We start from the raw sequence: 57,671 nt of genomic DNA on the forward strand, positions 1-57,671 counted from the left end.
TCATTCATCCTCTCGTTTTGGTTTTTTATTTTATTTACAAATCTTAATTGACGTTGTTAACCCGATAATGACTCCCACACAAAGTGGTGTTGTTTCTGGTTGTACATCTGATGCCCCTTGGATTTCCGCTAACTCTTCTTCGCTTAATTCATTTAATGCTTTTCCCGATGGGTGTTTCGGTAAATCTTTTAACTTCTCTCTTACTTGTGGATCTTTCCACGCCTCTACTAACTCTTCTTTTGTGAACTTGTATCCTTTTGACATTTCATTCATCCTCTCGTTTTGGTTTTTTATTTTATTTACAAATCTTAATTGACGTTGTTAACCCGATAATGACTCCCACACAAAGTGGTGTTGTTTCTGGTTGTACATCTGATGCCCCTTGGATTTCCACTAACTCTTCCTCACTTAATTCATTTAACGCTTTTCCTGATGGGTGTTTCGGTAAGTCTTTTAACTTCTCTCTTACTTGTGGATCTTTCCACGCCTCTACTAACTCTTCTTTTGTGAACTTGTATCCTTTTGACATTTCATTCATCCTCTCGTTTTTGTTTTTTATTTTATTTACAAATCTTAATTGACGTTGTTAACCCGATAATGACTCCCACACAAAGCGGTGTTGTTTCTGGTTGTACATCTGATGCCCCTTGAATTTCCGCTAACTCTTCCTCACTTAATTCATTTAACGCTTTTCCCGATGGGTGTTTCGGTAAGTCTTTTAACTTCTCTCTTACTTGTGGATCTTTCCACGCCTCTACTAACTCTTCTTTTGTGAACTTGTATCCTTTTGACATTTCATTCATCCTCTCGTTTTTGTTTTTTATTTTATTTACAAATCTTAATTGACGTTGTTAACCCGATAATGACTCCCACACAAAGCGGTGTTGTTTCTGGTTGTACATCTGATGCCCCTTGAATTTCCGCTAACTCTTCCTCACTTAATTCATTTAACGCTTTTCCCGATGGGTGTTTCGGTAAGTCTTTTAACTTCTCTCTTACTTGTGGATCTTTCCACGCCTCTACTAACTCTTCTTTTGTGAACTTGTATCCTTTTGACATTTCATTCATCCTCTCGTTTTTTCTATTTATTTATTTGTTTGTTGTTCTCTACAGTTATAAATTTACAAGATTTAAACTTTTTAGATAACTTCGCAAAATTGCATATTTTTAACATTTTTAAAATAAAAAAATTCCTAACCTACAAAATGTAAGTTAGGAATCTCAGTTCTAAATTCAAGATTAAAGAAACAATAATTGACTAACGATAATATCAAAAAGACCCTTTGCACATGGTATTTTTACTTACCACATACAAAGGGCCTCTGCACAACACAAAATAATATTAAAGTTTATATAACGCGCCCAGAGGGATTCGAACCCCCGGCAGACGTGGTACCGGAAACCACCCGTTAATTTTCACGTGAAATATCAGTAAAAACAAGGTATTTCCTTATATATAATGTAGAAATAATCTTTTTAGACATGAACATACAACGTTATGTATGCAAATATATTTCGATTATAAACGCTTTCTTTCCTTTTTACAATAACGAGTACACGCTTCCTCTTCATTATCTTATTTTCATCTGATAGATTAATTCCGTTCCAATCTAACAATCCGTATCTTCTACAAGTGCCATACGCACCACACACTTTCTATTTGTCTGTATCAATCGATTTCTTGACACACAAAAAGAAACCTTTTTAAATAAAAGCCGCGATTATTTCGCGACTTCTTGTAAAATATCTTCAACGTCAATCCCTTGATTTTCACATAAAGCTATCATTGCAGAAATAACCGTAGGAAATTCATGTCTCTTAATAACCTTTGGATATGTAACACCTTTTTTCCCACTTCTAATAGCCCGTGTTTTTCTTGATTTTAAGTTGATTCCTGGTGTCACTTTACACAGCAGATGATTTTGAAGGTCCTTCCACGCCATCTGATAATTCCCTCCATTTGCTTTGCCATACCTAGTTGTTAAGTTTTGGAGTACCTTTTCTGGAGTTTTAAAAGCCACTTCCTCTTTAGCTAACACCTTGATAACCTTTTTTTGTTCCTCTAGCTTCGTTTCAATTTCAGCAATATGACGATTTTTGAACGCCATTAAATCGGTTACGGCTTGTGCTAATGCGTTAATATCTCCCTTCGTAAACGCTTGACCTACCGCAAGTTGTAGCGATTGTTCTTCGTTAATGTCCGCGACTTTAACTTCTTTTGTCGTCTTCTCTTCAATGTTCAATAATTGGGTACGAACTTCTTTTGCAATTTCTGAATCGCGAAGTAACATTCCAACTCTTAAAATTGCACGACGAGAGAAAAGATTTACCCCTCTTTTAGAAATTCTTAACTCACTCACAATGAGTGGATTTGTTTTTTCTTTTACTTCAGCATAACTAGTAAAAACAACGCCATCGCCTTCAATTTCTGTACGATTTCTATCTACAATATTTTGTATTGTTTGTGCTTTTACCTCGTAAAAGTCCGCAACTTGCTTTGTTGTCGCCATTCCTAAATTGGGTAATAGTAATAAACCTTTCACTTTTTCCAATACGTCCACACGGTTCATGTGTGATTCTCGAATATTAGCGTCAATAATGAATGCTTCTTCGTTTTTAATAATTGTAGTCATAATAAAATTCCTCCGAAAGTGTTTTTTGTCCTTACACTTTCTATTTGTCCGTGGCGGTCGATTTCGTGACATTTATTTTTAAATTTTACTGATAATCAAACGGGCTTCCCGCCTTCGGATGAAAAATATATTATGTATTGTTGATATGCCCTACACGGCAAACTAAGAGGGGGCGTCACCCGTTGCGGGGTTCTTCGCCATTCTTCGATTCATTACACATATATTTTGTTTGTGAAATGGCTTCTTTATGAAGGTTTGTAGATAAAGAGAAGTAAATAATGAAATTTTGAATGTTAATAATCAAATGAATCAATTCGAATAAAGAAGATATTGAAAGGTTCGAATGAAAATTCAATCCAAATAAAAAATTATTAAATCAATATCAATGAATGATAAGTAGACAACTCTCATTGCTGTTCCATACACAGGACGTACGAAACATATGTAATAGTAATAGCATTCATTAGTAATCATTGTGTTGCGGGGATACTGGGATTCGCTATCCATAATGAGATACGATAACCAATGCGTCATAGCGTTGCTTACATGTTATTCGATAGTGATAGATAAGTAATGATACATAGGTGTAGTCGTCCTGCTTCCCTCCTGCTGTGTCCTTGCACATAACAAATGCCATGCCGCTTGGAATGCCGAGTTACAAACGATGTACGGCGTGTTAAATAAATCACCCCATTTGAAATATACTACCCGTTCATTTTACATACCCCCTGTTAATGCATCGCCCCTTTAATTTTAATAATAAGAAACTTGCATATTGATATTGGTTAAATGAACGAAAATAACCCACGAAAGAATTTTCAGTTTATTCATTGTGTAGCGAAGAAACTAAAGAATCCCTTCTTTGAAAACGTTGATTTAACAACAATGAATAAAATATTGCATAATGAAAAACTAACAACAAAATAACAATCCCTTGATAAAAGGGCATTTCACTATCTTTTAGTTTACATAACCAATGTTATAGGCAGTCATTTTGAATATGTCATTCATTAACATACAAATGTAACCTGTAAAGAGACCTAATATCTTTCCCCATCCTTTCACACTTCCTTTTATCCCCATTATTCGTAATTACCTACAAATCCAGTAATGATATAGGTTTCTTCGGCTTCGCTACTCAAATATCAAAACAAAATCTGTTACGTATATGGGACGGATTATGCGTATTTACAACGTAACGTGTCTAGCGTCCTCATAGCAATGTCCTAACGTTTCCTAGATTAATAGCACTCATTTGGATACAAAAAAAAGAGGAACAACCGCTATGTGCCGTCGTCCCTCGTATATACGCCCTATTAAATTAAACCAACTGATTCAGCTTGTTCTAAGTGTGCTAAACGTTGCATATTCGCTTCAAGTTTCTGCTTTTGCATGTGTTCTTCGTTTGCCTTCTGTGCTTTCGCTTCCAACTCTGCCAAACGCTTCATTTTTGCTTCAAGTAAATCTTGTTGTTGTCGTTCTTCACGTCGTGACGTGCTGTCGCCATACGCTTGACGCATATTAAGAAATGGATTCCCAAAACTTAGGGCCATTTCTTCCGCTTGTTGTTGTTTACGTGCTTCTAGTTGTTGTACCACCGTTGTTTTTTCTGCGTCGGTAAGTCCTTTGTTATAACCAATTGATAATAATTCGATTGCTGATAATCTATTCATTAATAATTCCTCCTAATTAGTATGCTTTTCGCATATAAGTTGTTTCGTATTGTCTAGTTGGATACGGTAAAGTACCTCCATACGCCGTGCCAATTTCTTGTGGTGTGACATACGGCGAATAACGGTTCTCTCCGTCCGCTACTGGATACGGATAAACAATTGTTGCTGTTATGTCTATTGGATTTTGACCAATACATTTCATGATGCCATCGTAAAGACTCACATCTGCAAACGTATCGTCCGCTAATCCCTTTAATGCCATTACATTCTTTAGATACTCTACTTTTAGGCGTTTAATCTCACTTGCAAGACCCTCTTGTCGGTCTTTACCCGATTTCAGAACCGCCAATCGTTCACGTAACAGGTCGTCCCGCATTGATTTTAATTCTGATAGAAACGTATCATTAAGACGATTCAATTCCGTTTCAACGGTCACTTTCTCCGATAAGTGTTCGTTTAACGTCCCTTGAAGGCTTTCATTCCCCGACGCAATCTCACTTTGAAGATAAGCTATTTCATCGTTTAACTGCATAAGACGAATATGTAGCTTATTGCGTTCCGCTGCCGTCTTTTGTACGACGCTTTCCGCTTGTGCTAATACTGTTTTATTAGTTGTTGTTGACATAAAATTAATCCCCCCCGTAATTTAATTGACGTGTTCGCTAAGAATTCTGTCTAATTCCGCAATCATGTCGTCCGTAAATCCTTCTTCTTTGATTGTAATTGCTTGTTTTGTTTGGATTTCAGCGACGTCTTTAAGTCGTCCTGTTGATTTTAAATATAGTTCCGTCCACTTTGGTGATTTCCCCGATACCGCGTTTTTAACTAACGTTTCCATAACGGATTCGTACGCATCATTAATAAGACGTCTTCGTAATTCCTTTTCCATTTCGACCCATTCCAGACGTTGACGCCAATTGTAAATAGTTCGACGGTCTAGTTTCATATCTTTTGCGATAGCTGTTAACGTTTCGCCCGCCCTTTGTCTCTCGAATATTTGTGTTAGGACTTCTAATTGTGGTGGTGTAAGTTTACGCTGTTTCAAAGAAACCACTTCCTTCTTTTTGTTCAACGAACATATTAATTACAACGATTTCTTCCACCGAATAACCTAGACTAACAAGTCCTTTTGCAATACGGTGATTCGCATGTGGCGTAATCTTGCGACGTCCCTGTTCAATCTTGTTCAAAAGTGCTTCGCTTATGTAACACTTTTTTGCTAATTCATTAACAGAAACACCTTTGATATTTCGTAAGAATTTCACCGTTTTTCGATTGATTCTAAATGTATTAGTTTCCATGTATTGTGACCCCCGTGTTTATATGTAAATTTGATTGTGTTAAAAGGAAAAAGGACAAACATGACTCCTACATCACGTCTGCCCCGTTTAGGAAGGATTTGTTACCAATAGTAATAACTCTATCTGAAATGATTGGTTGCGGAAGTAGCGTAATACTCCCTCACCCTTAAGACCGGCTAACGGCAAGTTTAACAAGAAGAATTGATACAAAATGTGAAAATATTTTTGGACATAAAAAAAGAACCCCGCTTAATCGCAAGGCAAGAGGGAAAGTTATGAAGTTAAAATAATCCAGCAACAAAGACGTAAGGTACTCCTAGTTCGTTATCTTCTTGTTTGTTGATACGTTCTCAAATATCTTTTGTCTTTTAACAAAATTGCCGAAGGCTACGAGAACGAAGTTCGAGTATATGTTTGAATTCTTCTTCAACGAAATATCGTTAGACTTATTCATTAAAGATAAAAGATTATAAGCTAAAGCTTAATGCTAAAGCATTTTGTTTTTAATAACGTTTATTTATAACGTTTAACTCTCTCTATATAGTAGTCCCGTCTATCAGCCTTTTTAACAAGAAAAGAAATGTTACAATTACGTTAAGATTTTTTTATACGCTTTCATCATTGTTATATCAACGTTTAAAACTATATTCTAAAAACACGTTGTTCTTGTGGGATTTTTCGTCATTTTTCAGATTCTCACGTAACCGTAATTTAACAATCCCACACGTTTGGTCATGCTTAAATCTTGTGATTAACGGTATATCAAGGGTTTACACCCCTTCACTATTCACTATCAAGCACACGGCACAAAGGAATGTGATTAGCCTAAGAAACGAAATATTTTACATAGTGAATAATAAATAAACAAATTGAAACTCCATAATAATAATCTTTTTCTATAATAGTTACCTTTCAATATGTAGCGAGGAACGAAAGTATATGTATAATATTTAATAAACTAAAATTGATAAATGTAATCGTTTTTTAGAACAGATTATCGTTTCATGTCTGTTCTTTTTTGCGTGATGCTAGAGAAATAACTTCCTCCAGCATTTGCCGTTTCATGACAAAAAATAGTGTTCACTTTTTTAAAAATAAGGTTAAATTCGTTGACGACTTTTTTGAAAAGCACTTTATTGACATGAGTTTTAGAATGTTGTTTCATAGTCTTTGTATCAAAAAGACCAATACGTATATGTCAAAAAGTAAAAGTTAAAAAAAAAGTATTTATACATATATCGTGTGTCTTATTTTGAAACGTAATATAATAGCAACAACAGCAAATTCTCTATTACATATAAGTTACCATTTCTCAGTTATATAAATGTTTTCATATAACTGAGAATTTATTCTTTTTTTCACTAGGTAATTTACGCTACAATAATAGAGTAAAGAAAAAAGCCTTTCGTATTGGCGTACGAAAAGCTTTATAGAAAGTAGGTGAGTTTTATGGACACAACTACAATCATTGCATTATGTGCAATATTCAGTGTCGTACTAGGCATAGTAACGTTGGCGACGACTATTCTAGTAGCTTTCATTAACTCAAAGAAACAATAACCTTATATCTTTACCTAAAGCATCTCAGTGTTGGCTGCACTTGAGGTGCTTTTTTATACACTAACCTAAAATATTACCTAAGTAATATCCGAAAACGGATAGAAATAATCAGACGAACCTATCCATGTTACTTAGAATACAAGCGTTCGTCAAGATTGAATCAAAATCGATTTCGCATCTTCATTATACATATAAAGTTTAGTGTTTTTCAATATTTCAACTCAAAGTTTACAAATGCAAACATTAATCCGGCTAGGCAGTCCTCTCTGCCCTATTCTAACCAAAACCCCTATTTTAAATCACCAAGATTCGTATTATAACGCTATTAACTTTACCTTTATGAGTAGTTAGGTTATTAAATGTCTTCTAACGTACAATAATTTAGTATCTCCCTTTATAAACCCCTTATCCAATCTTCCCTTTTCTTTTTCAATTCCCCTTTATTAGCTGATTCATTACCCTCAACATTTCCAATTGGATTATATAAGTTAATAGCATACATTTCATAAATCTTCCGGTCTTTCCTAGCACAATAAAAAACATCAACAGAATGAAACACATGATGGAATCTCCTTGTAGTACCACCCTTACCAGTCATATGTTTAGTAAGTCTTTTCCTTAAATTCAAAGACTCCCCAATATAAACAATTTGCCCATGTAAATCCCTTATAAAATAAAAACCTGAATCCGAGTTTACTGTATGAATTTCTGATACAGGGATACTTAAAGAACTCTTAGGAATATCAATCTTTATCAAAATTATCCCCCCGTTTCTAATCTAATTCTCTTTATAACCTAATCCTATGATATACTCATTATAAGTTAGGGAATCACTATCCCCTCTATGTACTTATTTTTTATCTATTCATTTTGGCGTTTGGTCTTTAAGACTAGATGCCCTTTTTCGTTTTCCCCTATATAATTCTTACTCCATATATCATTTAAGCCCCATTTTCATCTATCTTAGTTAGTGTTAGTCACTATAATTTTCCTCTATCCGTCGCTAGTGGTAGAAAGGATTTTAAATCCCTTAAAATCTCTTGACGGTTTTAAACGCCTTTTGACATGGTGAAGCGGAGATTGTAGAAACGGCTGATAGCATAGTTATCCCCTAGTTTTCAAAGTTAAAAATAACTGAGAAAGCTAGAAAGGATAAGTACTATACATGGCTTGCGTTATGCAGTGTCCGTATGCGTAGCCCTATTCACTCAGCGATTTTCACCGCATACACCCTTTAACAATGGCTTGTCCCTTGCATATCGTCCCACAATGACAAACTGAATGTATTTCCTAGCACCGTAATGCTAACAATATCCCACCGAACCTTTTAGAGAATCGTCCCTAGGCAAGTTCTCACCTTACCCCCACCGAATGAATAGGAATCCAGTAAGAGGGGCTGTTTTTGTAGGCGTATACTCTGTACCCCCTGCACGACTAACAGCAAGCCACGCCGTAACACGTTCCCGCTAAATGTATGGTAGCACGGAATTACGGCTTATCAGTTTTTATTTACGTGGTATCAGGCAATTCCACGTTCGGAATTACCGCACACCAACGCCACTAATCACCTAAAAAAGGCAATAAGAAACTAGACCTCTTGCATTATATTTTTTTAAAATTTATAATGGAGGTGCTGAATGTACGGAATATCCGTTATTTAGTTTTAAGCTGAATTGTTTTGAGTCTCCGATTGCCGTCGGGGACTTTTTCTTTGTTCTAAACCTCTAGATTGTCGTTATTACTAGCTTTCATGTACTGTTCAACTACGTGAGTATCTGAATAACTTAAATACACTTGTGTAGTCGATAAATCACTATGACCCAAAATAAGACTTAATGTTCGTATATCTCCACCATTTTTTAAAAAGTTAACGGCAAAAGTGTGGCGTAAACTATGTGGTGAACATCTACATTCTTTCGTCAAACTTGCTTCCTTCCCATAATAGTTCATTCTTTTTCGTATATGGTCAGGATTCAAAGGGTCACCAAACGAGTTAACAAATACAGATGTTCCTAGTCCTTCAAAATACTCTCCTGTTTCTGTTACTAGTTGGGCTAATTCATTTTGAACTTTTTTAGACATCGGAATCACTCGACTCTTTCGGTTCTTGTTTTTCCTACCCGGTAATAAAATAACCCCGTTATCAAAGTCAACGTCGTCGATTTCTAAAGCATTAATTTCGTTAATACGTAAACCACATTTAAGCATTACTAACATGGCTACATAGTCCCTATATCCTGCATAAGAGGTCTTATCGACCATCGCAAATAGACGTTTTATTTGATTGTCGGTCAAAGTATAAATCTTTTGTTCATCGACTTTTAATTTTCTAACACCCATCACGGGATTGTTTTCGATAACCGTTTCTTTTTCTAAACGATTAAAAATCGCCCTAATAGCAGACAATCGAATATTAACCGTTACAGGCGATAACTTTCTAATTTTCAATAGATGATTCACATATTTCCTTATATCTTCTTTCGTAACTTCGGTAATGAGTTGACGATTAATAACATTAATGAACTCCGACCAAAACATTCTATAATCGCTTATAGTACGTTCTCTATATCCTTCTGACACATAGATATCCATAACACGTTCTAACGCCCTATTAACCGTTATAGAAGGCTTAAAAAGAACGATATCTGTATCAACATCACGACGCTTTCCAATCGCACGCCTTTTAACTCTTTTCATAACGAAAAAACCCCCTATACACGATTATTTCTAATCACATACAAGGGGTTTCCCTAATCTTACTACTATTTTTTCTACGTGTTATTAACGTTATTGAGTGACACTTACTTAATATCATAAACCCTTCCGTTTTAGACTAGAACGTGTCATAGTAACGCTAAATGTATGACGGTTATCCAAAAGCTTTCGCAAAGGAATGTATATACAGTAAGGCTTTCACGGTATTTAACGCGCCCAGAGGGATTCGAACCCCCGGCAGACGTGGTACCGGAAACCACCGCTCTATCCGACTGAGCTATGGGCGCATGATAATAGAAAACACTTCATTTTCTTCTCATAATAATAGCAATAAAATTCATCTAAATCAATAAAAATATCCCCGTAATCCTTTATGCCGCTTAGTTATGAGTATATTAACAAAGCACTCACCCCTAAATTTTCCAATCATAAATTCAACCCAACTCACAAATTATAATCTTTGAATTGATATTCCAAAGGGGGCTTCATTCAATGACTGTAATTACAAAATTAAAGCAAACTGTTTCTGGATTAAAAAGTGCACAAGCTAGCTTAGAGGGATTCGCTCTTGATACGGATAACCAACAAGCTAAGCAACTTTTCCAAACAGCTGCGCAGCAAACACAAACGATTATCGATTCTTTAAACCCACGTGTTGAAGAAGTCCAACAAGAAGAACCACAATACTCACAGCAATAACGGATTCGTCATGCTGTGAAATAGAAAAAGGATGATATGCAGTCATCCTTTTTCTATCACATTACATATTGCAATAGAAATGGAATGATAATTATGCGAAAACTCGGCCTCATAACCGCATTATTTGCCCTTCTATTTAGCTCTTTTACCGGATGTGATAATAGTCCTTTAGATAAAAAAGTGAAAGAAGAAGCAAAACGAACGGAGAAAGAGAAAGGTCCTAAATTAACAAAGATGAGTACGGAATCCTTTAATCAATCTATATCACAAGGAGCGAAGAAAAGGGCTCTCGCTATGGATGGGATTATAAAAAGCGCGGCAGTAAATTCAAATTTAGATCTCTACATAGCAGTTATACCGGAGCATCACGAAAGGTTTGGATTAAAACCTCTTCGTAAGAAGCTTCAAAAGCAGCTAAGTGATGAGCATCCTACTTTCGATGTTCGTGTCAGTACAGATAAAAAAATCTTTATGTTACTCGAAAAACTCGAAAGAAAAATTAAGGAAAAAGAAGTATCTAAAGATGAAATTAATAAACAATTAAAATTCATTGGTAAAAAAATGGAGTCTAACACTTAACGCTTTTTTTTAAGAAAAGGAAGGATCGCAATGTCTAGTAAAGATAAAAACTTAACCCCTGTACAACAGGAGTATAAAAAATTCGAACAAGAACGAGAACCGAAGCGCCCTGTCTTGAAAAATTGTATAAAAGCCTTTTTCGTCGGCGGTTTTATTTGCTTCATCGGACAACTCATTTCTACTTTTTACATCACATATTTTGATTTCACTGAACGCTCAGCAGGAAATCCAACAGTCGCAACTCTCATTTTCATCTCCATGTTATTAACTGGATTTGGTATATACGATCGGTTTGGTCAGTTTGCCGGAGCAGGCACAGCTGTACCTGTCACTGGATTTGGTAACTCCGTTATTGCCGCATGTATCGAACACCGCACAGAAGGTTTTGTACTCGGCGTTGGTGGTAACATGTTTAAATTAGCTGGTTCTGTTATTTTATTTGGTGTATTTTCCGCTTTCGTCATCGCACTTATTAAAACGATTCTCGTTCAATGGGGAGGGCTATAAATGTTACAAGGACACCGAACGTGGGTATTTGAAAACAAACCAGTTATTATTTCGACAGGAGTCGTTGGCGGGCCGTTTGAAGCAAAAGGCAAAATTCCAGAAGACTTCGATACCCTCCATGAAGATTTATGGCTCGGACAAGATTCCTATGAAAAAGCACATAAAATTTTGTTCGAAGAAGCTTGTAGCCGCGCTACTGAAAAGGCAAAACTTCGTAAAGACGATATTCAATTTGTACTCGCAGGCGATTTAATTAATCAAATTACCCCTACAAGCTTTGCTTGCCGTACACTGGGCACTCCTTATCTCGGACTATTCGGCGCTTGTTCTACTTCTATGGAAGGTTTAGCACTTGGAGCAAGTATCGTAAATGCAAAAGGCGCAAAATATTTATTAACTGGTGCATCCAGTCATAATACAGCTGTAGAAAAACAGTTCCGCTATCCTACCGAATATGGTGGGCAAAAACCACCTACCGCGCAGTGGACAGTAACCGGAGCAGGAGCTGCTATTTTAAGCGATACTGGACACGGTCCTAGGGTAACATCTGCCACAATCGGACGAGTGGTTGATATGGGATTAACAGATCCATTTAATATGGGAGGTGCAATGGCTCCAGCTGCCGTTGATACAATTGAAGCCCATTTACGCGAACGACAAATTGATGCCTCCTACTACGATTTAATCGTAACGGGTGACCTCGGACATGTAGGACGCGAAATTGCTTATGACTTATTACATAAACACGGAACGAAAGTAACGAGCGAACAGTTTCAAGATTGCGGGCTGCTCATTTATAGAGAAGGGCAACCTGTCATCGCTGGCGCTAGTGGACCAGGGTGTTCCGCAACGGTCGTATACGGTCACTTATTAAACCGAATGAAAAGAGGAGAGTTTAATAAAATACTTGTCGTTGCGACAGGCGCTTTACTATCTCCACTTACATTCCAACAAGAAGAAACGATTCCGTGTATCGCTCACGCCGTTTCGATTGAATTTGGAGGTGCAACGCAATGATTTTTTTCTGGGCTTTCGTCATTGGCGGACTTATATGTGTAATCGGCCAACTTATGTTTGATGTTGGAAAGCTAACACCAGCTCATACAATGGCAACACTCGTTGTTGCTGGAGCTATATTAGATGGATTCAATTTGTATGAACCATTAATTGATTTCGCTGGAGCTGGGGCAACTGTACCTATTACAAGCTTCGGTAATGCCCTCGTTCACGGTGCAATGGAAGAAGCTGCAAAACATGGCATCGTTGGCGTTATTACCGGCATGTTTAAAGTAACAAGCGCTGGTGTATCCGCAGCTATTATTTTCGGCTTCATCGGAGCATTGCTATTCAAACCGAAAGGATAAGGTGTTCGTATGACAGTTATCGCTAGCGTCAAAACCTGCCTTGCTAGTGTAAGGGGCGCTCAAGCAAGTTTGAGCTCCCTTTCACTACATTCACAGGATGCAGAATCAAAACGTGTATTTCATGAATGTATGTTAGAAATGGACAGCATCATCGCTGATTTACAAAATAGAGTTTCAGTATTAGAACGTGAAGAACCTCAATATAAAGGGTTTTAAGTAGACTGGAGGAAATGACTATGTCTCACCTGCCGGAATGGACACTTGTCATTCTTCGCTCTGTATTCATATTAATCATTTTATTCACTATTACAAAATGCTTAGGAAAAAGGCAAATCTCCCAACTTTCCTTTTTTGAATACATAGCAGGAATGACAATCGGTGACATCGCTGCCCAAGTATCTACAGGGCTCGATTCAAAATTTTTTCACGGCGTCTTTGCGATACTCATTTTCGCTGTGGTACCTTTTTTAACAGGAATCCTTTCTTTAAAGAACAAAACAGCTCGGGACTTCTTTGAAGGGAAATCTACCGTATTAATAAAAGATGGAAAGATACTCGAAGACAACTTAAAGAAAGAAAAATATACAAGTGACGAATTACTGGAACTTCTTCGTGGAAAAGATGCCTTCAGCGTAGCTGATGTTGAATTTGCTGTACTAGAACCGAGCGGAGAATTAAATGTATTATTAAAGAAAGATCGCCAACCACTCACAGCAAAAGACATCGGTTTAAAAGTAGCAAACGAAAAAGAACCACAAACTGTTATTATGGATGGCAATGTACTAGATGAACCTCTTTCAGCAAGCGGACATAACCGAGCTTGGTTACATTCTGAGCTCGAAAAACTCGGTGTTGTCATTGAAAACGTCTTTCTCGGTCAAGTGGATTCATATGGACAACTTACTATCGACATTTATAATGACAAACTACAAATGCCTTCTCCTCAAAACAAACCTTTATTATTGGCATCTTTAAAAAAATGTCATGCTGATCTTGAACTATTTTCTTTAGAAACAAAGTCGAAATCAGCAAGCGAAATGTATAGTAAAAACGCGAAACAAATCGAAAAGATTTTAAATAAAGTGACCTATCTTTTAAAAGAATAGATATCGAAAGAACGCTTCAGTAAAAAAGGCGTTCTTTTCTTTTTTTCTACAGTTTTTATAACGTTTAAATTTATGTAATTCGGTTATGATGTTGAAGATACATAAGCAGGGAATTTCAAAAACATAGCGAATATTTCATGGTACAACTACATATTTTTTTGATTTAAAGTGGTTTCGTTTGACCTTTATTGACCATAATTGTATTATAAGACTAAGAAAGCTTTATAAGGAGGAAATAACAGATGAATTTAATTCCTACAGTAATTGAACAAACAAATCGTGGAGAACGCGCTTACGATATTTACTCTCGACTATTAAAAGACCGCATCATTATGCTTGGTAGCGCAATTGATGACAACGTAGCTAACTCAATCGTTTCCCAGCTTTTATTCTTGGAATCTCAAGATCCAGAAAAAGATATTCATATCTACATCAACAGCCCTGGTGGTTCTATCACAGCAGGTATGGCAATTTACGATACAATGCAGTTTATTAAACCGCAAGTATCAACAATCTGTATCGGTATGGCTGCATCTATGGGTGCATTCTTACTTGCAGCAGGTGAAAAAGGAAAACGTTATGCACTTCCAAACAGTGAAGTAATGATTCACCAACCACTTGGTGGGGCACAAGGTCAAGCGACTGAAATCGAAATCGCTGCTAAACGTATCCTATTCTTACGTGAAAAACTAAACCAAATTCTTGCTGACCGCACAGGTCAACCTCTTGAAGTACTACAACGCGACACAGACCGCGACAACTTCATGACAGCAGAAAAAGCTTTAGAATACGGTTTAATCGATAAGATCTTTACAAATCGTTAATAACTAAAAGCGAAAGCGGCTCGTTCAGCTCTGACTGGCTAAGGTTCTTTCGTATAAAAGGCGCTTTTTGCCTTCTTATGCGGAAGGTTCTTAGACACGAAGAGCTAGCCGCTGGAGCTAGATATAACTAAAAGCGAAAGCGGCTCGTTCAGAATCGCAGGGCGATGGAGCCCCTGATTCCGAGGCGCTTTTTGCCTCGAATGAAGGGGCGAAGCGACCGGAGATTCTAACCGCTGGAGCTAGATACAACTATAAAAAAGCGCCCTATTACAGGGCGCTTTTTTATAGTTAAATCTCCGCACGAACATACCCCACTCAGTATCCCTCTAAATATATCGGCTATTTTTCAAATATATCGACCGTAACTCCAATTATATCGGCGATTATTTTAATATATCGACGTTTCGACACAACTTATCGACTTACCGACAATTCTCGACAAGAACGCATACCCCACATACCCCCACCAACAAGCCCCAAACAACAAAAAAGCTATCGCACATGCGCGATAGCTTCTTATTGTACATATGCAGCTAGTGCCTCTAAAGCCTCTTCTGCATCCGAACCTTCTGTTGTAATTGTTATCATGCTACCAGTTCCAATTGCTAAGCTCATAATCCCCATTATGCTCTTTGCATTTACTGTCTTCCCATCTTTTTCGATGAAGATATCTGCATGAAAGCGATTTGCCTCTTGTACAAACAACGCAGCCGGACGTGCTTGTAAACCGTTTTTTAATGAAACCTGAACTCTTTTTTGAACCACAGCTCCATTTCCCCTTTAACCTCTTATTTTTTTGCTACCGTTTCCCCCGCGCGTAATTTCTCTGCAATATCATCAATTTTACGCAAACGATGATTAATACCCGATTTACTAATTTTCCCCCCGGATACCATCTCACCTAACTCTTTCAATGTTACATCTTGATAATCTCTTCGTAATTGCGCAATTTCTCGTAGTTTATCCGGCAATATATCAAGACCAACCGTCTCATCAATATAACGGATATTTTCAATCTGCCTTAGCGCTGCACCAATTGTTTTATTTAAATTAGCTGTTTCGCAGTTCACTAAGCGATTTACAGAATTACGCATATCACGTACGATTCGAATGTCTTCAAATCTTAAAAGTGCATTATGAGCACCTATAATATTTAAAAACTCTGTAATCTTTTCTGCTTCTTTTAAATACGTAATGTACCCTTTTCTTCTTTCCAACGTCTTACTATTTAAATCAAATCCGTTCATCAGTTCACATATAGCATCATTATGTTCCTTATATAACGAAAAGATCTCTAAATGATAAGATGATGTTTCTGGGTTATTTACTGAACCACCTGCTAAAAATGCACCGCGTAAATACGATCGTTTACAACATTTCTTCTCAATTAATTCTTGTGATATATTTCGAATAAATGAAAAGTCGTCTCGAACGATATGAAGATCAGCTAATATTTCGCGTGACTTCTCAACAAGCCTTACGATATATACATTGTTTTTCTTCAATCGCATTTTTTTACGAACAAGCAATTCTACCGTCACGTCATATCCTTTTTTCAAAAGCGTATAAATCCTTCTTGCAATTGCCGCATTCTCCGTTTGAATATCGATTGATAGACGACGATTTGAAAAAGAAAGCGATCCGTTCATGCGAAGTAACGCTGATAATTCTGCTTTCTCACAACATTCCTTCATCTCCAGATTCGTCAACTCTTTCTTTGTTTCTGATGCAAATGACACAGTCAACACCTCCTTATACGATTATTGTGGAACAAAAATCTTGTCCTATATGAAATGAGGAGCGTTACCTCAAACGAGGCAACGCACATCTACAACAGTGAATATAAAATAGAAGCTAGTTTTAATGTATCGTGTCTTACAACACGGTCATCATACTTCGCTAATTGATCTTGAATCACATTAATATTATTTTCAGTAAAACGCTCTTCATCTACTACAACTGGCGCTGACATTTCTTCCTCATATAACTGACGTAATTCACAAGGAATATCACGGTTATTTACAATTGCAGTATCAATAAATGGTTCACCTAAATGATCATGTAACGCCTGCACATGATCAAACGCAGTATATCCCATCGTTTCACCAGCTTGCGTCATAACATTACACACATATACCTTCTTTGCTTTTGCAGCAAGAACAGCGTCCCCAATTTTGTTAACAACTAAATTCGGTAATATACTCGTATACAAACTTCCTGGACCGAAAACAAGTAAATCAGCTCGTTTAATTTCAGTCAACGTTTCATGTAACGGCTCTACATCTTCTGGAGTTAAAAAGACACGGTTAATTTTCTTTCCGAAATAAGGAATCTTTGATTCACCTGTTACAATTTCTCCGTCTTCTAGTTCCGCATGTAGTACTGCACTTTGATTCGCTGCTGGTAATACACGTCCTCTAACATTTAAAACTTTACTCGTTTCTGTAATAGCATGGAAGAAGTCTCCTGTAATCGAGGTCATACCTGCCAATAATAAATTTCCTAACGCATGACCTTTCAGCCCATCTCCCGTTGTGAAACGATGCTGGAATAAAGCTTCCACCAGTGGCTCTACATCTGATAACGCAACAAGTACGTTACGAATATCACCTGGGGGTGGAATTTCTAGCTCATCACGTAATCTACCTGAACTGCCACCATCATCAGCGATTGTAACAACTGCTGTAATATCAACCGGATATTGTTTTAATCCTCGTAATAAAACAGAAAGTCCCGTTCCGCCTCCCATGATAACAATTTTAGGTTTTCTCTCTTTTTTCATCCCTTAATGACCCTTTCTCTTCTCCACATCACGATGAGATACATGAACGCTATACTCTGGTTTCAGATGTTTTCCAAGGTATTCTGTAAGCGTAACAGAACGATGCTGTCCACCTGTACATCCAATTGCAATTACAAGTTGACTCTTGCCTTCTCTTTTATAATGAGGCAGCATGAAAGTGATAAGATCAGTCAATTTCTCTAAAAACTTATGCGTCTCATTAAATTTCAGCACATACGATGAAACTTCTTCATCTAGTCCTGTTAATGGCTTCATATGTGGAATGTAATATGGATTTGGTAAAAAACGAACATCAAATACTAAATCTGCATCAATTGGAATACCGTACTTAAATCCAAATGACATAACATTTACACGAAATGCTTGCTCAGTTTCAGTTGAAAATAGGTGAACAATTTTTTCACGTAATTCTTTCGGTTTTAAATCAGATGTATCAAGCACAATATTCGCGCGTGCCTTCATATCTGTTAATAAATTACGCTCTGCTTCGATTCCCTTTAACGGCAGACCAGTTGGTGCAAGTGGATGCGAGCGTCTCGTTTCTTTATAACGAGTTACAAGTGTGCTATCTTTCGCATCTAAGAATAAAATATGAGGAATAATCCATGTACGTTCTGATAAATCATCAAGCGCTTCCCATAAATGTTCGAAAAACTCTCGGCCACGTAAATCAATACCAAGTGCTACTTTATTCATTTTTCCTTTTGAATCCGCCATAAGCTCAATAAACTTTGGCAATAACATCGGTGGTAAATTATCCACACAGAAATATCCTAAATCTTCAAAACTTTGTAAAGCTACTGTCTTTCCAGCTCCAGACATTCCTGTAATAATTACCATTTTTATATCATTATTCTCTGTCATCGTATCCTCTCCTTGACGGTTTAACTCGGATCTAATCGATATGAAAGCAACTCAAAATCTGGGGTATATACAAATGTACCGTAGATTATGCCATTTCCTTTAATTAAATAATCAATAATGTGATAATCTCCTGGTGCCATTGCTAAATCATCAATTTTATCAAATGTATGCCAACCAATGATGCCTTCTTCGCTCTCTAGTTTGTTTTCTCCTGCAAAATCTGTCGCTAAAAAGGAGAACATCATCCATTCAGAAACAACTTTATCACCTTCTTGGATGACAAAGGTGAAGACCCCCTTTAACGCTGGGTTCTTTAAATAAATACCTGTTTCTTCACGATACTCGCGAACAACGGAATCTCTTACAGTCTCACCACGCTCCATTTTCCCGCCTGGTGCAACCCACCAATTCCGGCGAGGTTTTTGGAGTAAGAGTACTTCATTATCTCTAATTAACACACAGTTTGTCACTCTTTGCATGTTTCTTCACCTCAGCTACTTGCAGCAAATTTCTCACTGCATACTCATTTCATTATACTATCAAAAACAGTTTGCTACAACGAAGGAGCCAGTCCCCCTTTCGCTAAGCACTGCTACTCAACAATTTTAAAAAAGCTTTTTATAACAAGCAATGTAAATGCCTGGACTTTCCGTGAATAGCATGAAAAATCCCCTTAACGACTTTTATCGCCAAGGGGACTCCAGCCCTTACTTCTTACCGAAATAAGTAACAATCGCAAATCCTAAAATAAAGGTAATAATTGAACTTATAATTGAAAATCCTCCAGTTGGAATACCAGGGAACACAATTACAATCGAACCGATAACTAGTCCAATAATTGCCGCAAATGTCATACTTTTATATCGATCTAATAAGAAACTAATTCCTTTACTACTTACAACGAACCCTACCATAACGCCAGCACCAATAACTGCAATTAAAGGTAAGTTGAGGGTAGTTAAAGCATTAATTGCTGTCGGATATACACCAATAATTAATAAAATAAACGATCCGCTAATTCCAGGAAGTAACATCGCCATACTAGCCATCCATCCTGCGAAAAATAAACCAATTGCATTTAAAATTGTTAACGTCGTAATTGGATCTGCTGTCTTATCTGGTTTAAAGAAAGCTGTGATCGCAACAAGAATTGCTGCAACGATTAATAAAACAATATGCTTACCTTTAAACGACGACTTTGCATCAGCTTCTCTCATTAACATCGGTAATATACTAATAATTAAACCGAGGAAGAAAAATTGAGTCGGTTCATAATGATTTGCAAGTAAATATTTAATAACATGACTTAACGTTAAAAACGCTGCTGCCACACCAGCTGCAAGTGGAATTAAAAATCCTAAATGTTTTTTCCATTCACGACTAAAGAATCCGCTAATTGCCGCAAGCAATTGTTCATAAATCCCTAACACAACAGCGATTGTACCGCCGCTCACACCAGGAATTAAATCACTAACGCCCATACAAAATCCACGATATATATTACGCCATTCCATACTGAATAAATTCCTCATTTCTTATAGTGATTTTTTCCGTAAAGTCCAGTATATCAATAAGAAAGCTTATAATCCCAATATTTTTTGACAAAACTTTGACATTTTCACACAAAAAAAGAAGAAAGCTCCTATCGGTAGCTTTCTTCTCAAAAGGTATGTTATCCCTTATTTTTCTGATACGGTTTTTAGTTCTTCTAATAATTCTTCTACGTAATGTTGTGCACTTTGTGCTGCAATACTACCATCACCTGTTGCAGTTACAATTTGACGTAGCATTTTTTCACGAACATCACCTGCTGCGAAAATACCAGGAACTTTCGTTTCCATACGCTCGTTTGTTTCAAGGTAACCATTTTCATTTGTAATACCTAGTTCAACAAATGGTTTTGATAGTGGTAACATACCGATGTATACGAATACGCCGTCAGTTTTGACTTCTTTCTCTTCTCCACTGTTTACATCTACAAGTGTTACACTTCCTACTTTACCATTTGCTTCGTTAATTTCTTTTATCGTGTGGTTCCAAATGAAGTCTACTTTTTCGTTTTGGAAAGCACGATCTTGTAAAATTTTCTGTGCACGAAGCGTGTCACGACGGTGAACGATCGTTACTTTTGATGCGAAGCGTGTTAAGAACACACCCTCTTCAACAGCAGAATCTCCGCCGCCGATAACTACAAGTTCTTTACCTTTAAAGAATGCGCCATCACATACCGCACAATATGATACACCGCGGCCGCCAAGTTCTGTTTCACCTGGTACACCAATTTTTTTATACTCTGCACCACTTGCAACGATAATTGCACGTGCTTTATATTCTTTTTTACCAGCAATAATTGTTTTGTATTCTTTACCATCGATGACTTCTTTCACATCACCGTATGCATATTCAGCACCAAATTTCTTCGCATGCTCGAACATTTTATTTGATAAGTCTGGTCCTAAAATAGACTCATAACCTGGGTAGTTTTCTACATCTTCTGTATTTGCCATTTGCCCGCCTGGAATACCACGCTCAAGCATTAATGTGCTTAAATTTGCACGAGATGTATATACTGCAGCTGTCATACCAGCTGGTCCTGCACCAATAATAATGACATCATAAATTTTTTCTTCTGACACACTATTCACTCCTATCCATTCCTACACAATTAAGTTACCCTCATTATACTGTTCGCATCATTTTTTTCCCAATGATTTGCTTATCTATGTGTGCGTACGCTTAACAGCTTGCACATACTTTCGAACAGTCGCTACAGATACATTATACACATCTCCGAGCTCCGACTGTGTCATCTTATTTCCTTGTTCACTGCGTACGATATATTCAACCGCAGCTGACCAGCCGTATACATTTGTAAAAACTGCCCCAGATGTATATAAACGTATGAACGTACAAAACCAAAATTGTAAACACTCTTCGATTAATTCATCATCTTTTTTCGTATAATTGTATAAAGCATCCGCGATTCGCGCGCACTGTTCAAATTGCTGTAAATCAGCTGGAATACTCTTATGGCTATTCAGTAAAAAGAAATACTTTGCAAGTTGCGATACGATTGGAACACCATTCTTCGCCTGCGTTACATCAAAGAAGAATCCAACCTTCTCCGGCGTTGATAATTCATTCATTAAATATAAAGCTAGCATTTGTTCCTCTAGCGTCGCACTTTGCTGGAATGATTTTCGTAATTCTTCAAATAACACATTTTGTCCTTCATCCGCTAAATTCAATGCATTCCACGGTTCTTTTCCCTTTTTATCAGGGTGCAATTCTACAACATGTTGCCACATTTTTTCAGCTACTTGCTGATCTTTCACCATATACGCAGAATATGCAAACCAATAATAGAAACTAACGTCTCCTTCGTATCCTTGACGCTTTAATAATTTGAACCATTTATATGCAGGCTCGAAATGACCAATTGTTGCAAGTGTCGTCCCAAGTTTCAAACGATGTTCAAACGAAATCGGATATACCGAAACTAACTGAGCAGCTAACACCTCTACTTGTTTATGCTCTCCAATTGAATATAGAAAAATAAGTGTATTACAAAGCGCATGTATATTACCAGGATTTTTCTCTAAAATCATTTCCGTTAATTTCAGCGCCTTATCTACATTACCAGATTGAAAATGCGCAATGGCTAAATTATTATGCCCCGACCAAAATTCCGGATAATCTTTCGTAACAATTTCTAATGTAGCAATTGCTTCTTCCAATTGTCCGTTACGAATATAACGATTGGCTTCTTCCTGCATAACAATTAAATCATCTTCATCCTCAATCTCTTCCGCACCCATCGCTTCTTCTTCCATAATTTCAAGTAATTCTAATGTATCTTCAACAAATTCCTTCTCTTCTGCAACTTCTAAATAGCGATCCGCATACTTCTTCGCCTGCTGAAATAGACCCATATACGCATAATTATTTGCAATAAAATAATAACATTGTTCAAGTTCTGGATTAGATCTAACAAGCTTAAAGAAGGTTTGATTCGACTCTTGATATTCACCAGCCTCAGATAATACTGTTGCTAATTGACATAAAATAAACGGCTCCTTCTCGCTTTGTGCCGCTCTTCGAAAATATTTAATTGCATCTTGCAATTTTTGTCCTTTGTAAGCCCTCATCCCTTTTTTATAAAAGAAGTCCGCTAATTGATTAAAAGAGATAACTTGTCCGTTCTCCTTATATATTCTTTGATTTTTCCCCATATATCCTCCAGTTTTTTGTTTTCTTCGTTCACACATTCTTCTATCTATAAGTATAAACGATTCCGTAAAAAACAAAACAGTATATTATACTCAATTATTTCCTTTTTATTCATTAAAAAAGAAGAGAAATGTTACATTTTTAGCATCAACCTTCTCTAGCATCTATTTCTTCTTTTGTATAAATAACACGCATTGGATTTCCACCTACGAAAGCACCGCTCGGTACATCTTTATGAACGAGTGTGCCAGCTGAAACAATCGCACCATCTCCAATTTTCACACCTGGTAATATAGTCGTATTTGCTCCAATCATCACTTCATTTCCTATAACGATCTCTCCAAGTCGATATTCTCGAATTAAATATTCATGTGCTAAAAGCGTTGTATTATAGCCTATAATCGAATTTTCTCCCACAGTTATCTTTTCCGGGAACATAATGTCTGGCATTACCATAAGCGCAAACGATGTTTTCTTTCCTACTTTCATCCGCAAAAATGTGCGGTATAACCAATTCTTGACCGATAAAAAAGGTGTATAACGTGCAATTTGGATAATAATAAAATTCTTCATTACCTTCCAAAAAGACACTGTTTTATACACGTTCCATAATGAATTTTCTCCTGAAACAGGATAGCGCGTTGTCCGTCGCACTTAAATCGCTCCTCTACTTATCTTTACGAACGATTCATGTCGGACAAAATCGGCAATAAATCACTCATTTTATCTAGCATAAAGTCTGGCTTGTAAGCCTCTAAATACGCTCTACCTTTCAATGTCCATGAAACCGCAGCTGTTTTCGTACCCGCATTTTGTCCGCCAACAATATCATGATGATTATCCCCAACCATCAATGCTTCTTCCGGTTTCGCATCTAATAAATGAAGCGCTTTTTGAAGCGGTTCTGGATGTGGTTTCACATGCTCGACATCATCAATTGTCACGACAACATCAAAGAACTCATCAAGCTTCGATAACTTTAATCCCATCTCAACAGTTTGTCGTGCTTTCGTTGTAACAATACCAACCTTATAGCCTTGCTTTTTTAACTCTTGAACTGTTTCATATACAGTTTCATATTCTTCTACTAATTCATCATGATGATCATGGTTAAATTGACGATAACTCGTAATTAACTCTTCAACCTTACTTTCATCAATCTTACTGAAAGTATCATGTAAAGATGGACCGATAAATGGCAATACATCTTCACGCTTATATTGATCTGGATAATATGTATGTAAAGTATGTAAAAAAGAAGAAATAATAAGTTCGTTTGTATTAATTAACGTTCCATCTAAATCAAATAACACTGTATTTATTTTCATTGCCTTAGTCCTTTCTCTTTCCTGAATATGAAAGAAGCAGCATCTTATAATAAGATGCTACTTTTCTCTAATTTTCTAAATATCTTTTATCAGCTTGCCCCATTTTTCGTCTCACAATAATGAAAATAATAGAAATAACAACAAGTCCAATTGACATTACTTGTGCAATACGAAGCGGTCCTAGCATTAAACTATCTGTACGTAACCCTTCTACGAAGAAGCGTCCTATTGAATACCAAATTAAATATGTGAAGAATAATTCCCCACGGCGTAAATTCACTTTTCTTAATGCAAGTAATAGAATTACTCCCACAAAATTCCATAACGATTCATATAAAAACGTCGGGTGGTAGTACACACCATCAATGTACATTTGATTAATAATGAAATCCGGTAAATGAAGGCCTTCTAAAAACTGTCTCGTTACTTCATCACCATGCGCCTCTTGGTTCATAAAGTTTCCCCATCGGCCAATTGCTTGTCCTAGTAAAATACTTGGTGCAGCAATATCCGCCAACTTCCAGAATGAAACCCCGCGACGTTTCGCAAAAAGAATCCCTGTAATAACAGCTCCGATTAAACCACCATGAATCGCCAAACCACCTTGACGAATATTAATAATTTGACTCGGGTTTTGCGCGTAATATTCCCATTCAAAAATAACATAGTACATTCTCGCAAATAGAATAGCGATCGGTACTGCAATTAATACAAGGTCAACAAATGTATCTTTTGGAATACCTAGCCTTTCTCCTTCGCGAGTTGCTAGCCAAAGACCTAATAGCACACCTGTACCGATAATAATCCCGTACCAATAAACAGGAAACGGTCCAAGTTGGATAGCTACGCGGTCAAGCTGTGGTACAGAACCTAACAGCATATGTATGACCTCCCTCTCCAATGTTTACTCCTGATTTCCTAACTCAATCGCACTCATTAATCGTTCTGAGAACTGCTGTGCTGCATTGACTCCCATACGTTTTAAACGGAAGTTCATCGCTGCCACTTCAATAATAACAGCTAAGTTTCGACCAGGACGAACTGGAAGTGTAATCTTCGTAAGTTCTGTATCAATAATCTTCATCTTCTCTTCATCAAGACCTAAGCGATCATAATTTTTCTTTTGATCCCAAATTTCAAGATTAATAACAAGTGTAATACGCTTATAATTTCGCACTGCCCCTGCACCGAATAACGTCATAACGTTAATAATGCCTAGACCACGAATTTCTAATAAATGCTCAATTAAATCTGGTGAGCTTCCGACTAACATGTCTTCATCTTCTTGGCGAATTTCTACACTATCATCCGCAACAAGGCGATGACCACGTTTTACAAGCTCAAGAGCTGTCTCACTTTTACCGACACCACTTTGTCCTGTAATTAAAACACCAACGCCGTAAATATCTACTAACACACCATGAACAGCTGTTGTTGGTGCTAACTTACCTTCTAAATAATTTGTTAAACGACTTGATAATCTCGTTGTCGTTTGAGAAGAGCGTAATAAAGGCATGCCCGATTCACGCGATGCTTGCAGCAACTCATCTGGTACATCTTGATTACGAGTTACAATAATACATGGCGTCTCCTCAGTACAAAGCGCTTTCATTCTCTCTTGTTTTTGCTCTGACGTTAACGTGTCAAAGAACGTCAGCTCCGTCTTCCCAAGAAGCTGCACGCGATCAGCTGGATAATATGTAAAAAATCCTGCCATTTCAATTCCAGGTCGTGATAAATCACTTGTATCAATCGGACGATGAATTCCTTCTTCACCACTTATTAACTCCAATTGAAATTGTTCAATTAAATCTTTTGTCCTTACTTTCGGCATATGTATAAACCTCCACTCCGCTGCGGGTTCAGTCTCATTTGATGTAAAATTCCATTCTACCGGATATTGTACCATTTTTTTCTGGAAACAAGAAATACGGTTTCTAATAAATAGAAAAAAACATTTCATACATATCATGAAATGTTTTTCTTTTTGTCATTTTCTCTTTTTTTCATATAAAGGTTCCACAATTGCCTTTTCAATAATCATATTAAAAATTGAAATACAAATTGCCGCAACGATCGCTACACCGAAACCTGATATATTAAATGCGTCTCCTAATAATGAATCTGCTATTTTTAACGTAATCGCATTAATAACAATTAAGAAGAAACCGAAAGTTACAACAGTAATTGGTAGCGTAATTAAAATTAAAAACGGTTTTACAAACACATTTAAAACAGCCAAAATAATACTCGCAATAATTGCAGTTTGTATATTTGCTACGTAAAACGCGTCTGGTGCAATCCCTTTTAAAAGTCCCGATACAGCGATTAACACAACGCTATTTACAAGAAGTGATACAATCCATCTCATTTCTTTACACATCCTTTTAACATATATATTTCATCATACGCTAATAGATAATAAACGCAAGTATCATGCAAACACTTATATCAACTTATTCTACTCTTCATGCTTGTATACCTACTAACAATTCTTTGCGAAATAAGGCCCACACCATCTATGCTCATGCGTTTTCACAAAAGTCCAAGTGAAATCTTTATCTACAATATAAACATCGCCTTTATACATATCATCTGTTTCACGCAATATATCATCCATACTTAATAAACTCGCATCTTTTATTAGTAGTACATCATCACAGTGTTGATAGAAGATGTAGCAATCCTTTTTCACTTCATTATGAAACGCGTTCTCCGCTTCTTCTCCCTCTACACACTTCTTTCTCTCATAACTAAATATGTGCCATAGATACCCACATGCATACTTATCTCCATAAAGGAAAATATCTTCTTTTTCCTCATCACTTACATGATTTGCAAAATGGTCCTTCCAGCGCTTCCTAAAATATACACCCCAACTTTGAAACTCTCTTACCTTCATATTTTTCTTTCTTAAAACATCTATAAACTCCATGTTCTCCCCCTATGAACGAAAAACCGAGTGTCATTGCCACTCGGTTTTTAATAATACCTTATTGTGATAGTTCTACTTCTTTTATCTTCTCTTTCATTCTTGCTTTATCACGGTTTAAAATCTCTTTTAAATATTTACCTGTATATGAACGCTCTTCTTTCACTACTTGCTCTGGCGTTCCGGAAGCAACGATTTGTCCACCTTTGTCTCCACCCTCTGGTCCAAGGTCAACGATATAATCCGCTGTTTTAATTACATCTAAATTATGTTCAATTACAAGTACCGTCTCACCGCTCTCAACAAGACGTTGCAGCACTTCTAGAAGACGTGCGATATCATGCGCATGTAAACCAGTCGTTGGCTCGTCTAAAATGTATAGTGTACGCCCCGTAGAACGACGGTGTAATTCAGAAGCTAGCTTCACGCGCTGTGCTTCACCACCAGATAACGTCGTTGCTGGCTGGCCTAATTTCATATAACCAAGTCCAACATCTACAAGAGTTTGAAGTTTACGCTTAATTTTTGGGATGTTAGCGAAGAACTCTACCCCATCTTCAATTGTCATTCCTAATACTTCAGAAATGTTCTTATCTTTATATTTCACTTCTAACGTTTCACGGTTGTAACGTTTACCATGACAAACTTCACACGGCACGTATACATCTGGTAAGAAGTGCATTTCGATTTTAATAATTCCATCACCACGGCATGCTTCACAACGTCCACCTTTTACGTTAAAGCTGAAACGTCCTTTTTGATATCCACGCACTTTCGCTTCATTCGTTTGGGCAAACACATCACGAATATCATCGAATACACCTGTATAAGTCGCAGGGTTAGAACGCGGTGTACGACCGATTGGCGATTGATCTATATCGATTACTTTATCTAAATGCTCAAGACCTTTAATCTCTTTATGAGTACCTGGCTTCGCTTTCGCTTTATATAACTTTTGCGCTAACGATTTATATAGTACTTCATTAATCATCGTACTTTTACCAGAACCAGATACACCCGTTACCGCTACAAACGTACCAAGCGGGAATGACATTTTCGCGTTCTTTAAGTTATTCTCCTTTGCACCGACAATTTCCACTTTTCGTCCGTCACCTTTACGTCTTTCAAGTGGAACTGGAATAAACTCTTTACCGCTTAAATACTTCCCTGTTAGCGAATTCTCATCTTGCATCACTTCAGCTGGTGTACCCGCTGATACGACTTGTCCACCGTGAATACCTGCGCCAGGCCCGATATCAAGTAAATAATCAGCTGCCATCATCGTATCTTCATCATGCTCAACGACAATCAACGTATTACCTAAATCACGCATTTCTTGCAATGTACGAATAAGACGGTCATTATCGCGCTGATGCAAACCGATAGAAGGCTCATCAAGAATGTACAGTACGCCAGTCAGACGAGAACCAATTTGCGTTGCTAAACGAATACGTTGCGCCTCACCACCTGATAAAGTCCCTGCGGCACGACTTAACGTTAAATAATCTAAACCGACGTTCACTAAGAACCCAACGCGCTCCTGAATCTCTCTTAAAATTAAATGAGCAATTTTTTGTTGTTTCTCTGTTAGCTCCACATTTGAGAAGAATTCCTGTACTTCTTGAACAGAATATTTCGTTACATCAGCAATCGTTTTTCCGCCAACGAAAACAGCTAAACTTTCAGGCTTTAAGCGTCCGCCTTTACACTTCGGACAAGCTTGTTCTGCCATATACTTTTCCATTTGCTCACGAATGTAATCCGAACTCGTTTCACGATAACGACGTTCAATATTCGGAATAACACCTTCAAATAAAATCTCATTTTCCTTTACTTGACCAAATTCATTTACATAGCGGAAATAAACTTTCTCTTCACCGCTTCCGTACAACACTTTATCAAATAAATCTTTCGGTATATCTTTCACAGGCACATCCATATCAACGCCGTAATGATTACATACAGATTGTAAAAGCTGTGGGTAATATTGTGAACTTGTCGGCTCCCAAGGCGCAATCGCATGTTCATTTAATGATAAATCCCAGTTCGGAATAACAAGTTCTAAATCTACCTCTAACTTTGAACCAAGCCCATCACAAGAAGGACATGCCCCGAACGGACTATTGAATGAGAACATACGCGGTTCTAATTCTCCAATTGAAAAACCACAATGCGGACAAGCATGATGTTCACTAAATAGAAGCTCCTCTTCTCCCATAACATCGATTAACACGCGGCCCCCGCCAAGCTTTAATGCACTTTCAAGAGAATCTGCAAGACGGCTTGCGATTCCTTCTTTTACAACAATACGGTCTATTACAACTTCAATGGAATGCTTCTTATTTTTATCTAACGCAATATCTTCAGACACATCAAGCATTTCACCGTCAACACGTACACGAACATATCCTTGCTTCTTAATATCTTCAAGCACTTTCACATGTGCACCTTTACGGCCAGAAACGATAGGAGCTAGCACTTGTAATTTCGTACGCTCAGGATATTCAAGAACACGGTCTACCATTTGCTCTACTGTTTGTGATGTAATTTCAATGCCATGATTTGGACAAATTGGCGTACCAATTCGCGCAAATAATAAACGTAAATAATCATAAATCTCTGTTACCGTTCCGACAGTTGAACGTGGATTACGACTTGTCGTTTTTTGATCGATTGAAATCGCTGGAGATAAGCCTTCAATCGTATCTACATCCGGCTTATCCATTTGCCCTAAAAACTGGCGTGCATACGCAGATAACGATTCTACGTATCTGCGCTGCCCTTCTGCATAAATCGTATCAAATGCTAATGAGGATTTCCCTGAACCAGACAATCCTGTTACAACGACAAGCTGATTTCTCGGAATGGTTACATCAATATTTTTTAAGTTATGTGCTCTAGCACCTTTTACAACAATAAAGTCCTTGCTCTTACTCACTCTTTTCACCCTTCCGCTTTTAATTCTAATAGTAAATCTCTTAATTCAGCTGCACGCTCGAAGTCTAACGCTTTTGCTGCTTCTTTCATTTCTGCTTCCATCTTCGCAATTGTCTTTTCACGCTCTTTTTTCGTCATCTTCTTAGCTGGCGTTGCTTCATATGTTTCTGTCTCTTCAGCAGCTGTCGTTGCACGGATTACATCACGCACACCTTTTTGAATCGTTTTTGGCGTAATACCATGCTCTTTATTGTAAGCTTCTTGTATAGTGCGACGACGCTTCGTTTCTTCAATTGCAATTCCCATCGATCTCGTTATACGATCTGCGTACATAATAACGCGGCCGTTTTCATTACGTGCTGCACGGCCAATTGTTTGAATTAATGAACGTTCTGAACGCAAGAATCCTTCCTTATCAGCATCTAAAATCGCTACAAGTGATACTTCTGGAATATCTAATCCTTCTCGTAATAAGTTAATACCGACAAGAACATCAAACTTACCAAGGCGAAGATCCCGAATAATTTCAATACGTTCTAATGTTTTCACTTCAGAATGCAGGTAATTCACCTTAATTCCTACATCTTTTAAGTAGTCTGTTAAATCCTCTGACATCTTCTTCGTTAAAGTCGTAATTAATACACGTTCATTTTTTGCAATGCGATCTTGAATCTCTCCTAATAAATCGTCTATCTGCCCTTCAATTGGTCGTATATCAATTGGCGGATCTAAAAGCCCTGTTGGACGAATAATTTGTTCTATTACTTCTGGCGACTGCTCTAATTCATACGGTCCTGGCGTTGCTGAAACGTAAATAACTTGATTCGTTTTCTCTTCAAACTCATCAAATGTGAGCGGCCTATTATCTAAAGCTGATGGCAAACGGAATCCATGATCCACAAGCACTTGCTTACGCGCTTGGTCCCCGTTATACATCGCTCTTACTTGCGGCACTGATACGTGTGACTCATCCATAACAATTAAGAAATCTTCCGGGAAATAGTCTAATAACGTATACGGCGTTGCTCCCGCTGGACGAAGTGTTAAATGACGGGAATAGTTTTCAATACCTGAACAAAAGCCCATCTCACGCATCATTTCTAAATCATAACGTGTACGCTGTTCTATACGCTGCGCTTCTAACAACTTACCGTTATCATTTAATTCCTTTAAACGCTCTTCTAATTCTTTTTCGATATTTTCAATAGCGACCTTCATCTTTTCTTCACGTGTAACGAAGTGAGATGCTGGGAAGATTGCTACATGATCACGTTCTGCTAATACTTCCCCCGTTAAAGCATTTACTTCGCGAATACGATCAATTTCATCACCGAAAAACTCAATTCGGATACAATGCTCGTCAAGTGATGCCGGGAAGATTTCAACTACATCTCCGCGCACACGGAATGTACCACGCTTGAAATCAATATCATTACGCCCATACTGCACATCAACAAGTTCACGAAGCAATTGATTGCGATCCTTTTCCATACCAACTCGAAGTGAAACAACTAGCTCGCGGTATTCTTCCGGAGAACCTAAACCATATATACATGAAACACTCGCAACAATAATTACATCATCCCGTTCAAATAATGCAGACGTTGCTGAGTGACGTAATTTATCAATTTCATCATTAATCTGTGCGTCTTTTTCAATAAACGTATCTGTTTGTGGCACATACGCTTCTGGCTGATAATAATCGTAATAACTAACAAAATATTCAACTGCATTATTCGGGAAAAAGTCTTTCAACTCACTATATAACTGTCCTGCTAACGTTTTATTGTGAGCCATGACAAGCGTTGGCTTTTGCACTTCTTTAATGACATTTGAAATCGTAAATGTCTTACCCGTTCCTGTCGCCCCAAGCAACACTTGCTTTTTCTTTCCACTATTAATTCCCTCTACAAGCTTCTCTATAGCTACCGGCTGATCACCTTGCGGGGAATACGCTGAGACAATTTCAAATTGACGTTCCAAGAAAATCCGACCTCCTCATAAAAATCTGTATTATTATTTTACCACGAATGCCCATAAAAAACCTAAAAAAAACGAACAGATATTCGGTAAAGTTTTCGACAATATATATATAAAAAGGAAGGAGAGTACACTTCCTTCCTTATCAAATCTTCTTCCGCATGAACAAACAGTAAGCACCACACTGATTAAGATTCCACTTCATTTAAAATCAGCTCTTTTTCCTACTGTCATCCTCTCCTATACAAACTATCGGTATACTAAAAAAGCTACTTTCCTCTAAGAAAGTAGCTTCTCTTTCTCCTTCTCCTTCTTCGGAAAAAGAACATATGAAAATGAAATAACTGTATCCACTAAAAGTATAATCGCCCAAACTTGGCTAACCCGACTCGCTGCTTTATTTAAAACAATTCCCGTTTCTAACCAATTACGCCATTGTTCAACCGGGGCAAGACCGTACAGAAAGAAAAAGAAAATATGCACAACAACAAACAAACTAAGGTGCACTACCCAATTTTTTATTTCCTGCTTCGCATAAGCCATACCTGTTAATTCTACCTGTTCTTCTATAATAGGCGCCGGCTCATTCCGCCATTTCGCAACTAGCTTTTGCGCAAATATATCAAGCTTCTTCAAATCCTTTTTCCCATAAAAGACTGCATACAATAAAATGATTACAGTAATGATTTGAAAGTTAGAAAACTTTCCTGTTTGATAGTAATCCACTACCCCTAAACTTAAAATAAACACTTCATTTACGAGTAGCACAATTCCCATAATAAAACTCGCCTTTTTCAAACGAAATCCGTAACGGAGTAAAAAGAAACCGATAGCCGATAACCAAAATACAATTTCTGCCCCAATTAAAAAATACCAACGATATTCTGCGAGCATACTCATTTAGCCCTCTCCTTTTCATCATAGATACGAAAAGCTTCATCCATATATAGTAAAAGTTCTTCTTCAATTGGATACATGCTCATTTTCTGTGAATCTTCCTTCGATTTTCTAACTTCCCATAACTTATCTAAAAACGCTTCATCACCATTAGCCATTTCTAAACATTTCTGTATTAATTTCTTCGTTGCCCCTTGTACCTCATCACTAGCTACTTCTTTACCGTCTTTCATAAAAGTACGGAATTGCTTTAATAAATCTACCCATTCTAAAACATTCGGATCTTCCTTACTCATGTTTGGTAAATTATGAAGCAATTTTTGTTCTTCCTTTGAAAATACTTCATTTTGAAATATTTCACGTATACGAGAAGACTGCTTCGAAAGCTGAATCAGTTCAAACATAACTTTCCAATCGAGTTCTCCTTCCACATCTACCGAATAAACAACTGCTTGTAAAACACTCTCCATTCGATTAAATTTCTTTTGTTCTTCCTGTACAAACCGAAGTTGTTTTTCAAGCGAATTTTTTAAATCGAGCTCACCTTTTACTAACATATTCGCAGTTTCTTTTAAAGAAAATCCCATTTCCTTTAAAAACAAAATTTGTTGCAAACGAATAACGTCCGCTTCACTATATAACCGATGTCCACCCTCTGTTTTACCACTCGGCTTTAATAAATCTATTTGATCATAATAACGTAATGTACGTACCGTAACCCCTGTTTCTCTCGTCAATTGTTGAATTGAAATCACTACCATCACCTCTTCTCCTTCATTATAAAAGATGACGTTACGTAACTTTCAAGCCTTTTGTAAAAAAATACAAAAAGCTGTTTATACTCTTTGTATAAACAGCTTTTATGGAAATAACCCCTTGTGTACAGCACGCCCACAAAATAAAATAAGTGCTCCAACAACAACGCTCGTTGCTGTTTTATGATAATGAGCTAATAGTAATAAATAATACGATAAACCTACAGTACCAATCACAATACAAATGCTTGGCACTGGATTACGAGAAAAATTTTGCATTCCCCAAAGAAGCGCAAATATGACTGTAGCGACACATAACACCGGTAATCCCATCCCAGTTCCCCTTTTTCTATCTATCCCTTGTTGCGAAAATACTCGTTGATGCCATACTTATTAATAAACCAAAAATAACAATATATAATAACTCATTTACATGTACTACTGGCCTATCTAAATACTTATTTACGCAAAGATACATAATGAACAAAAAAACGAAGCTTATCATACAAATCGTAAAATATGACTTCATCTTATTCACAACACGCTCATCAATCGACGGCACTCCCTCTTCTTTCAAACGCTTCTGTTCTTTATATTCTGAAACTCCATATAAAATAACTAGCGCTACATTCGATATGAAAATAGTTCTCCACGAAATACTTAACATTATTAAACTCGCATTTAAAATAAGACCCGCTAAAAATAAACTTCCTATAAACCTTATAACATCTTGCTTACTCATACATGATCAGCCTCTTTATTATTTCTATATTTCCATTTCGGCCAATAGTTCACAAAGAAATAAACAAACTGCCCTAGTACAAATAACACAAACGGCATACCAGCACTTCCGTAAACTATTAAATTGTACAAACTCCATATGGCTAAACTAATCGCTAAAAACAACCCTAAATATTTAAACGCTTTATCTGACTGAAATCTCTCAAACTCATCCTGCATTTTTCATTCCTCCTATCGCTATGCTCGTTTTCCTATCACCACTCCTATGATGAGACTACCTGCAAATAAGGAACTACATATTATAAATATCTCTTGCACAGGTATAACAGCCCTGCCTATTGCTTTACTCGTAGCAATATAAACAATAAGCATAAGAAATGCGAATACAAATGAGACGTTTACATGCTTCTTTATATTTTCATTTACTCGCTCATCTATATCGGGAAGTTCCTCTTCTTTGTACTTACGCTTTTTGTAATTTGTATAAAACACTAGAAATACAATCGCTAAAATGTTACTAACTACGAGCGGTAAAATTGGTATAGCCGGATTCATAATATGAACTATAATGTCTCCCAACAACAATCCAAAAAACGCACCGATATACAACTTTCTAGCATTGTTCATTTTCTCTCCCCTTACTCCAACGTAAATATTTCTTCCACCTTCACTCCAAAATATTTGGCGATTTTTAAGGATAACTCTAGACTTGGATTGTAATGATGGTTTTCAATCGCCACAATCGTCTGCCGTGTCACCTGCATCGCCTTTGCCATTTCAACTTGTGTTATATGATGTTGCTTTCTTAATTCTTTAATTTTATTTTTTACACCCATAGGCTCCACCTTCAAAAGTAAAGATATCTTTACTTAAATTATAAATATTTTCCAGATATAAGTAAAGATATCTTTACAAATTTTAGAAAAACATTTCACTGAACATCTTTTCTAACAAAGTACAGAGGAAATTAAATTTATATCAGCGATTTTCCAAATATATCGACTTACCGACATCCGTAGCAAGATAAGCATAAGAAAAAGCTGTCCCCAAATACCTTCGGAAACAGCTTTCTCCTCTACTACATAAATCCTAACGCATATACAAGAACATATCCAAGCACCGATAAGCAAACCGAGCCAATTAGCCCTGCCACGAATGCTTTGCTTCCTAACTTCCGGAACGTTTTAAACTCTACATTTAAGCCAAGCCCCGCCATCGCCATTGCGATAAGCATATAAGCGATGACTACAATATATCCCGCAACAACTTCTGGAATCACGCCAAGAGAATGCACCGCACTCATCGCTAAAAATCCAAAAATGAACCACGGAATTGGAAGGTCGCGCCATGATCTTTTTTCCTTGCTTCCCTCACTCTTCCCAAACCATACTCCAATTAAAATCGCTACTGGTACAAGCATTGCTACGCGCGTTAATTTCACGATAACTGCGATGTCTACAGCCGCGCTGCCTCCTGGCGCCGCAGCTGCGATGACATGAGCGATTTCATGCAGCGTCGCACCCGAGAATACACCGTAGCCGTACGGAGAAAAGCCAAGCACTGGATATAATAACGTATAAATAAGTGTAAATATCGTACCTAAAATAGCAATAATTGCAGCTCCAACTGCCGTTTCATCGTCCTTCGCTTTCACTTGCGGTGCAATTGCCACGACCGCAGCCGCCCCACAAATCGCTGTCCCACATGCTGTTAAAATCCCAAGTTTTTTCTCTACTTTAAACACTTTCGTTAGCCCATATACAACGAAAATCGTGAATGTAATAACAACCGCTGCGATGACCAATACTTTCGGCCCTGCCTTCGCAATATCAACAAGATTTAATCGCATTCCAAGTAAGATAATCCCAAAGCGAAGCAATTTCTTACTCGCAAAGTTCGTCCCTGCAATCGCATCGTGAGGAACTCCAATTGCCGCACGCCAAACCATCCCAATTAGAATAGCAATTACTAATTGTCCCATAATATTTAAAAATGGAAGCTCCGCTAAATATTTCGCCACGATTGCGATTAATAGTGTAATCCCAATTCCTTGCGAAAATCCAAAACGCTTCTTCTTTTGTATAACAAGTGTTTGTTCCACTTTGAACCACTCCAATAATCGTATTGGAACATGCATGTTCTTTCTACTTATATTATAAGAGAGTTTCTATAATAAGTTTAATACCAATACCAAATCTCTATCATCAGAAATACTTATGATAAGATGATAGAAAAGAAAGGAGCCGATTATATGAACGTAGATATTTTAAAAATCTTTGTTACTGTCGTTGAGCAGAAACATTTCTCCCGTGCAGCAGAATTATTAAACCTCTCACAGCCTGGCGTAAGTATGCATATACGCAACTTAGAAAATGAATTTGGGACTACACTCATTCAGCGCTCTCCAAAGCACGTTCAAGTGACCGAGGCCGGAAACATTTTATATATACATGCAAAGCAAATGCTCTCTCTTTACGAAGATGCTAAGCAAGAAATTAACGAGCTACATAACGTTGTAACAGGAACACTTCGCATCGGTGCTAGTTTTACAATTGGCGAATACTTACTTCCGAAAATACTAGCTGACTACGCGAATGAAAATCCACACGTCGAAGTTCATACTTTTATCTCAAACACAGAAGACGTTTTGCAAAGTCTTCGGTCTAATCAAATTGATATCGGCTTAGTAGAAGGGCAAGTCGTATACGCCGACGTTGACGTTGAAACGTTTATGCAAGATGAAATGAAGCTCGTCGTTCCACCAAACCATCCACTGCTCCGCACAAATGAAATAAATGAAAAGACACTCCAAGATCAAGTATGGGTATTAAGAGAAAGTGGTTCTGGTACACGTGCTTATAGTGACCGTTTTATTCATCAACACCATTTAAAACTAAAGCGTTCCTTTACATTCAGCAGTATTCAAAGCGTGAAGGAAGCGGTGAGTGCTGGGCTTGGCATCGCTATCCTTTCTGATTGGACTGTACGGAAAGAGCTACTTGCAAAAGAACTATTCCACGTCGAAGTTCCAAATGAACAACTCATCCGGCCATTTTCCATCGTCCGCGGCAAATATTTCATCCCATCTAAAGCTATTCAAGTGTTTTTAAATCATGTGAATTCTTTTGCGAAAAAACAACATTGACCTTCACATTAGTGTGAAGGTTTACAATACATGTAAAAAGGTCACTAAGACATTACGAAGAAAAGGGATTACTCCCTTCGAAACGCCTCGCAAATGGCTACCGTGATTTTGATGAAAATGCTATCGAAAAAGTGGAGCTTATTCAAATGTACTTACAAATCGGCGTGAACTACCCACCACTTAGTATCTCTTACGAACCTACTTGAAGTGGGGGCTTCTCGGTTCATCGCTACTTTTGATAGCTAACGAATTTGTCCTAGGACAGCCGAGCTAACTCCCTTGTTCCAAAGGTTATTTTGTTACTATTTATGCCAACACTAATAAGCGAATGGCTTCCTTTTTGATATTGATCGCTGCATTATAATCACGGCCAATTGTGAGTCCACACAAACACGCATACACGCGTTCACATAATGGCATTTCTTTTTTATTTCCACAATTACTACACATCTTTGTAGAAGGAAACCATTTATCTATTTTCACAAGCTGTTTTCCTTGTTCTTGTAGCTTATATGCTAAAAATGTCGTGAACATCCCCCAACCATTATCTGCTACACTCTTACCAAATCTAAATGCTCGTGACATTCCTTTCATATGTAAGTCTTCGATTGCTACAACGTCAAAACTCGTAGCTAATTCTTTAGACTTATGATGAAGAAAATTTTTACGTTGATTGGCGACCTTTTCATGCAATTTCGCTACACGAATGCGTTGTTTATTCCAGCGCTCTGAACCTTTCACACGTCTTGCTAATACTCGTTGTGCCTTCGCTAATTTCTCTAACATCTGACGATAAAAGCGAGGATAATTGGCTTTCTCATCTTCGCTACTCACGTATAATTCAGCCATTGCGAAGTCTAATCCAACTACACGTTCTACTTTTTTTGGCGTGACTTCTTTTTCATATTCGGTCAAAATAGACACGTAATACTTACCAGTTGGTGTCATCGAAATCGTACACGATTTGATGATATGGTTTGGTGGTATTTCTCTATGTTGCTTCAGTTTCACCATTTTCAATTTCGGTAATTTGATATAACCATGAAATAACATAATATTTCCATTTACTCGATTCGTTGTATAGGATTTTCTACTCTTTTTGCTTTTGAATGTTGGAAAATCATTTTGACCACTAAAAAAATTCTTATACGCAGTTTGCAAATTTAATTGCGCGTTGGCCAACGCTAAGGAATCGATTTCTTTCAACCATTCATACTCCACTTTGTATTTCGCAGGAGTAGGGAATTTTTGTTTCTTCAGTTCTTCCTTATTCGCTTTGTGTTTTTCATATGCTTCTTTTCGTTCAGCCAGCATTTTATTATATACAAATCGTACGCAGCCGAATGTTTTACGTATGAGATGTGCTTGTTCTTCTGTTGGATACAGACGAAATTTGTAAGCCTTATTCTGCTTTGCCATATCCATTCACCCCATTTTCCGCTTCATTTCCCATAAGCTATGACGGTAATCACACAACCTGAACACTACAAAATTATTATCTACTTTCATTGTTATACCAAACCTTACCTCTTATAAGAATAATTATATCAAAGGCGAAATAAATAGGAAAACCAAATGTTTGGCTACGCCAAACCGAAATTCATCTCCCACCTGCCGCTAGACTATCGTCTTTCACACGCCTGAGGAAGGAGACTTCTTTCGGATAATACGTTAAATTTAGAAGAGACGGCAAGGATGCTGCGCTGCCTTGAAATAGAGCCGCACCTATACGACAATCCGTGCAGCAGCATCCTTACACTTTACGAAGATAAACTCAATGAAGTAACAAAGCAAATCTCATTGCTTTCCAACATTCAAACGAATTTGCAAAAACACGTTTCACTCCTAAAACAAGCAAAAGAAAAGGAATGATAACATGTTTGTTATACATGGCAGTTCAAGACAAAACGGAAATACAGAAACTTTAACACATATGATGATAGAGGGCATTGAAACAGAACAAATTTACTTGCGAGACCATACAGTCCATCCTATTACAGACCAACGTCATGATGCAGAAGGATTCCAACCTGTAGATGATGACTACGAGCAGTTAACGAAACGCATGTTAGAGCACGACACAATTATCTTTGCTACACCGCTATACTGGTACGGAATGAGCGGACATATGAAAAACTTTGTTGATCGCTGGTCACAAAGCTTACGCGATACATCACTTCATTTCAAAGAGAAAATGAAAGGTAAAAAAATGTACGTTGTCATCGTTGGCGGAGATAACCCAAAGCTAAAAGCATTACCGCTTATCTCCCAGTTCCAATATATCTTTGATTTTATTGGTTCATCGTTTGAGGGTTATATTATTGGAGATGCGAATGGGTTAGATGAAATTCAAAATGATGCTGAGGCGCTGGCGAAGGCACAAATTTATAATAAAGAATTCAAAAATCACAAGCAGAAATAAGTTTGACAAACTATTTAGACTTAGCGACGCAAGAAGAATTAGAAAGCATGTTACAAGAATATCCTGGCACTATACTTTTCATTAGCCATGACCGTGCCTTCATTCGTTCTGTTGCAGACCATATTCTACAAGTAGATGAAAGTGAACCAAGAGTATTCCACGGTAATTACGAGCAATACACAAACCGAACAGCCGATGCTTCTGTAAACGTTACTGCACAAGAATTATTACGATTACAAACAAAATTAACAGAAATCATCGGCCGAATTTCCAGACCAAATCATCACGATGACGTCACATCTCTCGAACAAGAATACGAAACATTATTAGTTAAAATCCGGAAATGTAAAGAAGCACTCTAATGTCTTCCCTATATATCGACGGGACCTTCCGCATTTCCCAAGAAATATTGAATCTTCGACATAGCATACAAAAAGCCGTGCAGTTCATCAGCACGGCCTTTTACTTTATATACGGACAGCAGTCCCGCTCACAGCAACCATTAGCATCCCTTCGCGAACTACTTCGTAATCCACATCGATACCAACGATGGCATTCGCATTTTTTTGTCTTGCGAGAGTTTTCATCTCTTCCATTGCAATGTCACGTGCTTCTTTCAATTTGCTTTCGTAAGCGCCTGAGCGACCACCGACAACGTCACGGACAGAAGCAAAAAGGTCACGAACGATATTCGCCCCCATAATCGCTTCTCCATTCACGATATCGACATAATCAATAATTTCTTTCCCTTGAATTGTAGAAGTTGTTGTTACAATCATACCGTATAGCCTCCCATATAAGATTTCCACTTACTTATGGTGCGCTAATTCGGCAAAAATTATATTTACGAACTAAACTGCGCTTCGTATAACCTGCTGTATCCTCCGCCTTGCTCAATTAATTCATCATGTGAACCTTGTTCTGCAATCCCATCTTTATTTACAACAACGATGCGATCTGCATTTTTAATCGTTGCAAGTCTATGAGCGATAACTAACGTCGTACGACCGACAGATAGTTCAGCAAGTGATTTTTGAATCGCAAGTTCCGTCTCTGTATCTAGCGCAGAAGTTGCTTCATCTAATATTAAAATTGGCGGATTTTTCAAGAACATACGAGCAATCGCTAAACGTTGCTTCTGTCCGCCTGAAAGTTTCACGCCGCGCTCACCGATAACAGTATCTAAACCGTCTGGTTGCGAGTAAATTAAATCTTCTAATTGAGCTCTCTTTACCGCCTGCCAAATTTCAGCCTCTGATGCTTTTAAATCTCCGTAAGCAATATTTTCACGAATCGTTCCTGAGAATAAGAACACATCTTGCTGCACAATTCCGATTTGCTTACGAAGTGAAGATAACGTCATATCTTTCGTATCAATACCATCAATTTGAATCGATCCAGATGATTGCTCATAAAAACGTGGTAATAGGCTACATAACGTCGTTTTCCCAGCTCCAGATGGTCCAACGAACGCAACCGTTTCACCTGCGTGGATTTTCAAACTAATATCATTTAAAATCGGTTCTTTATTTTCATAACCGAACGTAATGTTGTTATATTGAATATCACCGTGTACATGCTTCACTTCCATTGCATCTTTAGAGTCTACAATGTCAGGCTCTGTTTCAAGAAGCTCTACATACCTTTTAAAACCAGCAATCCCTTTCGGATAGCTTTCAATTACCGCATTAATTTTTTCAATTGGGCGGAAGAAAATATTCGTTAATAAAACAAATCCGATAAATCCACCGTACGTTAATTCACCTTGCAGAACAAACCATGTACCGCATATTAAGACGAAGAGCGTTACGAGACGCATAAGCATATAACTAATCGATGAATTTAATGCCATAATTTTATATGCCATTAATTTCGTTGTACGGAAACGAGCGTTGTTCACAGCAAACTGCTCTTTCTCAAACTTTTCATTTCCGAATGCTTGTACAACGCGAATACCACCAACGTTGTTCTCAATACATGCATTGAAATCAGCAACGTCTGAGAACAAACGTCTAAATGTACCTGTCATTTTTTTATTGAAGTAAAGCGCTAACCATAATAAGAATGGAATGACAAAGAACGTTAATAGCGCTAACTTCCAGTTGATCATCATCATAAATGAGAACGCCCCAACTAAAGTCATAACAGCGATAAATAAATCCTCTGGCCCGTGGTGAGCAATTTCTCCAATTTCCATTAAATCGTTTGTAAGACGCGAAATTAGATGACCGGTTTTATTATTGTCAAAAAATCTGAATGATAGCTTTTGAATATGATCAAATAATTTCTGCCTCATATCTGTTTCAATGTTAACACCAAGCATATGTCCCCAATATGTAACAACGTATTGCAAACCTGCATTTAACATATAAACTGCAAGTAACCCGAAACAAGCCCATAAAATAAGCGTCCAGTTTTGCCCTGGCAATAACTTATCAATAAATTGATTTACGATAAGTGGAAAGCCAAGCTCTAGTAATCCTGCGACAACTGCGCAAGAAAAGTCGAGTATAAATAAACCTTTGTAAGGTTTATAGTAAGAAAAAAATTTACGTAGCATATCTTCCCTCCATTTTCCAAAATTAAAAAGACTCCCTAAATGATAACCATTATCAAATAATTATTCAAGTTATCCGTCTATAAAATTAAAAAAGTAGATAAATATAAAAAGCCTAACTCCTCATTTATACCCATGAAAAATTAGGCTTCATTTCTGTATGTTACTGATCGTATTCAAAAAGAAGTGCTCTACTGATAAATTTCGTTCCTTTTATTTTTTCACAACTACATTCTTTACATAGTTCAAAACTTATCGTACTCCCGATAAATCTTTTGCTTCTCTGTTCTATCCGGTAACTTCCAACTGTGCATTAAACGGTTTAACTGGTAGGTCTAAAGTTACGTATTAACCCACCCTAAAATCCCCTCACTACACTTGAATTTGAAAATAACGACGAACAGTTTCTTCAATCTCATGTTTTTCTAGCTTTTCTTTTGTTTTTTCTTTTCCATCCACAATAATTAGCGTGTCTCCTAACAAGGTGATGCGCCCATTTTCTGTCACTCTTGAAAGGAAATATACTTTATTGAACATTGATTCTGGAGCTGTTTCAGTTAAGACACAGATTGGATGAATATTCTCCAAGTCCCATTTATGAGAAGGTTGTTCAAATCGATATAGAATCTCCCAGTCATCATCAGTCTTTTTTTGCAAATAATAAAATGATGTTGCTGCATCTTTATTTACTCGATAAAGACCATCACTATCCACAACTTCCTCTCCATTGAGCGGAACAGGAATTCTTGGGGAATTCCCCCCCATGCCTACATCCACCAAGTACTCTTTGTTATCAATTGGGACGATTATAAATAAATGAGCATTTTCAAGAGCCCAGATTCCTTCTCTTACATATACAGTTCCTGCCATAAGGTATGGATTAAAACCTAATTCTTCTAACAGAAAATAAAATATTCCATTTAACTCGTAGCACACGCCTCCCCGTTTCGCATGAACAATTTTTTGATACAGGTCTTCTTCACGCAAAGACAAAGGTTTTTTTGCAAGAATATCAAGATTCTCAAAGTGTACGTTGAGTACATGTTGTTTTTGAAGATGAGATAAATAATTGAAACTTACCTCTCTTCTTTCAGATTGAATATGTTCTAAATATTTTTGAATGTCCAAAAATCATCCACCTCATTTTTATCTATATATAAACTTTTACAATATTTCTTTTCACACTCATATTATAAAATTGATTATTGATAAACAAAAATATAAAATAACTATCATATTAATAACCTACAGTATATAAGGGAAGGTGAATATATTTTATGGAATTGCTGCAACTCAAGTATTTTAAGACAGTCGCTCGGACGGAACATATAACGAAAGCGGCACAAGAACTTCATATCTCCCAACCAGCTTTAAGTGTTACTATCTCTCGATTAGAAGAAGAGTTGGGAGTTCCCTTATTTGATCGAATCGGACGGAAAATCCAGCTAAACACTTTCGGAAAAGCTTTTCTCAAGCAAGTGGATACAGCCCTTGAAGCGCTCGAAGTAGGCAAACGACAAGTTACAGACATGGCTGGATTAGAGCATGGGAGTGTTTTCATAGCTACTACAACCTTAAATCGAGTGTCGGAACTACTGACGCCTTTTTTAGCCTTATATCCACAAATTAACTTCCGCATTACACAAGCATCCACAGAAGAATTGAAAGTTCAGCTCCTTGAAAAAGGTGAAATTGACTTTTGTTTCACTCCTTCGCCTATTGAACAACCTGGAATCTATAGTCTTCCATTAATGACTGAAGAGATTGTACTAGCTGTACCAAGTACACATCGCCTCAAAGATCGCCATTGTATCAAGCTAAGCGAAGTAGCCGATGATCCATTTATCTCCCTAAAACCAGGATACAGCTTCCGTGAAATCACAGACAATTTCTGCAGGCTAGCTGGTTTTACACCCAATATCGTATGTGAAGGAGATGAACCGGCAGCCATCAGCGGCTTAGTACGTACCGGCCTTGGTGTTGCCTTCTTGCCAATCGCAGCAAAAAAAGAATTGCCACCACTAACGCTTCTACATATTGAAGAGCCTATTTGCCAATGGACGTCTCATTTATTGTGGAATGAAAAACACTATTTATCACTTGCTGCACAAACGTTTCGCGAGTTTGTTGTACAACATTATGCTCAAGTAAAACCATAAATTATAAGAAAAAAAGACTGTATAGCTATAATGCTATACAGTCTTTTCTTTCGTATCATATTTTATTACATCGCTTCCGAATCCCACTCATGCTCCTGCTGAACAAATACAATACCTAATTCGTGATGTCCTCCGGCGTATAATGCCGTTTGAGCAAGGCGAAGCTCACCATTTGTATCTAATACTTCTAATTTACAAAATGCTCCTGTCGTCTTCGTTTGAAGCGCATTATAAAATTCCTCAGCGCTTCTTGGAATGACTCCATTTACTTTCGTAATCATTTCTCCGGGTAGTAAATTCAGCTCTGCCCCAATTGTATTCGGGATAGTATCTAATACAACAAGTCCATCATTACGTGCAGCGAAATACGCCGGTCTTGTCTCATCAGAAATTTTCTCTTGCATGGAAATCGTGAATCGTCCAAGCATCGCAACACCCATCGCGATAATTGCAAGTACGTGCCACCAATAACTTGCGATTCCTAAAACGAGTACAAGTCCTGCTAATCCGTACACACGTCTTCCTGTAAATAATAAAGCTTCCGTCGGCTCATAACTTCTAATCCTTCTCATAAATCCAATTAAAAATGGAACGAGGAATAAAGAATATGTATCAGAACCGATTGAAACGACAGGCCACCATGAAATAAACTGCGTTACTGCGTCACCTGGTACGAGAATAAAAATAGGAATGATCCATAAACGCTTTGATTCGTGTAAACCAATCTTTAGTCCACGCTTACCCTTCCTAATCTTCGGCGTCGAATATCCTACTGCATTTTTAGAAATCAACAAGCCCTCTACAACGAGCATAATGCCTAGCAAAATAGCAAGGGATACAATTGTATTCTCTTCACCTTCTCCAAGCTGTAAGAAGGAAACTGGTAGCTTAGAAGATAATAGAACACATACAATTGCGATACTGAACGTATAAGCTGCTGATAAATATCGGTACATAGCAGTTAATCCAAATAGTAATGTCCAAAGTAAAATGGCCCATAAGCTCGCTTTAGAAACAACAAGTCCGAGCCCAATCGTAATAATAGATACCACGAATCCATATCCAATCCCCGCAAATAAAGATGTTCGCAGTTCAAACCAAATATCATAAACTTTAAAAGAAAAATCTTTTCGTTCTCGTAACATACGTAAGTATCCAACGAAGATACTACTTATTAAAAATACATAGACAGCAGGGTGTAAGAAAAAACGTCCAACTGCCCGCATTATTTCAAAAATCCATGCCTCCACGAACCCATTCACCACCATTTATATCATTCTTTCTTTTTATATTATCATAACTGGACAAGCGTTTGTTTAACACAAAAAAATACAGGCAGCAAACTGCCTGTATTTCTTTTTATTTCGCCATTAATTTTAATGCTGACTGTAATTGTAGATCATTTTCTCCAGAACGGATTTTTTCAATAATTTTCGTTTGAATCGCCTCAGCTGTCTTTTTATCGAGCTGTCCTGTCGCTTCCATCTTATTCGCATTTTGGAATGCTTTCAGTGCTGATTCTGTCTCTTTACTAAAGTAGCCATCTTCACGTCCTGGTACATATCCTAAACTCTTAAGCATTTCTTGGGCATGTTTTACTTGTACATCATTTGCATTGTATGAAAGTGTCTTTTCAATTTGAATTGGTGTTGCATGATAATAATCTGGTTGTTTCACTTCTACAGTTGGCTTGATTCCTTTTTTATGAATCCAGTTTCCATCCGGTGTTAACCATTTGAACATCGTTAATTTGATATTGCTGCCATCTTTAAATGGAACAGCTTGCTGAACAGTACCTTTGCCAAACGTTTTTTCACCAATTAAATCGTATCCTTCTCCCTCTTTTAGCGCACCCGCTAAAATCTCTGAAGCAGAAGCACTTCCGTTATCAATTAATACTGAAATTGGATATGGCTTTCTCTCTTTTAGTTCCGTAGAGAATTTCTTCTTCTCACCATTTCTTTGCTCTACTTGTAGCATCGGCTTTTTATCCGTCATAATTTCTCCTAGTATCTCTTCTACACTATTTAAGTAGCCACCTGGATTACCACGTACGTCAATAACTAAGCCTTTTATGTTTTTCTTCTCTAACTCTTTTAACTGATCCTTAAATTCTTTCGCTGTATTTTCAGCAAAAGAAGTGATTTGCATATAACCGATATCTTTTCCACTCTCTTGTTTCACAGAGCTAAACACTGTGAAGATTGGAATTTTTTCACGCTTAATTTTAAATACAATCGGATCAGCTACTCCTGCACGCTTAATTTCAATCGCAACAGTCGTTCCTTTTTTACCACGAATCTTTAATACTGCTTCTTCACGTGATAAATCTTTCACACTATTTCCATCTACAGATAAAATTTGGTCATTCGGTTTAATTCCAATCTTTTCTGCTGGTGAGCCTTTAATTGGAGATACGATAATAAGCTTACCGTCTGTTTTGTTCACCTCAGCCCCAATCCCTTCTAACTCGGGATCAAGCGATTCACTAAACTGTTTAGCCGTTTCTTTATCCATATACGTGGAATAAGGGTCCTTCAGCGTAGACAACATGCCTTGTATTGCACCTTCGACTAATTTTTCATCTTTCACGTCTTCCACATAACGTGAATCAATTAGTGCATACGCCTCATTAATTTTTGCCAAATTCCCTTGCGCAGTGCTAGCGTTTCCATTCGAAATTGTTTGCGTTACTTCTGCTGGGTTAACCCCAAATAAAGACATACCTGCAAACATTCCGCCAGCACCAATTAAAAATGCAACAACCATTCCAATAATTGCAACTCTACGTTTCAATGCGGAATTCCCCTTTCCAAAACACACAGGTGGTGTAGCAAAAGGCATCACACAGTGTGTGATGCCTTTACCTATTTCTACTATATGATAAGCTTGTACGAATTATGTTTGCAACTTTTTATACTTTTAAGAAGCGACGAATTGACATTACACTTCCCCACATACCGATTAAAGCCCCGATTAACACTAGTAAACCAGCTAATTGGAATACGAATGGGCTGTATGGTAGAAGTTCGAAAATTGTTCCGCCAAGTTTTTCGTTAAACACACCTTGCAATGAATTATACGTAACTAGAATTAAGCCAATTGGAATAATTGATCCTAATACTCCTAGGAATAATCCCTCTAATAAGAACGGCCAACGAATAAACCAGTTTGTTGCACCTACAAGTTTCATAATTTCGATTTCTGTACTACGAGCATAAATTGTAATTTTAATTGTATTAGAGATTAAGAACATCGCTGTGAATAAAAGACCAGCAATTAACACAATCCCGATGTTACGACCAGTTTTTACAGTATCAAATAATCGTTCAACTTGCCCTTTTCCGTACTGAACATTACTTACAAACTGCATTTTTTCAATCTTTTTCGCAATTGTTGCTGTATCTGTTGGTTCTTTTGCTTTTACAACGAATACGTTTTTAAGTGGGTTATCTTGTTCAAATAACTCAAATGTCTTTCCGCTATCGCCTAAGCTTTTAATTAAACGTTTTAACTCTTCTTCTTTAGAAGAATATTTAATAGAGTCTACTTTTGCAATCTTACTCATATCATCTTCTAATTTCTTTTGATCAGCTTCTTTTGCTGCTGGATCAATGTGTACACGAATTTCTACATCTTGCTCTACTTTCGTCGCAAAATGGTTCATATTCATAATCGCTGTTAAAAAGACACCTACAAGTAATAATGTAACTGTTACTGCACTAACAGAAGCAAACGTCATCCATCCGTTACGTGATAGATTCTTTACACCTTCTCGCAAATGTCGACTAAGGGTCTTAGCCTTCATATCCGTATCCTCCCTCCATCTCATCTCGAACAATTTTTCCGCCTTCAATCGCGATTACACGATGACGGATTGTATTTACGATATCTGCGTTATGTGTCGCCATAACGATCGTTGTACCACGCTCATTAATGCGCGTGAAAATCTTCATAATATCAAGAGCTGTTTCAATATCTAAGTTACCTGTTGGCTCATCGGCAATTACAACCTTTGGTCTATTAACAATTGCTCTCGCAATCGCAACACGTTGCTGCTCCCCGCCTGAAAGTTCGCTTGGAAGTGCGTCTGCACGATCTTCAAGACCTACAAGACCTAACACTTCTGTTACACGCTCACGAATTGCATCTGGCTCTTCTTCAATTACTTCTAAGGCAAACGCAACATTCTCATATACCGTTAATTTAGGTAGTAATTTAAAGTCTTGGAAAATCACGCCTAATTGACGACGGAAATATGGAACGTCTCTTTCTGCTAATGACTCGATAGTAAGACCATTTACATTAATTGATCCTGTAGATGGCTTCTCTTCACGATACATCATTTTAATAAATGTAGATTTTCCGGCTCCACTCGGTCCAACTACGTATACAAACTCGCCTTGTTTAATGTTAACTGTGAGACCAGCAATGGCTTTCATACCATTCGGGTACTCCTTATAAACATTCGTCATTTTTATCATTATTTATCACCCAATACTTAATGATTTTTTTCGAAATACTTTTCTGTACATTTGAAAATAAAAGCTAAACCTTTATTCTCTTTTAAACCACTCTTGTTGAAGGTAGTCTACTTATACTCTTTTTCTAAGCAATACTACTCTATGTAATATATTTCAGCAAAATTCTACAAACCTCATTGTAACATCAAACGGTTTCCAGTTTGGATACATTTTTGTTACAGTTATGTTACATTCCAAAAAAAGGGAAACGAGTTGATTATATGAATCAACTCGTCCATTTTACCCCTTTTTATTTATGTTCAGCTAACCACTCAGCTACTTTTTTCGCATCTTCACCTTGAATAAGTCCTGGCGACATTGAACCGCGACCTTTTTTAATAATTTCTTCGATATCTGCAGCGTCGTACTTCCCGCCTACTTTTCTTAAATCAGGTCCAGTTGCTCCTGATAAATCTGTTGCGTGACACCCAGCACAACTTCTTTGGAAAATTTGTTCTGCACTGTCTGTACTTGCAGACTGGTTCGAAGGCTTACTCTCTTCTTTATTTCCACACGCTCCCAAAGCAAAAACGACTGATGTTCCTAGCGCAATAGCCAATAATTTCTTTTTCACTTCTATCGCTCCCCATTGTTGATATTCTTTTCATTCCTAACACACTCATTTTCATTATAAGCATTATCTTTATATAGAAAAACTAAGGTATATTTCATATTCTTCAAAAATAAAGTGAGAACCCTAATGATATAAAGCTTTTATAAGTTGTTTCAATTCTGTGAACAACTTATAAACTTCTATAAAGGATTCTTTTTGAACGGGAATTTAGAAAATTTCTGTAGAAAGCCTTACTCTATTGCCAATCTGTTTTACTATTTTCTACTTTTTACAAAACAATATACAACATTGTATGCTACATATAATCCCATCAAAAAGAGAAGTTGTCGTTTCCAACTTCTCTTCCTCTGTACTTCATCCATATAAATAAAATAGCACTCTGTATGTCCTCTATATCCTCAACGTGCGCCAACAATTTTGTTGGCTTTTTTTCACTTAGCTTATTAGATGCGAGAACGTAAGTAAGCATCAATAAACGGATCAATTTCTCCATCCATAACTGCTTGCACATTACCGACCTCTGTATTTGTACGGTGGTCTTTCACAAGAGAATATGGGTGGAATACGTAAGAACGGATTTGGCTACCCCATCCGATTTCTTTTTGTTCTCCGCGAATTTCATCTAACTCCGCTTGTTGCTCTTCTAATTTCTTTTGATATAATTTCGCTTTTAACATCTTCATCGCATGCTCACGGTTTTTAATTTGAGAACGCTCTGACTGACACGTTACAACCGTATTTGTCGGTGTATGCGTAATACGAACTGCTGAATCTGTCGTATTAACGTGCTGTCCACCCGCTCCACTTGCACGATACGTATCAATTTTCAAGTCTTCTGTACGCACTTCAATTTCAACTTCATCATTGAACTCAGGTACAACTTCACAAGATACGAACGATGTATGACGACGGCCTGAAGAATCGAATGGTGAAATACGTACAAGACGATGTACACCTTTCTCAGCTTTTAAGTAACCGTAAGCGTTATGGCCTTTAATTAATAAAGTAACGCTCTTAATACCAGCTTCATCACCTGGTAAGTAGTCAACAGTTTCTACTTTAAACCCACGTTTTTCAGCCCAACGTGTGTACATTCGTAGTAACATAGAGCCCCAATCTTGTGACTCTGTTCCACCAGCACCTGGGTGTAATTCTAAAATGGCGTTATTTTTATCATAAGGATCGCTAAGTAGTAACTGCAGCTCATACTCATTCATTTCTTGAATTAAGCCTTTTACTTCTGATTCAAGTTCCTCATGTAAATCTTCATCATACTCTTCTTTTAAAAGCTCATGCGTAATTTCCAGGTTTTCGAACGTCTCATCTAGCTGACGGAACTTTCCAACCATATCTTTCAGTGCATTTGCTTCGTTAATTACAGCTTGTGCGCCTTGTTGGTCATCCCAAAATCCTGCGCCCATCATTTTCTCTTCTAATTCTGCAATTTGTTTCTCCTTAGTAGGGAGGTCAAAGAGACCCCCTAAAAGCCGCTAATCTCTTAGCCATTTTCTCTAATTCCTGTCTAATTTCTACTAATTCCATTTCCTTCACCTCTATGTAATTGCTGTTACTTTCGTATGAAAACAAGGGAAACTCTCTCCACTTATGACGGAGAGAGTTTAATCCTTCTTAATTATACATTTTTGATGTAAAAGTTTGCAAAGCAGCCTGGGCTACCGCCCTATATTACTTCCCAATGCCACAGCAGTTTTTATATTTTTTACCGCTACCACATTTACATAAATCGTTGCGGCCCACTTGGTCACCTTTTACAACTGGTTTTTTCTTCGCCTCTTCGCCATCGCTAGATGGGTGAACAGCTTCACCTTGAACAACTTCTTGACGCTCTAAGTTTTGTTCAATTTCAGCTTTCATAATGTAACGAGAAATTTCCTCTTCAATAGAAGCAATCATTGATTCGAACATTGCGAACCCTTCCATTTGATACTCACGAAGTGGATCAATTTGACCGTAAGCACGTAAATGAATACCTTCACGAAGGTGATCCATCGCATCGATATGCTCTGTCCATTTCGTATCTACAACACGGAATACAACAACTTTTTCGAACTCACGCATTTGCTCTTCTGGCATAAGCTTTTCCTTGTCATTGTAACGCTCTATTAATTTCGCAATAATTGGCTCGCTCATTTCCTCTGGAGCAAGGCGACGTAATTCTTCTTCTTTCACATCTCCTTCTTGCAGAAGGTTTGTATTTAAGTAGTCAACAAGACCTTTAATGTTCCAATCTTCTTCAATTTCCTCTTGTGTATGAAGTGCAACCGCACGCTCTACTGTAGATTTCATCATACCTTCAATAATACCGCGTAAGTTCTCAGACTCCATTACCTCTTGACGCTGTTTGTAAATAACTTCACGTTGCTGACGAAGTACATCATCGTATTGTAGTAACTGCTTACGTGCATCATAGTTATTTCCTTCTACACGTTTTTGCGCAGATTCTACTGCACGAGAAACCATTTTACTTTCGATTGGCTGAGAATCATCCATACCAAGGCGATCCATCATCGCTTTCATATTATCAGAACCGAAGCGACGCATTAGTTCATCTTCCATTGATAAGTAGAACTGCGTAACACCTGGGTCCCCTTGACGACCAGCACGACCACGTAACTGGTTATCAATACGACGACTTTCGTGACGCTCTGTACCGATAACGGCTAAACCAACGTTTTTCACATCGTCTCCAAGCTTAATATCTGTACCACGACCTGCCATGTTCGTCGCAATCGTTACAGCGCCTTTTATACCTGCTTCTGCAATGATATCCGCTTCACGCGCATGGTTTTTCGCATTTAAGATGTTATGACGTACACCTTTACGCGTTAACATTTTTGAAATAAGTTCTGACGTTTCGATCGCAACTGTACCGACAAGAACTGGTTGCCCTTGTTTATGACGATTTACAATATCCTCAACAACAGCATTAAATTTACCTTCCATTGATTTGAAGATTAAATCTGCACGGTCATCACGAATAATCGGTTTGTTCGTTGGAATTACGATAACGTTCATATTATAAATGTTACGGAATTCCTCTTCCTCTGTTTTCGCTGTACCAGTCATACCAGATAACTTTTCGTACATACGGAAGTAGTTCTGGAATGTAATTGTCGCAAGCGTCATACTTTCATTTTGAATTTCTACGCCTTCTTTTGCCTCGATAGCTTGGTGTAACCCTTCGCTATAACGACGACCTTTCATAAGACGACCAGTAAATTGGTCTACAATTACGATTTCGCCTTCTTGTACAACATAATCTGTATCACGATGCATAACAACGTGCGCACGAAGTGCCTGATTAATATGGTGAAGAAGCGCTACATGTTTTAAATCAAATAAGTTTTCAATATGGAAAGCTTTCTCCGCTTTCGTAATACCATCTTCTGTTAACATTACATTTTTCGTCTTCACATCAAATGAATAATCTTTTTCATTTTCTAACGTACGAACGAATGCATTTGCAAACATGTACAGCTCTGTTGATTTTTGAGCTTGTCCAGAAATAATAAGTGGCGTACGCGCTTCATCGACTAAGATAGAATCGACTTCATCGATAATAGCAAAGTGCAATGGGCGTTGAACGCACTGCTCTTTATATAAAACCATGTTGTCACGTAAGTAATCGAATCCAAGCTCATTATTTGTACTATACGTAATATCAGCAGCATAAGCCTCTTGTTTCTCTTCGCGTGACATACTGTTTAAATTAATTCCTACTGTTAATCCTAGGAACTCATGAAGTTGTCCCATTTCGCTCGCATCACGTTGTGCTAAGTATTCATTGACTGTAACAACGTGAACACCTTTTCCTGTTAAAGCATTTAAATATACAGGTAATGTAGATGTTAACGTTTTACCTTCACCCGTTTTCATCTCAGAGATATTCCCTTCATGTAAGGCAATACCACCCATTAACTGTACACCATACGGACGCATTCCAAGAACACGAGTCGCAGCTTCACGAACAACCGCAAAAGCTTCAGGTAGTAGATCATCTACTGTTTCACCTTTTGTTAGACGTTCTTTAAATTCAAGCGTCTTCCCTTTTAATTGTTCATCAGTTAATGGCTTAATAGATGGCTCTAATGCATCAATTTGCTCAACTGTCTTCTGCATACGTTTAATTTGGCGTTGATTTACATCAAATACCTTTTTTAAAATACCGATCATAGGAAATACGCTCCTCTTTTTTATTAAAATAAAACTTCCGATTGTTTTTCTTTTTCTCTATTACAATCAGTCGTTATAAAAATCAAATGTATGTTATGCCAATTTTTCTCCTAATTAAAAAAACCAAAATGTATATACCTAATGATAATTGTAACACTTGTCTTATAACTATGACAACAATCGGCAAAATGTCGGGCCTTATATTCAAAAAAAGTTTTTATTTTATTTGTTACGTTCCTTTTCTCTGTCTCGCTATTTCAATTTCACGTTACAAATTTCGTATTAAATCTAAATCGATAATTACAAAAAGCCGGAAATTTCGCAGGTGCAGCATCCATGGATACTTACACCTACGCAAAACCTCCGACTTTAAAAGATAATATTATATTGCAAGATCTACTCAACCACGGCACCCAAAAAGCACACTTAAAATATATTTGTATCAATCATGCATTAATTTATCGGTATTTCTAATTCATGATATTTCCCTTTCTGATCCTTCATAAAAGAAATGAATTTCACTTTAGTTGATTCATTTGAAAAGTTTTTATAATTTTTATAAGGGTCATCTCCTATAAAATAATTTGTCCCTATATATCCTCGCACTGTTTTACCAGCAGGTATTACAGGCTCAAACTGATATTTTTCAGGTAATTCCATTGAATACGGAATTACATTATAAAACTCTCCTATTTTAGAATAAAACATTGTATTAGAAATAGACTTATTACTAAGCAAATTAATATCCCGATTCATTGTATTTGTAATATCTAAAGGTAATACATACGTCACTACTTCACGGTCTTCATAAGGATCATAAACTTTTGTAGGATCAAGAGGATTAAGTGCATGAAAAGTAACTCCTTGCCCATCTTCAAAAGTTCTATTAGATAAAAACTCATCTTTTACCACTTTATAAGATTCATTATTAAGATTTAATGTTTTAAATCTTAATAAACTAGCAAATATACATAGCAACAGACACAATCCAACGCTTATTAAGACATGTTTTCTTGTCACTCTTAATCTACCAACTTTCCATTATTAACATGTACAATACGATCTACCATTTCATTATCTAGAACATGCACATCATGACTGGCTACAACAATAGTCGTTCCTTTAGACTTTTCTACTTTCAAAATATCCAAAACATCTTTTATCCCATCACTATCTAAAGCATTCGTTGGCTCGTCTAATAACAATAGTGTTGGTTGCTCCATTAAAGCTTGCGCTATCCCTAAACGTTGTTTCATACCTAAAGAGTATCTTTTATACTTTCTCTTATCTGTTTTATCAAGTCCAACCCTTTGAATAATATTATAAATTTCCTCATCAGAGATTTTATTGTTAATCGATGATAAAAATTTCAAATTCTGAAAACCAGTATACCCTGGAATAAAACTTGGATATTCAATCAATATCCCCATAGAATCCGGGAATTGCTTTTGTTTTCCAATCATTTCATTATCTACGTAAACAGCTCCAGAATTTAAACGCATTAATCCTGATATAGCACGTAAAATCATTGTTTTACCAGAACCATTATGCCCCTTCAAAACTAAAAACTCTCCTTTTTTTACTGACAAACTAATATTATCTAACACAATATTTCCCTTCAATCTTTTCGTCATACATTCACATTTAATATAATTGTCCATAAATTATTCACCTATCACATCTAGTTTTTTAAAACAAAAACTACCTAATAAAATCATTACAACAACAATTACTACTCCTATTAGAAGTAAATCATTCCATTGAATAGATTGATTATTACCTAAAGTCAATTGAATTGAACTGTGATCAACAAAATACCAACGATTTGGCATAACAAAAGATCCTAAAAAATAAATACTATGAAAGAAAATAGACAAAAATAGGTACAACAACATTAGTACAAAAACAATAGTTATTGGCATATAGAACGTTAAAAGCTCAAAAATTAAAGCTAATAAAAAGCTGATAATGATTTGAATTAGCATAGTACCTAATATCTTATAAGGAAATTGACTATATAAAGAACTCTCGCCATAAGGAAGCAAATAGTACACCGTAAACCAAATAAAATACATAACAACCCAAATACAAACTATGTAAAAAAACAAAGATAGCATTTTCGTTAACCACAGAAAATGCTTCTTCTTAACACGAGGAAATAAATAAACACCATTCTGTTGAATATCTGAAAGGGCAAACTTCCCTACTAGCAACAAAGGAACGATTTGAAAGAATATCCAATAAAAAGGGATAGAAAATCGCCCCTCCTTATAAAAATAAGATAAATCCACAAAGTCTACTCCATGAAAAAATCGATAAAAGGTAACATCTACTAATACAGATTCTTTACCATTACTAAGAGGCTGATTGTATAAAAAAGTAACTACAATCATAGCGTAAATTAAGAATAAAAAAGCCATTATCTTGATGGAATCTCGAAACCTTACATGTAAATCTCTTTTTAACAAATAATATAAAATCATAATGTAAACTAGATCACCTCTGTCTCATCATTCATAGAAATATAACTTTTTTTAGATAAAATCCATACACTTATAAAAAAGATAGAAAAACATCCAAATAAGCGTATAAGTAAACCAGTAGCATCTTCAAACACATTTATATAAAAAGCATTTGTAAATAAAAATCCATGTAATATAAATCTATCTAATAAAACAGCAGTAATCATACATATTATTACAAGTAAACTAGGTAAAAATAATTGCAAGAAAGCACTTATCATGCATATAAAAATATTCGCAAATAGTTGAATGCACAATAATAATGGATAATTTACATCAATACTAGTTACAGCCATCATATTTGACATCAAAAACAACTGTAAAATCATACTCCCAGCAAAAAAGCAAACAAAAACAATTAGTTTCAAATAATAGATAGAAACTAATTTCAATGCATTATTCACTCTGTAAACAACATAAACACTAAAAAAATTCGACATAGAATATACAGAAAAAACGATTGTTAAAGGAATAAATATGGTCGACAAATTATAAAACGAAATAACCTTATACAAGGTTTCCAATTCGTTCATTTTCTCTTTTACAATTCCAGGTTCAAAATAATTGAACAAACAACCTATGATACTGACATTAAGTAAAAAAAGAATACTTAACCAAATATATTTCATCCTTATAGTTTCTTTCATTACATTATAAAAGAACATGCTTCCTACTCCCCTGTAAATAAAGAACTACAGAACAAAACCAAATACATAACAATACACTAAGAAAAATTTTTAATTCAAAAAAACCGAGATCTTTAATTAAATAATCTTTAGGATTGAGAATTCCCTTTCCAATACCAAGCCAAAAAATATGTAAAATAAATGGCACTAAATAAATAAAATAAACTCGTTTTATAAAAAACGAAACTGATAAAGCCAAACTTGACAAAACCGCACCGTATAAACCATTTAAAAATACATACATAAGAAAATATAAAGTAGGATACTCATAATAAACCGTATGAAATTGAGCTGTTGGTGAAACAGTAGCAGCCATATAATTTAATACCGGATGCGGAGCAACTGTTGGATAAGTCATTGCATATAAATAAAAGTTAAATAGTAAAGGGACACTTATAATAAAAAAAGATACAATAAAATTAATAAAATAAAGTAGCTTAAAATAATAACCCGTTCCCATT

At 36.8% G+C, this 57,671-nt stretch carries 63 protein-coding genes, 1 tRNA gene and 2 pseudogenes (1 of these 66 running past the window's edge); 14 read left to right on the top strand and 52 right to left on the bottom strand.

Annotation, left to right across the window (positions count from 1 at the left end):
- Positions 1-30: 30 nt before the first annotated feature.
- The 12 genes from RCJ96_RS19065 to RCJ96_RS19120 form a co-directional block, all read right to left on the bottom strand.
- Positions 31-264, bottom strand: coding sequence for a mersacidin family lantibiotic (locus RCJ96_RS19065; RefSeq protein WP_000033704.1), 234 nt, complete (start codon positions 262-264; stop codon positions 31-33).
- A gap of 31 nt (positions 265-295) precedes the next feature.
- On the bottom strand, positions 296-529 hold the full coding sequence (locus tag RCJ96_RS19070) for a mersacidin family lantibiotic (protein WP_416504768.1): 234 nt from the start codon (positions 527-529) through the stop codon (positions 296-298).
- A 31-nt stretch (positions 530-560) separates the two neighbouring features.
- Positions 561-794 carry a mersacidin family lantibiotic gene (locus RCJ96_RS19075; protein ID WP_000033704.1) on the bottom strand — a complete coding sequence of 78 codons (234 nt, stop codon included), beginning with the start codon at positions 792-794 and terminating at the stop codon, positions 561-563.
- Positions 795-825: 31 nt separating this feature from the next.
- Entirely contained in the window at positions 826-1,059 is a 234-nt protein-coding gene (locus RCJ96_RS19080; RefSeq protein ID WP_000033704.1) for a mersacidin family lantibiotic, read from the bottom strand.
- Between the two features lie 662 nt (positions 1,060-1,721).
- Positions 1,722-2,633 (bottom strand): hypothetical protein, encoded by a 912-nt coding sequence (locus RCJ96_RS19085; protein ID WP_416504767.1) that lies wholly within the window; start codon positions 2,631-2,633, stop codon positions 1,722-1,724.
- Positions 2,634-3,949: 1,316 nt separating this feature from the next.
- Positions 3,950-4,306: a hypothetical protein gene (locus tag RCJ96_RS19090; RefSeq protein ID WP_416504766.1), complete on the bottom strand. Its 357-nt coding sequence runs from the start codon at positions 4,304-4,306 to the stop codon at positions 3,950-3,952.
- Positions 4,307-4,322: 16 nt separating this feature from the next.
- A complete protein-coding gene (locus tag RCJ96_RS19095) occupies positions 4,323-4,931 on the bottom strand; it encodes a hypothetical protein (RefSeq protein WP_416504765.1) in 609 nt (202 codons plus the stop codon).
- 21 nt (positions 4,932-4,952) lie between these two features.
- Positions 4,953-5,351, bottom strand: a complete 399-nt coding sequence (locus tag RCJ96_RS19100; protein WP_446699832.1) for a phBC6A51 family helix-turn-helix protein — start codon at positions 5,349-5,351, stop codon at positions 4,953-4,955.
- Positions 5,338-5,607, bottom strand: coding sequence for a helix-turn-helix domain-containing protein (locus tag RCJ96_RS19105; RefSeq protein ID WP_416504763.1), 270 nt, complete (start codon positions 5,605-5,607; stop codon positions 5,338-5,340). Before RCJ96_RS19105 ends, RCJ96_RS19100 begins: the two co-directional genes overlap by 14 nt.
- Before the next feature lie 1,954 nt (positions 5,608-7,561).
- Complete coding sequence (locus tag RCJ96_RS19110) at positions 7,562-7,924, bottom strand: GIY-YIG nuclease family protein (RefSeq protein ID WP_416504762.1); 363 nt, start codon at positions 7,922-7,924, stop codon at positions 7,562-7,564.
- Between the two features lie 959 nt (positions 7,925-8,883).
- The gene (locus tag RCJ96_RS19115; RefSeq protein WP_416504761.1) at positions 8,884-9,864 is read right to left on the bottom strand and encodes a tyrosine-type recombinase/integrase; all 981 of its coding nucleotides are present in this window, start codon (positions 9,862-9,864) and stop codon (positions 8,884-8,886) included.
- Positions 9,865-10,093: 229 nt separating this feature from the next.
- Positions 10,094-10,169, bottom strand: a tRNA-Arg gene (locus RCJ96_RS19120).
- A 205-nt stretch (positions 10,170-10,374) separates the two neighbouring features.
- Here RCJ96_RS19120 and RCJ96_RS19125 point away from each other — a divergent pair.
- From RCJ96_RS19125 to clpP, 8 genes are all read left to right on the top strand, one after another.
- Complete coding sequence (locus tag RCJ96_RS19125; RefSeq protein ID WP_000216166.1) at positions 10,375-10,581, top strand: DUF1657 domain-containing protein; 207 nt, start codon at positions 10,375-10,377, stop codon at positions 10,579-10,581.
- A gap of 93 nt (positions 10,582-10,674) precedes the next feature.
- Entirely contained in the window at positions 10,675-11,160 is a 486-nt protein-coding gene (locus RCJ96_RS19130) for a YhcN/YlaJ family sporulation lipoprotein (RefSeq protein ID WP_001228539.1), read from the top strand.
- A gap of 30 nt (positions 11,161-11,190) precedes the next feature.
- Positions 11,191-11,667: a stage V sporulation protein AC gene (gene spoVAC / locus RCJ96_RS19135; RefSeq protein WP_000095399.1), complete on the top strand. Its 477-nt coding sequence runs from the start codon at positions 11,191-11,193 to the stop codon at positions 11,665-11,667.
- Entirely contained in the window at positions 11,668-12,684 is a 1,017-nt protein-coding gene (spoVAD, locus tag RCJ96_RS19140) for a stage V sporulation protein AD (RefSeq protein ID WP_000938965.1), read from the top strand.
- Entirely contained in the window at positions 12,681-13,031 is a 351-nt protein-coding gene (gene spoVAE / locus RCJ96_RS19145; protein ID WP_000575919.1) for a stage V sporulation protein AE, read from the top strand. Before spoVAD ends, spoVAE begins: the two co-directional genes overlap by 4 nt.
- Before the next feature lie 9 nt (positions 13,032-13,040).
- Positions 13,041-13,247, top strand: coding sequence for a DUF1657 domain-containing protein (locus RCJ96_RS19150; protein ID WP_000215900.1), 207 nt, complete (start codon positions 13,041-13,043; stop codon positions 13,245-13,247).
- 20 nt (positions 13,248-13,267) lie between these two features.
- Complete coding sequence (locus RCJ96_RS19155) at positions 13,268-14,137, top strand: DUF421 domain-containing protein (RefSeq protein ID WP_277507605.1); 870 nt, start codon at positions 13,268-13,270, stop codon at positions 14,135-14,137.
- Between the two features lie 242 nt (positions 14,138-14,379).
- Positions 14,380-14,961: an ATP-dependent Clp endopeptidase proteolytic subunit ClpP gene (gene clpP, locus RCJ96_RS19160; protein ID WP_001049162.1), complete on the top strand. Its 582-nt coding sequence runs from the start codon at positions 14,380-14,382 to the stop codon at positions 14,959-14,961.
- A 516-nt stretch (positions 14,962-15,477) separates the two neighbouring features.
- Here clpP and RCJ96_RS19165 read toward each other — a convergent pair.
- From RCJ96_RS19165 to RCJ96_RS19280, 24 genes are all read right to left on the bottom strand, one after another.
- Positions 15,478-15,726: an HPr family phosphocarrier protein gene (locus RCJ96_RS19165; protein ID WP_000250307.1), complete on the bottom strand. Its 249-nt coding sequence runs from the start codon at positions 15,724-15,726 to the stop codon at positions 15,478-15,480.
- A gap of 23 nt (positions 15,727-15,749) precedes the next feature.
- Entirely contained in the window at positions 15,750-16,700 is a 951-nt protein-coding gene (gene whiA, locus RCJ96_RS19170; RefSeq protein ID WP_000006561.1) for a DNA-binding protein WhiA, read from the bottom strand.
- A gap of 89 nt (positions 16,701-16,789) precedes the next feature.
- On the bottom strand, positions 16,790-17,743 hold the full coding sequence (locus RCJ96_RS19175) for a gluconeogenesis factor YvcK family protein (protein ID WP_000712175.1): 954 nt from the start codon (positions 17,741-17,743) through the stop codon (positions 16,790-16,792).
- Positions 17,744-17,746: 3 nt separating this feature from the next.
- Positions 17,747-18,628, bottom strand: a complete 882-nt coding sequence (gene rapZ, locus RCJ96_RS19180) for an RNase adapter RapZ (protein WP_000138457.1) — start codon at positions 18,626-18,628, stop codon at positions 17,747-17,749.
- Between the two features lie 20 nt (positions 18,629-18,648).
- Positions 18,649-19,107 (bottom strand): NUDIX hydrolase, encoded by a 459-nt coding sequence (locus RCJ96_RS19185; protein WP_001190080.1) that lies wholly within the window; start codon positions 19,105-19,107, stop codon positions 18,649-18,651.
- Between the two features lie 228 nt (positions 19,108-19,335).
- Positions 19,336-20,142, bottom strand: coding sequence for a DUF368 domain-containing protein (locus RCJ96_RS19190; protein ID WP_000455203.1), 807 nt, complete (start codon positions 20,140-20,142; stop codon positions 19,336-19,338).
- Positions 20,143-20,307: 165 nt separating this feature from the next.
- Complete coding sequence (trxB, locus tag RCJ96_RS19195) at positions 20,308-21,264, bottom strand: thioredoxin-disulfide reductase (protein ID WP_001288072.1); 957 nt, start codon at positions 21,262-21,264, stop codon at positions 20,308-20,310.
- 84 nt (positions 21,265-21,348) lie between these two features.
- Positions 21,349-22,860: a tetratricopeptide repeat protein gene (locus RCJ96_RS19200; protein WP_000517738.1), complete on the bottom strand. Its 1,512-nt coding sequence runs from the start codon at positions 22,858-22,860 to the stop codon at positions 21,349-21,351.
- A gap of 145 nt (positions 22,861-23,005) precedes the next feature.
- Positions 23,006-23,512, bottom strand: coding sequence for an acyltransferase (locus tag RCJ96_RS19205; protein WP_070807161.1), 507 nt, complete (start codon positions 23,510-23,512; stop codon positions 23,006-23,008).
- A 23-nt stretch (positions 23,513-23,535) separates the two neighbouring features.
- Entirely contained in the window at positions 23,536-24,186 is a 651-nt protein-coding gene (gene ppaX, locus RCJ96_RS19210; protein ID WP_074606649.1) for a pyrophosphatase PpaX, read from the bottom strand.
- Positions 24,187-24,253: 67 nt separating this feature from the next.
- Positions 24,254-25,066: a prolipoprotein diacylglyceryl transferase gene (gene lgt, locus RCJ96_RS19215; RefSeq protein ID WP_074606647.1), complete on the bottom strand. Its 813-nt coding sequence runs from the start codon at positions 25,064-25,066 to the stop codon at positions 24,254-24,256.
- 24 nt (positions 25,067-25,090) lie between these two features.
- Positions 25,091-26,020: an HPr(Ser) kinase/phosphatase gene (gene hprK, locus RCJ96_RS19220; RefSeq protein ID WP_001127250.1), complete on the bottom strand. Its 930-nt coding sequence runs from the start codon at positions 26,018-26,020 to the stop codon at positions 25,091-25,093.
- Between the two features lie 156 nt (positions 26,021-26,176).
- The gene (locus RCJ96_RS19225; protein ID WP_001267308.1) at positions 26,177-26,557 is read right to left on the bottom strand and encodes a phage holin family protein; all 381 of its coding nucleotides are present in this window, start codon (positions 26,555-26,557) and stop codon (positions 26,177-26,179) included.
- A gap of 114 nt (positions 26,558-26,671) precedes the next feature.
- Positions 26,672-27,121, bottom strand: a complete 450-nt coding sequence (locus tag RCJ96_RS19230; RefSeq protein WP_416504050.1) for a DUF4275 family protein — start codon at positions 27,119-27,121, stop codon at positions 26,672-26,674.
- Positions 27,122-27,179: 58 nt separating this feature from the next.
- The gene (gene uvrA / locus RCJ96_RS19235; RefSeq protein ID WP_000045565.1) at positions 27,180-30,056 is read right to left on the bottom strand and encodes an excinuclease ABC subunit UvrA; all 2,877 of its coding nucleotides are present in this window, start codon (positions 30,054-30,056) and stop codon (positions 27,180-27,182) included.
- A gap of 5 nt (positions 30,057-30,061) precedes the next feature.
- A complete protein-coding gene (gene uvrB / locus RCJ96_RS19240; RefSeq protein ID WP_000441051.1) occupies positions 30,062-32,038 on the bottom strand; it encodes an excinuclease ABC subunit B in 1,977 nt (658 codons plus the stop codon).
- A gap of 276 nt (positions 32,039-32,314) precedes the next feature.
- Positions 32,315-32,935, bottom strand: a complete 621-nt coding sequence (locus RCJ96_RS19245) for a hypothetical protein (RefSeq protein ID WP_242304390.1) — start codon at positions 32,933-32,935, stop codon at positions 32,315-32,317.
- Complete coding sequence (locus RCJ96_RS19250; RefSeq protein WP_139302713.1) at positions 32,932-33,693, bottom strand: MerR family transcriptional regulator; 762 nt, start codon at positions 33,691-33,693, stop codon at positions 32,932-32,934. The genes RCJ96_RS19245 and RCJ96_RS19250 overlap by 4 nt, the downstream gene beginning before the upstream one ends.
- Positions 33,694-33,792: 99 nt before the next feature.
- Complete coding sequence (locus tag RCJ96_RS19255) at positions 33,793-34,020, bottom strand: hypothetical protein (protein ID WP_000524149.1); 228 nt, start codon at positions 34,018-34,020, stop codon at positions 33,793-33,795.
- A gap of 16 nt (positions 34,021-34,036) precedes the next feature.
- Entirely contained in the window at positions 34,037-34,429 is a 393-nt protein-coding gene (locus RCJ96_RS19260) for an ATPase (protein ID WP_416504049.1), read from the bottom strand.
- The gene (locus tag RCJ96_RS19265; RefSeq protein ID WP_074606637.1) at positions 34,426-34,647 is read right to left on the bottom strand and encodes a hypothetical protein; all 222 of its coding nucleotides are present in this window, start codon (positions 34,645-34,647) and stop codon (positions 34,426-34,428) included. The genes RCJ96_RS19260 and RCJ96_RS19265 overlap by 4 nt, the downstream gene beginning before the upstream one ends.
- An 18-nt stretch (positions 34,648-34,665) precedes the next feature.
- A complete protein-coding gene (locus RCJ96_RS19270; RefSeq protein ID WP_416504048.1) occupies positions 34,666-35,055 on the bottom strand; it encodes a hypothetical protein in 390 nt (129 codons plus the stop codon).
- Between the two features lie 11 nt (positions 35,056-35,066).
- Positions 35,067-35,264, bottom strand: a complete 198-nt coding sequence (locus tag RCJ96_RS19275; RefSeq protein ID WP_000538359.1) for a helix-turn-helix transcriptional regulator — start codon at positions 35,262-35,264, stop codon at positions 35,067-35,069.
- A 242-nt stretch (positions 35,265-35,506) separates the two neighbouring features.
- Positions 35,507-36,529 carry a YeiH family protein gene (locus RCJ96_RS19280; RefSeq protein WP_139302712.1) on the bottom strand — a complete coding sequence of 341 codons (1,023 nt, stop codon included), beginning with the start codon at positions 36,527-36,529 and terminating at the stop codon, positions 35,507-35,509.
- Between the two features lie 150 nt (positions 36,530-36,679).
- Here RCJ96_RS19280 and RCJ96_RS19285 point away from each other — a divergent pair, with 150 nt between their 5' ends.
- Both RCJ96_RS19285 and RCJ96_RS19290 read left to right on the top strand, forming a co-directional pair.
- Positions 36,680-37,573 carry a LysR family transcriptional regulator gene (locus tag RCJ96_RS19285; RefSeq protein ID WP_074606631.1) on the top strand — a complete coding sequence of 298 codons (894 nt, stop codon included), beginning with the start codon at positions 36,680-36,682 and terminating at the stop codon, positions 37,571-37,573.
- 26 nt (positions 37,574-37,599) lie between these two features.
- Positions 37,600-37,743 (top strand): annotated as a pseudogene (locus RCJ96_RS19290) (MerR family transcriptional regulator); the annotation flags it as partial.
- Between the two features lie 136 nt (positions 37,744-37,879).
- Here the strand turns inward: RCJ96_RS19290 and RCJ96_RS19295 are convergent.
- Positions 37,880-38,992: an RNA-guided endonuclease TnpB family protein gene (locus RCJ96_RS19295; RefSeq protein WP_416504047.1), complete on the bottom strand. Its 1,113-nt coding sequence runs from the start codon at positions 38,990-38,992 to the stop codon at positions 37,880-37,882.
- A 252-nt stretch (positions 38,993-39,244) separates the two neighbouring features.
- On the opposite strand from RCJ96_RS19295, the pseudogene RCJ96_RS19300 reads away from it, so the two are divergent.
- From RCJ96_RS19300 to RCJ96_RS19310, 3 genes and pseudogenes are all read left to right on the top strand, one after another.
- Positions 39,245-39,445, top strand: a pseudogene (locus RCJ96_RS19300) (MerR family transcriptional regulator); the annotation flags it as partial.
- A 4-nt stretch (positions 39,446-39,449) separates the two neighbouring features.
- On the top strand, positions 39,450-39,995 hold the full coding sequence (locus tag RCJ96_RS19305) for a flavodoxin family protein (protein ID WP_416504046.1): 546 nt from the start codon (positions 39,450-39,452) through the stop codon (positions 39,993-39,995).
- 2 nt (positions 39,996-39,997) lie between these two features.
- Positions 39,998-40,357 carry a hypothetical protein gene (locus RCJ96_RS19310; RefSeq protein WP_003295747.1) on the top strand — a complete coding sequence of 120 codons (360 nt, stop codon included), beginning with the start codon at positions 39,998-40,000 and terminating at the stop codon, positions 40,355-40,357.
- Positions 40,358-40,462: 105 nt separating this feature from the next.
- Here the strand turns inward: RCJ96_RS19310 and RCJ96_RS19315 are convergent, their stop codons facing one another.
- The 3 genes from RCJ96_RS19315 to RCJ96_RS19325 form a co-directional block, all read right to left on the bottom strand.
- On the bottom strand, positions 40,463-40,774 hold the full coding sequence (locus RCJ96_RS19315; RefSeq protein WP_000637521.1) for a YbjQ family protein: 312 nt from the start codon (positions 40,772-40,774) through the stop codon (positions 40,463-40,465).
- Positions 40,775-40,839: 65 nt separating this feature from the next.
- Positions 40,840-42,555, bottom strand: a complete 1,716-nt coding sequence (locus RCJ96_RS19320) for an ABC transporter ATP-binding protein (RefSeq protein ID WP_416504045.1) — start codon at positions 42,553-42,555, stop codon at positions 40,840-40,842.
- A gap of 369 nt (positions 42,556-42,924) precedes the next feature.
- Positions 42,925-43,680 (bottom strand): arylamine N-acetyltransferase family protein, encoded by a 756-nt coding sequence (locus RCJ96_RS19325; protein ID WP_074606625.1) that lies wholly within the window; start codon positions 43,678-43,680, stop codon positions 42,925-42,927.
- Between the two features lie 149 nt (positions 43,681-43,829).
- Here RCJ96_RS19325 and RCJ96_RS19330 point away from each other — a divergent pair, with 149 nt between their 5' ends.
- Entirely contained in the window at positions 43,830-44,711 is an 882-nt protein-coding gene (locus RCJ96_RS19330) for a LysR family transcriptional regulator (protein WP_074606623.1), read from the top strand.
- A 65-nt stretch (positions 44,712-44,776) separates the two neighbouring features.
- On the opposite strand, the gene RCJ96_RS19335 is transcribed toward RCJ96_RS19330, so the two are convergent.
- From RCJ96_RS19335 to RCJ96_RS19390, 12 genes are all read right to left on the bottom strand, one after another.
- Positions 44,777-45,979, bottom strand: coding sequence for a PDZ domain-containing protein (locus RCJ96_RS19335; protein WP_074606621.1), 1,203 nt, complete (start codon positions 45,977-45,979; stop codon positions 44,777-44,779).
- Between the two features lie 91 nt (positions 45,980-46,070).
- A complete protein-coding gene (locus tag RCJ96_RS19340; protein WP_000830290.1) occupies positions 46,071-47,507 on the bottom strand; it encodes a S41 family peptidase in 1,437 nt (478 codons plus the stop codon).
- Between the two features lie 118 nt (positions 47,508-47,625).
- Positions 47,626-48,519 (bottom strand): permease-like cell division protein FtsX, encoded by an 894-nt coding sequence (ftsX, locus tag RCJ96_RS19345; protein WP_000645019.1) that lies wholly within the window; start codon positions 48,517-48,519, stop codon positions 47,626-47,628.
- Positions 48,509-49,195 (bottom strand): cell division ATP-binding protein FtsE, encoded by a 687-nt coding sequence (ftsE, locus tag RCJ96_RS19350; RefSeq protein ID WP_000594318.1) that lies wholly within the window; start codon positions 49,193-49,195, stop codon positions 48,509-48,511. The genes ftsX and ftsE overlap by 11 nt, the downstream gene beginning before the upstream one ends.
- A 289-nt stretch (positions 49,196-49,484) precedes the next feature.
- Entirely contained in the window at positions 49,485-49,808 is a 324-nt protein-coding gene (cccB, locus tag RCJ96_RS19355; RefSeq protein ID WP_000727968.1) for a cytochrome c551, read from the bottom strand.
- Between the two features lie 443 nt (positions 49,809-50,251).
- A protein-coding gene (gene prfB, locus RCJ96_RS19360; RefSeq protein WP_096001716.1) for a peptide chain release factor 2 occupies positions 50,252-51,350 on the bottom strand; the annotation gives its coding sequence in 2 pieces (ribosomal slippage) (positions 50,252-51,277 and positions 51,279-51,350; 1,098 coding nt in all).
- Between the two features lie 144 nt (positions 51,351-51,494).
- The gene (gene secA / locus RCJ96_RS19365; RefSeq protein ID WP_048553050.1) at positions 51,495-54,002 is read right to left on the bottom strand and encodes a preprotein translocase subunit SecA; all 2,508 of its coding nucleotides are present in this window, start codon (positions 54,000-54,002) and stop codon (positions 51,495-51,497) included.
- Between the two features lie 453 nt (positions 54,003-54,455).
- Complete coding sequence (locus RCJ96_RS19370; protein ID WP_074606662.1) at positions 54,456-54,983, bottom strand: hypothetical protein; 528 nt, start codon at positions 54,981-54,983, stop codon at positions 54,456-54,458.
- A 41-nt stretch (positions 54,984-55,024) separates the two neighbouring features.
- Positions 55,025-55,663: an ATP-binding cassette domain-containing protein gene (locus tag RCJ96_RS19375; protein WP_074606620.1), complete on the bottom strand. Its 639-nt coding sequence runs from the start codon at positions 55,661-55,663 to the stop codon at positions 55,025-55,027.
- Between the two features lie 3 nt (positions 55,664-55,666).
- Complete coding sequence (locus tag RCJ96_RS19380) at positions 55,667-56,422, bottom strand: hypothetical protein (protein WP_074606660.1); 756 nt, start codon at positions 56,420-56,422, stop codon at positions 55,667-55,669.
- Between the two features lie 71 nt (positions 56,423-56,493).
- On the bottom strand, positions 56,494-57,189 hold the full coding sequence (locus RCJ96_RS19385) for a hypothetical protein (protein ID WP_416504044.1): 696 nt from the start codon (positions 57,187-57,189) through the stop codon (positions 56,494-56,496).
- A protein-coding gene (locus tag RCJ96_RS19390) for a hypothetical protein (protein ID WP_074606616.1) crosses the window boundary here: on the bottom strand, positions 57,176-57,671 show its 3' portion. Its footprint extends 293 nt past the window's final position; 496 of the gene's 789 nt are visible here — the last part of the coding sequence; the start codon falls outside the window, past its right edge — the gene reads right to left on this strand; its stop codon occupies positions 57,176-57,178. The genes RCJ96_RS19385 and RCJ96_RS19390 overlap by 14 nt, the downstream gene beginning before the upstream one ends.

The sequence above is a fragment of the Bacillus sp. BSL6 genome, from assembly GCF_052928345.1.

Coding starts and splice junctions, on each gene's coding strand:
- RCJ96_RS19065 (WP_000033704.1), bottom strand. CDS start 264: ATGTCAAAAGGATACAAGTTCACAAAAGAAGAGTTAGTAGAGGCGTGG.
- RCJ96_RS19070 (WP_416504768.1), bottom strand. CDS start 529: ATGTCAAAAGGATACAAGTTCACAAAAGAAGAGTTAGTAGAGGCGTGG.
- RCJ96_RS19075 (WP_000033704.1), bottom strand. CDS start 794: ATGTCAAAAGGATACAAGTTCACAAAAGAAGAGTTAGTAGAGGCGTGG.
- RCJ96_RS19080 (WP_000033704.1), bottom strand. CDS start 1,059: ATGTCAAAAGGATACAAGTTCACAAAAGAAGAGTTAGTAGAGGCGTGG.
- RCJ96_RS19085 (WP_416504767.1), bottom strand. CDS start 2,633: ATGACTACAATTATTAAAAACGAAGAAGCATTCATTATTGACGCTAAT.
- RCJ96_RS19090 (WP_416504766.1), bottom strand. CDS start 4,306: ATGAATAGATTATCAGCAATCGAATTATTATCAATTGGTTATAACAAA.
- RCJ96_RS19095 (WP_416504765.1), bottom strand. CDS start 4,931: ATGTCAACAACAACTAATAAAACAGTATTAGCACAAGCGGAAAGCGTC.
- RCJ96_RS19105 (WP_416504763.1), bottom strand. CDS start 5,607: ATGGAAACTAATACATTTAGAATCAATCGAAAAACGGTGAAATTCTTA.
- RCJ96_RS19115 (WP_416504761.1), bottom strand. CDS start 9,864: ATGAAAAGAGTTAAAAGGCGTGCGATTGGAAAGCGTCGTGATGTTGAT.
- RCJ96_RS19125 (WP_000216166.1), top strand. CDS start 10,375: ATGACTGTAATTACAAAATTAAAGCAAACTGTTTCTGGATTAAAAAGT.
- RCJ96_RS19130 (WP_001228539.1), top strand. CDS start 10,675: ATGCGAAAACTCGGCCTCATAACCGCATTATTTGCCCTTCTATTTAGC.
- spoVAC (WP_000095399.1), top strand. CDS start 11,191: ATGTCTAGTAAAGATAAAAACTTAACCCCTGTACAACAGGAGTATAAA.
- spoVAD (WP_000938965.1), top strand. CDS start 11,668: ATGTTACAAGGACACCGAACGTGGGTATTTGAAAACAAACCAGTTATT.
- spoVAE (WP_000575919.1), top strand. CDS start 12,681: ATGATTTTTTTCTGGGCTTTCGTCATTGGCGGACTTATATGTGTAATC.
- RCJ96_RS19150 (WP_000215900.1), top strand. CDS start 13,041: ATGACAGTTATCGCTAGCGTCAAAACCTGCCTTGCTAGTGTAAGGGGC.
- RCJ96_RS19155 (WP_277507605.1), top strand. CDS start 13,268: ATGTCTCACCTGCCGGAATGGACACTTGTCATTCTTCGCTCTGTATTC.
- clpP (WP_001049162.1), top strand. CDS start 14,380: ATGAATTTAATTCCTACAGTAATTGAACAAACAAATCGTGGAGAACGC.
- RCJ96_RS19175 (WP_000712175.1), bottom strand. CDS start 17,743: ATGAAAAAAGAGAGAAAACCTAAAATTGTTATCATGGGAGGCGGAACG.
- rapZ (WP_000138457.1), bottom strand. CDS start 18,628: ATGACAGAGAATAATGATATAAAAATGGTAATTATTACAGGAATGTCT.
- RCJ96_RS19185 (WP_001190080.1), bottom strand. CDS start 19,107: ATGCAAAGAGTGACAAACTGTGTGTTAATTAGAGATAATGAAGTACTC.
- RCJ96_RS19190 (WP_000455203.1), bottom strand. CDS start 20,142: ATGGAATGGCGTAATATATATCGTGGATTTTGTATGGGCGTTAGTGAT.
- RCJ96_RS19200 (WP_000517738.1), bottom strand. CDS start 22,860: ATGGGGAAAAATCAAAGAATATATAAGGAGAACGGACAAGTTATCTCT.
- ppaX (WP_074606649.1), bottom strand. CDS start 24,186: ATGAAAATAAATACAGTGTTATTTGATTTAGATGGAACGTTAATTAAT.
- lgt (WP_074606647.1), bottom strand. CDS start 25,066: ATGCTGTTAGGTTCTGTACCACAGCTTGACCGCGTAGCTATCCAACTT.
- hprK (WP_001127250.1), bottom strand. CDS start 26,020: ATGCCGAAAGTAAGGACAAAAGATTTAATTGAACAATTTCAATTGGAG.
- RCJ96_RS19225 (WP_001267308.1), bottom strand. CDS start 26,557: ATGAGATGGATTGTATCACTTCTTGTAAATAGCGTTGTGTTAATCGCT.
- RCJ96_RS19230 (WP_416504050.1), bottom strand. CDS start 27,121: ATGGAGTTTATAGATGTTTTAAGAAAGAAAAATATGAAGGTAAGAGAG.
- RCJ96_RS19245 (WP_242304390.1), bottom strand. CDS start 32,935: ATGAGTATGCTCGCAGAATATCGTTGGTATTTTTTAATTGGGGCAGAA.
- RCJ96_RS19250 (WP_139302713.1), bottom strand. CDS start 33,693: ATGGTAGTGATTTCAATTCAACAATTGACGAGAGAAACAGGGGTTACG.
- RCJ96_RS19255 (WP_000524149.1), bottom strand. CDS start 34,020: ATGGGATTACCGGTGTTATGTGTCGCTACAGTCATATTTGCGCTTCTT.
- RCJ96_RS19260 (WP_416504049.1), bottom strand. CDS start 34,429: ATGAGTAAGCAAGATGTTATAAGGTTTATAGGAAGTTTATTTTTAGCG.
- RCJ96_RS19265 (WP_074606637.1), bottom strand. CDS start 34,647: ATGCAGGATGAGTTTGAGAGATTTCAGTCAGATAAAGCGTTTAAATAT.
- RCJ96_RS19270 (WP_416504048.1), bottom strand. CDS start 35,055: ATGAACAATGCTAGAAAGTTGTATATCGGTGCGTTTTTTGGATTGTTG.
- RCJ96_RS19275 (WP_000538359.1), bottom strand. CDS start 35,264: ATGGGTGTAAAAAATAAAATTAAAGAATTAAGAAAGCAACATCATATA.
- RCJ96_RS19285 (WP_074606631.1), top strand. CDS start 36,680: ATGAACGTAGATATTTTAAAAATCTTTGTTACTGTCGTTGAGCAGAAA.
- RCJ96_RS19295 (WP_416504047.1), bottom strand. CDS start 38,992: ATGGCAAAGCAGAATAAGGCTTACAAATTTCGTCTGTATCCAACAGAA.
- RCJ96_RS19305 (WP_416504046.1), top strand. CDS start 39,450: ATGTTTGTTATACATGGCAGTTCAAGACAAAACGGAAATACAGAAACT.
- RCJ96_RS19315 (WP_000637521.1), bottom strand. CDS start 40,774: ATGATTGTAACAACAACTTCTACAATTCAAGGGAAAGAAATTATTGAT.
- RCJ96_RS19320 (WP_416504045.1), bottom strand. CDS start 42,555: ATGCTACGTAAATTTTTTTCTTACTATAAACCTTACAAAGGTTTATTT.
- RCJ96_RS19330 (WP_074606623.1), top strand. CDS start 43,830: ATGGAATTGCTGCAACTCAAGTATTTTAAGACAGTCGCTCGGACGGAA.
- RCJ96_RS19335 (WP_074606621.1), bottom strand. CDS start 45,979: ATGGTGGTGAATGGGTTCGTGGAGGCATGGATTTTTGAAATAATGCGG.
- ftsX (WP_000645019.1), bottom strand. CDS start 48,519: ATGAAGGCTAAGACCCTTAGTCGACATTTGCGAGAAGGTGTAAAGAAT.
- ftsE (WP_000594318.1), bottom strand. CDS start 49,195: ATGATAAAAATGACGAATGTTTATAAGGAGTACCCGAATGGTATGAAA.
- secA (WP_048553050.1), bottom strand. CDS start 54,002: ATGATCGGTATTTTAAAAAAGGTATTTGATGTAAATCAACGCCAAATT.
- RCJ96_RS19375 (WP_074606620.1), bottom strand. CDS start 55,663: ATGGACAATTATATTAAATGTGAATGTATGACGAAAAGATTGAAGGGA.
- RCJ96_RS19380 (WP_074606660.1), bottom strand. CDS start 56,422: ATGGCTTTTTTATTCTTAATTTACGCTATGATTGTAGTTACTTTTTTA.
- RCJ96_RS19385 (WP_416504044.1), bottom strand. CDS start 57,189: ATGTTCTTTTATAATGTAATGAAAGAAACTATAAGGATGAAATATATT.